Below are 56,687 nucleotides of genomic sequence, written 5' to 3'. Positions count from 1 at the left end.
TGACGATGAGACACCCCCTGGACCCCTCCGCGATCGCCGCCGCCTCCCTGCTGGCCGGCACCATCGTGGCGATCGGCCATCAACTGTTCGGGCATACAGCTTCTGCGGTGGGAGGGCATTTCGGGGCCACTGTGGCGGCGACGACACTGGGAAGTCTCATCGTCCTTCCCGCAGCACTCGCGTACCGCCCCGGTCTGACTCTGGCGCACGCACCCGAACTGATCGCCGGCGTCACGGTGATCGCCGTGGTGGCTACGCTCGCCGCACCACGGGTGATCGGCGTCTACGTCAGTGCCGACATCGGAGTGGCGGCGTGGCTGGTGCTACCCCTGGTACTGCTCGTGGGGTGGCGGTACGGCGTCTTCATCGCCTCGCTCACTTTGTTCGTGCTCGGTTTGGCGGCCGCCACGGCCATTGTGCTGGCCGGGCCCAGCGCAGCGCTGCTGCGTCCGGAGCGAGCCGTCGTGGGCGGGTTGCTCGCGATCGTTTCACTGTCCATCGTGCTTCTGCTGCGGCGGCAGCGCTCCGCCTTGTCGCGGCTTCGACGGGCCCGTGACTTCAACTCGGCATTCCTGCGCAGCGTCGAACCCATGTGGTACATCAAGGCGTTCGACAGCGAAGGCTCCGGCCGTTACATCCAGTTGGGAGGAGGGCCGTATCGTGACCGGGCGGGAGTCACCGACGTCACCGACGAAGAGATCTTCGGCGCCGACATCGCCGCACAGATCGCCGAGGTCGACCGTGATGTGATGAGTTCGGGGGTCGGTCGAGTGGTCACCGAAATCCTGCCTATGCCCGACGGGTCCACCGTCACCGTGCTCTCGGACCGCTTCCCCATCCGCGACGGCTCGGGACGTGTCGTGGCGATGGGTGGAGTCCGGACCGACATCACCGAACGCGAGGCGTTGGCCGAGCGGGAGCGAGTTCAAAGTGTCCTCGCAAACGCCATGTTCGAGCGTTCCCCGGTCCCCACCCTGCGGATCTCCCGGACGGGTGACAGATTGCTGATCGCTGCCGCGAATGAGGCGTTCGCCCGCGTAACCGGTCGGTCGTCGCCGGACCTGGTGGGTTCTGATCTCGCGTCCTGCGTTCCCCACCAGGAGTTGACGGCTCTGCGCAGACTCTTCATCCGTCGATCGCGAGGATGGAGTCCCCAGGCCGAACTGCATATGCACACCCGCATCGGCGGTGACCGTCTCGTCATCATCACCGTCAGTCCGTTGGACGACAGTCAGGGTCAGCAGGCGGACTTCGTCGTCCATGTGGAGGACGTGACAGCACGTCGGGCCGCGGAGGAAGCTGTCGCCTGGAACTCCCTGTTCGACTCCGCGACCGGCCTGCTCAACAGATCAGCGCTCAACGACCGCATGGACGCGGCCATGCACCGGCTGACGGCCTCGGCGGACGGTGGCATGGCTCTCGTGGTGCTCGACGTGGACGACTTCCGCACCGTGAACGATGCCCATGGTCATTCCGCCGGGGATTCGGTGTTGGGTGAGATCGGGCGGCGCTTGAGTGGCAACTGCGGTCCCGATGCTGCCGTGGCGCGACTGAGTGCTGATGAGTTCGCCGTACTCGTGGAGGGGCAAGACAGAGACTCCGTCGCCGTTCTCGTGGGGCGGTTGCAGTCGGTGCTGGCGCAGCCGATCGATTCCGGCGACATCTCGCTGGCGTTGTCCACCTCGTTCGGAGTTGCGGTCACTGCGTCCGCCGACACGAACAGCAGCGAGCTCATGCGTCGTGCCGAGTTGGCCCTGTTCCGTGCCAAGCGCTCCGGACGAGGTCGCGTCGAGTTCTACGCCGAGTCTCTGCGGAGTCAGGCGGCTGCGCACCTGAACGTGCGCAGCGAATTGGCGCGGGCACTCGCTGGGGACTCGCTCGAGGTTGCTTATCAGCCCATCGTCGACCTCAGCGACGGTTCGGTGCGTTCTTATGAAGCCCTCGTCAGACTCGTCACGGACGACGGCCGGTTGCTCCCTCCCGCGGAGTTCTTGTCGATCGCCCGCGACGCCGACATGGTCACCCAGATCAATCGACAGATGCTGGGTAAGGCTCTGCGCGATCGTGGCGCCGGTCGACTGCCGGTGCCGCACGCCGCGGTGTCAGTGAACCTCGAGTCACGGGACCTGCAGAATTCTGACTTCGCCGTATCTGTGCTGTCCGAGCTGCACACGCACTCTGTACAGCCCGGGTCGCTGATCTTCGAGGTGACAGAGGCGACCTTGCTCGCGCATGACAGCGACGTGATGCGCAACATCGCCTCCCTGCGGGAGGCTGGGGTCACCTTCGCCATCGACGACTTCGGCACCGGCTACTCGAGTCTGGCGCAGTGGCGACAACTCGCCGCGGACATCGTCAAGATCGATCGATCATTCACGGTGGCCATGACGGAAGACCCCGAAGCGGGGAACATGATCGCGACCATCGTCCAACTGGCCCGCACTCTCGGTCTCACCGTCGTCGCCGAAGGGATCGAGACGCGCGACCAGGCTCAAGCACTGCTACGCATCGGTTGCCAACGAGGACAGGGCTACCTGTTCGGCCGCCCCGCAGTGCTGTCTGCGCAGATTCCCCGGCCGGCCACAGCGGACCGGCCCGACCTCAGCTCGGGACCGACGCCACTCCGCGCGCCAGGAACCGATGGCCGGTGACCGATTCCGCGACACCGCTGCGATCCAGGTAGGGGCTGATCCCACCGAGGTGAAAACCCCAGCCGGCACCCAGGATCATGCACATGTCGATGTCCTGGACTTCGGCCACGACTCCCTCGTCGAGCATCAGCTGGACTTCCTGGGCTAGGGCATCGAGCGCGCGCTGGCGAACCTGTTCCGCCGTGAGTGGCGCATCACCTTGCACGAAGATCTCCGCGACGGAAGGATTCACGGTGCGGTTGCCCTGGGCGTCGAAATCCCAGACGCCCACAACTCCGGCCTCGACAGCCCGCCCGAGATTGTCGGACACGTAGAAGCGGTCGGGGAATGCCTCGTGCATGGTCTCCGACACGTGGAACGCGACAGCCGGCCCCACGAGTTGCAGCAGGACGAAGGGGCTCATCGGCAACCCCAGCGGGTCGAGAGCCGAGTCGGCGACCTCAAATGGTGTTCCCTCGTCGACGCTGCGGGTGACCTCGCCCAGGAACCGGGTGAGCAGCCGGTTGACGACGAATGCCGGCGCGTCTTTGACCAGGACACAGGACTTCTTCAACTGCTTGCCGACGGCGAACGCCGTCGCGAGTGAGGCGTCGTCGGTGCGGTCGGCACGGACGATCTCCAGAAGGGGCATCACGGCGACCGGGTTGAAGAAGTGGAAACCGACAACTCGTTCCGGATGCCTCAGTTCGGCGGCCATCGCGGTCACCGAGAGAGACGATGTGTTCGTGGCGAGGATGCAGGTGTCCGACACCACCGCTTCACATTCGGCGAACACCTGCTGCTTGACCTTCAGGTCCTCGAAGACCGCCTCGATGACGAAGTCGGCATCAGCGAAGCCTTCCTTGCTGGTGGCACCCGTGACCAGCGCCTTGAATCGGTTGGCCTTGTCCTGACTGATCCGACCCTTGGCCTGCATCTTGTCGATCTCACCGTGGACGTAGGCGACGCCCTTGTCGACGCGCGCTTGGTCGAGGTCGGTCATGACCACCGGGACTTCGAGACGCTGGACGAACAACATGCACAGCTGGCTGGCCATGAGTCCGGCGCCGACGATCCCCACCTTGGTCACAGGGCGGGCGAGGGACTTGTCAGGGGCGCCCACCGGCCGCTTGGCCCGTTTCTGGACGAGGTCGAATGAGTAAAGGCCGGCGCGCAGCTGGTCACTCATGATCAGGTCGGCCAGGGCCTCGTCCTCTGCGGCGAACGCCGTATCGGCGTCGGCGGTCTTGGCGGCGGCCACGAGGTCGACAGCGCGTACGGGTGCAGGAGCCGCTCCGTGCAACTGTGCGTCCAGGCCTGCGCGTACCGCTGCGACGGCCTGATCCCAGGATTCGTCACGAGCGATCTCGGGCCGGGCGACCACGATGTCACCGGCGAGGACGTCACTGGCCCATCCCAGTGACTGCTCGATGAAATCGGCGGGCTCGAACATGGCGTCCGCGATGCCGAGGTCGAGGACCTGCCGGGGCTTGAGCATCCGGTTCTGCGCCAAGGGATTGGTCACGATGACCTGAAGGGCCTTCTGGGGTCCGATGAGGTTGGGCAACAGATAGGCGCCACCCCACCCGGGGACCAAACCGAGGAAGCACTCTGGCAAAGCGATCGCGGCGGCCCCGGAACTGATCGTGCGGTAGTTGCAGTGCAACGCCAGCTCCAGGCCCCCACCCATGGCGGCACCGTTGATGAGCGCGAAGGTCGGGACCTTGAAGTCGGTGAACCGACGCAGCACATGGTGACCCAGCTTGGCGATTCCCAACGCCATCTCGCGGGACGTGATGATCGGGACGCCGGTGAGGTCGGCACCGACCGCGAAGATGAATGGTTTGCCCGTGACCGCCAGTGCTTTGATGTCGGCGGCTTCGGCGGCATCCAGTGCCGCGCTCAACTCCAGCAGGCCCTTCGGGCCGAAGGTGTTCGGCTTCGTGTGGTCGAAACCGTTGTCGAGCGTGATCAGTCCGATCGGACCGGTGCCCGGCAGGTCGACCACCTGGAACTTGGCGTGGGTCACGACCTCGTCACCCAGCAGGGACTCGTCGATCGCAAGATCGGCAAGGCTGGTGGGGATCTCCGTGGTGATGCTGGTGGGAACGTCGCTCATGCTCAGGCCTTCTTTCCGTCGAAGTGGGGGTTCTCCCAGATGACTGTTCCGCCCATGCCCAAGCCGATGCACATGGTGGTCAGTCCGTAGCGGACCTCGGGATGCTCCTCGAACCCAGTTGCCAGGTAGGTCATCAAGCGCACGCCGCTCGAGGCCAACGGGTGGCCGACGGCGATGGCACCGCCGTACTGGTTGACTCGCGGATCGTCATCGGCGATACCGAAGTGGTCGAGGAATGCGAGCACCTGCACGGCGAACGCCTCGTTGACCTCGAACAGGCCCATGTCGTCGATGGTGAGTCCGGCGCGGGCCAGGGCCTTCTCCGTCGAGGGGACGGGACCGATGCCCATGACTTCGGGGTCAACTCCCGCGAAAGCGAATGAAGTCATCCGCATCTTGGCGGTCAATCCCAGTTCGGCGGCGACTTCCTCCGCCGCCACGATGGCCCCGGTCGCGCCGTCGTTCAGCCCGGCAGCATTACCGGCGGTCACGCGACCGTGCGGTCGGAACGGCGTCTTCAGACCCGCGAGGCTCTCCATGGTGGTGCCGGGGCGCGGAGGCTCATCGACTGTGGCCAGCCCGAAGCCCTTGTCGGCCGAGCGGGTGGCGACCGGGACCAGGTTCGGCTGAATCTTGCCGTCGGCGTAGGCCTTGGCGGTCTTCTCCTGGGAGGCGACGGCGAACGCGTCCGCGCGTTCCTTGGTCAGGTGCGGGAAACGGTCATGCAGATTCTCGGCCGTCTTGCCCATCAGCAGGGCTTCGGGGTCGACGAGGCGCTCGGACAAGAAGCGGGGGTTTGGGTCGACGCCCTCACCCATGGGATGACGGCCCATGTGCTCGACCCCGCCGGCCACGGCGACGTCGTACATACCGGCCATGATGGGTGCGGACAGGGTAGTCACCGCCGTCATGGCTCCAGCGCACATGCGGTCGACGCTGTATCCGGGGACCGAGCGCGGGAAGCCCGCCAGGATGCCCGCCGAGCGTCCGATCGTCAGGCCTTGATCGCCGACCTGGGTGGTGGCCGCGACAGCGACATCGTCGATGCGGTCGAGCGGGAGGTCAGGGTTACGGCGGACCAGTTCGCGGAACACGTTGACGACGAGGTCATCGGCCCGCGTCTCCGCGAAGATCCCCTTCTTGCCGGCCTTTCCGAACGGGGTCCGTACCCCATCGACGAACACCACATTGCGAACTTCTCGGGTCACGGTCGCTCCGGAATGCTGGGCACCCGTTCCAGGGTGCGCGATGACTCGATATTACTCGCCGGTAATAAGACGCTGGACCGGGCGTCGTGTGGCGTGCGTCACGCCAGTTCGTCAGTGATGAGGTCCGCGATCTGCTGTTGTTGCCACTGTCGGACTCCGAGTTCGGTCAGGCGTCGGCGGACCTCCTCGACCGGGACGGGACCGGTGGAATGCCAGACGAGAGCTCGGATCGGGTCCGGGGACACCAGCACCTCCGCGGGAATGGCCAGTTCGTCTGCCCGCTGCGAAATGGCGGCCCTGACCGCGGACAGGCGGGCGGCGGCGACTGGATCGCGACGTTCCCACGAACGCTGCGGGGGAGGAATCTCCTCGACCCGCCGCGGGGGGAGTTCAGCTTCGGCAAGTTGTTGGGCTCGCTCCACGGCCTGCCACCAGAGCGAGATCCGCCGGCCGTGTCGGGCGAACTCCCGCATCGCGCGCAGACTCTGCAGGGAAGTGGGTTGGGTGCGTGCGGCTGCCAGTATCGCCGCGTCTGACATCACCCGGCTCGGCGGCTTGTCGGCGGCCTCGGCTGCGCGTTCGCGGGCGGCCCATAGTTCCCTGGCGATCGCCAGCGATCGCGAATCAGGAAGTTTCGCCACCCCCGACATCCTGCGCCAAGGGTCCGCCTTGGGTCGGGGCGTCCACTCGGTGAGATAGGCGAACTCTTCTGCGGCCCACTCCCACCGGCCCCGCTGCTCCAGTTGCGCTGTCAGGATCTCGCGGAGTTCCGCCAGCAGTTCCACGTCCAGGGCGGCGTACGCGCGCCAGGACTCCGGCAGCGGTCGTTTGGACCAGTCTGCGGCGCCGTGCCCCTTCGCCAGCCCGATCCCCAGGAGGTCCTCGGTGAGGGACGCGAGCCCGACCCTGGGCATCCCGAGGAGGCGCGCAGCCAGTTCGGTGTCGAACAGCCGCGTGGGCCGGATGTCGCGTTCCGCCAGGCAGGGGAGATCCTGCGTCGCGGCATGCAGAATCCATTCCGGTTCCCGCAAAGCCGCTGCCAGCGGTGTCAGGTCGGTCAGCGAGTTCGCATCCACCAGGAAGGTCCCGGCCCCGGCGCGACGGAGTTGGAACAAGAAGGCCCGCTGGCCGTACCTGTGGCCCGAGGCTCGTTCGGCATCGATCGCCACGGGTCCCCGACCCGTGGCGAGTTGCTCTACGGCCGCGCGCAGTCGCGAAGGCTCGTCGATGACGTCCGGTATCCCGTCGGCCGGAACCCGCAGGACCGGCAGGGGTTCCGTGTCGTCGCTGGAATCTCCACTCACGTCGTGAGCAGGGTACCCGGTCAGTGGACCAGACCGGCCCGCATGCAGATGGCGACCATCTGGGCGCGGTCTCCGGTTCCGAGTTTGCGCCCGATCCGTGAGAGGTGGCTCTTGACCGTGAGCGCCGACAAGTTGAGTTCGTCGCCGATCGCACGATTGGTGTGGCCGTTGGCCACGAACTGCACTACCTGCAGCTCCCGATCCGACAGGTCCAGGTGTGACGCAGACCCCGGTACACGGCGATCCTGATGAGTGGGCGCCCCTGCACCCTCGCGGCACACGATGAAACTGCGGATCTTGGCAGCCAGGGCCAGCTTCACCGTGTTGTCGTCGCCCCGCGGGCTGACCAGCACCAGGCGATGCCATCCCTGGCGTCGCAGTTCTCTGATCACCTGCAGGATGGACCCCTCCTGGGGGGCTGATTCGACGACACACACGCCGTGGTCGGTGGCCATCCGACCCCGGTTGACTGCTTCATCGGGGCCGAAGGCCTCCAACACCTGCCCGATCCCGACGCTACGCAGCGGGGCGATCCAGCGGCGGCGATGGACCCCATCGGCGGTGACCAGCAGCGCCGACAGCCTGGGCATCGGACGCCGGGGCGAACTCACTGCGGTCGACGTCACGGATGCCTCCTGTGCTGCCCCCTGTGCCAACAGACTGCACCTGGAATCGGAGCGTTTCCTGTTTTCCTTGAATTTGGCGTCCGAGCGACTAACCCTGATCGCCCCCCACCCCGATAATCGGAGCGGTCAGCGGCGCAGGGACGCCACTCCCACGGGAAGCGGTTCGAGTCCCGCCATCGTCGCCAAGAGGTCCAACCACGCCGCGGCGTGCGGCACGACCTCGTCGTCCAAGGGGGTCCATGAAGCCCTGATCTCCAGATCGCCGGACGCCTCTCGCCCGGCCATCGCCCCGTACGGCTGGGAGTTCGTGCGGGTCACGGTGCCGCCGAAGGCGATGTAGGTGGCACCGGAATGCTGCAGGGACTCCTGCAACCAGGACCAGCCCACGTCGCAGATCATCGGATCGACGGCCATCTCGGGCTCCATGGTCGCCTTGGCGAACACGACCACCCGCCAAGCCCCCTCCCAGGCGTCCTGGCCGTCGGGGTCGTGCAGCAACACCAACCGACCCGTCCCGAGATCGTGATCGTCAGCGACGACGTCAGCGGTCAGGGCGATGGCGTAAGGCGCCAGACGCTGTGGGGCAGGCGCCTCGACGAGTTCGATCTCGGGGCGCGCGCGCATGTCGCGCAGGGCCGACAGTGCGGACCGGAAGCCGGCGGGCGGGTCGACCCCATGGTCTGCGGTGCGCACCCTGGCAGGCTATCCGGCCCGCTGCACGGACCCCGGCAGCGTGGCAAGATGCGGTCATCGTGTCTGACTCCGCGCTTCCTGCCGCCCATCCGCTCGCCTCAGGGGCGACGGCCATCCACACATGCTCCTACTTATCCACGAGGCTGTCGGGGCGCGATCGTCGGATCGGGTGCCGGTCTGGTTCATGCGCCAAGCCGGGCGGTCCCTGCCCGAATACCGGGAACTGCGGGCGGGCGGTGCGATGTTGGACGCCTGCTTCGACACCGACCTGGTCACTGAGATCACGATGCAGCCCGTGCGCCGCCACGGCGTCGATGCGGCGATCCTGTTCAGCGATATCGTCGTCCCGCTGCGGGCGGCGGGCATCGACGTGACGATCAAACCCGGAGTGGGGCCGGTGATGGCCCACCCAGTGCGCGACCGCACGGCAGTCGCCGCGATCGGCGAGTTGGGGGACACCTCCGCGATCGAAGCGGCCGTGGCCCTGCTGACGCGTGAGCTCGGCGACAAACCGTTGATCGGATTCTGTGGTGCTCCGTTCACCTTGGCCTCCTACCTGATCGAGGGGGGACCGAGCCGCGAGCATGCCGTCACCAAGGCGGTGATGTGGGGTCAACCCGACCTGTGGTCGGCATTGCTGACGCGAATCGCCGATCTCGCCGGGCAGTTCCTGCGACGCCAGGTGCTCGCGGGCGCGAGCGCAGTCCAGGTGTTCGACTCGTGGGCGGGGACGCTGTCCCGCCCGGACTACGAGAGGTTCGTCCGACCTTTCACCCAGCGGGTCTTCGATCACATCGCCGATCTGCCCGTTCCCCGCATCCACTTCGGGGTGGTCACCGGCGAGTTACTCGCGAGCATGGCCCTGCCTCAGTGCGACGTGGTCGGTGTGGATTTCCGCGTCATGTTGTCGGACGGGATCGAGCGGATCGGCCCGACCCACAGCGTGCAAGGCAACGTTGATCCCGCGGCGCTGTTGGCGGGCTGGGACGTTGCCCGCGAGCGCACCGAGTCGGCGATCCGACAGGGGGTCGGTGCGCGTGGACACATCCTCAACCTGGGACACGGTGTCCTGCCCCAAACCGATCCCGAACTGCTGACGGATCTGGTCTCCTGGGTTCACGAACACGGTCAGGCAGTGAGGGACCGGGGCGGGTCGGAAGCTGCCCAGCCTGGTGAGTCTGCCCAGGCTGGTGGGAAGGTGGACTCATGAGTGTCAGTCCGCATGGTGACCAGGTTCCGTCTCGTCCCCGACCGGATCTTCGTGTGGTTCCGTCGCAGTCTTCTCCCCGCTCCCTCGGGCCCTCTCGTCTCGGGCTCCTCGGCGAAGCACAGGGTAGTCGTCATCGGCGGCGGCATCGCGGGTTTGGCTGCGGCCCACGCCGTCACGGTGGAGTCCCGTGGAGAGATCGCGGTGACCGTCCTCGAGAGTGAGCCGGAACTGGGCGGCAAGTTGCGCACGGCCGAGGTCGGCGGAGTGCAACTGGACATCGGTGCCGAAGCGATGCAGTCGACGCGACCCGAGGCGGTGAGTCTGGCGCGGGCAGTGGGACTGGACCGCGACATCGTGCATCCGGAAGTGTTCGGGGCTTCGCTGTGGCTGCGCGATCGTCTGCGCCGGATGCCACCGACTCTGATGGGGGTCCCGACCGATCTGCGTGCTCTCGCGGCAGCTCAAGTACTGAGTAAGCGCTCCCTGCTGCGGATGCCCCTGGAGTACTCCCGCCCGGCCACTCGCTTCGACGGCGATGTATCGGTGGGTGCGTTCGTGGAGTCTCGTCTGGGTCGCGAAGTCGTGGATCTCCTTGTCGAGCCGTTGCTCGGCGGTGTCTATGCGGGTCGATCGGATGCCCTTTCGCTCGCGGCGACCGTACCTGCGCTCTTCCGGGAACTCCGTGATGAGCCGTCGCTCTTGCGTGCCGCCCAACGCACGACCCGGGGTGGGGGGCGCAAAGCCGGGGCTCGCCGTGGCCCGATCTTCGCCGGCATCCGCGGGGGAGTCGGGCGACTGCCCGAGGCCGTGGCTGCCGACCTGGTGGCGCACGGAGCCGATGTAAGGACTGGCGCGCAGGTGCGGTCCCTGCATCGGGTGGACGATTGCTGGCGCATCATCGTGGGTGGTGAGGGTCAGCAGTCCGTGGTCGAGGCCGAGGACATCATTCTGGCCGTGCCCCCGCCCCAAGCGTCAGCACTGCTCGCGCACATCTGCCCTCCCGCAGCGAACGACCTCGGCCTCATCGACATGTCGAGCATGGCGATCGTCACCCTTGCCTACCCAGCCGTGGCGGTGGCGCCGCTGTCGGGGTCGGGTTTCCTCGTGCCGCCCACCGAATCCCGCTTGTTGAAGGCAGCCAACTACGCCACGAGTAAGTGGGACTGGATCGCACGCAAAGCGCGGACGCGCACCAGCCGGGAGGATGCACTGGTGGTGATCCGGGCGTCAGTGGGTCGCGTGGGCGACGAGGAATCCCTGGATCGGGACGACGCCGACCTTGTCGATCGCTCACACCGGGAGTTGAGCCAGGCCGTGGGGATCGCGGCAAAACCGGTCGACCACCTGGTGACCCGGTGGCGAGAGGCGATCCCGCAGTACTCGACCGGTCATGTCAACCGGGTCGAACGGATCCGGTCGGTGGTGGCGGGAGTCGATGGTCTGCACATCTGCGGTGCGGCGTTCGACGGGGTCGGCGTCGCATCGGTGATCGGCTCGGCGCGAATGGCTGCGCGCGCGGTCCTCGAGCATGCCGATCGACCCGCGGTCCGGGTGGGACAATAGCGCCATGGATGACCCCAGCGACGCCTCGACTGCTCCCACCACCAAGGCGCGCATGGTCCGGGACATCAACGACTCGATCGCCTACATGATGGTCAGCGTCTACCGGGCCTCATCGGCGCTGCCGACGAGTGACCTCGCGGTCAAGGAGGCCACTGCTGCATGGGATGGCGTCACCGTGCGCGGCTGGTACGACGTATCCGGGCTGCGGGCGGACGCCGACGTGATGATCTGGTCCCACGCCCGGACCAGCGATGCCCTGCAACAGACCTATCACTCGTTTGCGCGCTCCGAGGTGGGGCGTCACCTCACCCCGGTGTGGTCCCAGATGGCGCTGCACCGCCCGGCCGAGTTCAATCGCTCTCACGTTCCCGCCTTCCTCGCCGGGGAACGGGCCCACGATTACCTGTGCGTCTATCCGTTCGTGCGGTCCTATGAGTGGTACCTGTTGCCCGAACCCGAGCGCCGGGAACTGCTCGTCGAACACGGGCAGATGGGTCGCGCCTATCCGGACGTGCGCGCCAACACTGTCGCATCGTTCGCGCTCGGCGACTACGAGTGGATCCTCGCGTTCGAGTCAGACGAACTGCATCGGATCGTGGATCTGATGCGGACCCTTCGCTCCTCGGGTGCTCGGCTCCACGTCCGCGAGGAGATCCCCTTCTACACCGGCCGACGGCGGGAACCAGCCGAGCTCATCGCTGATCTGGGCTGAGATGGCAGCGCTTCTCGCGCTCCTCAGCAGTTTGCTGTGGGGCACCGGAGACTTCCTGGCTGGGGCACTGTCGCGTCGCAGGGCGGTGGCTGGTGTCCTCGGCGGTTCACAGGTCGTCGGTTTCGCCGTCATGGTGGTGATCGCCACCGCCACCGGCTCGTGGGGCGCGGATCCGGCCGGCTACCTGGGTTGGGCAGTCCTGGCCAGCTTCTCGGGGTTCCTGGGCCTGTTCGCCTTCTACACGGCGTTGGCGACCGGGCGAATGGGGGTCGTGTCCCCGATCGCCGCCCTGGGAGTACTGGTCCCCCTGGCGGCTGGTCTGTTCGCCGGGGAACTACCCACACCCCTGCAGTACGTCGGAATCGTGCTCGCGATCATCGGGGTGGTGCTTGCCAGTGGACCGGAGATCTCCGGCGAGGCGGGGCTTCGTCCCGTCCTGCTCGCGTCCTTGGCCGCACTGTGTTTCGGACTCTTCTTGGTGTTCGTCGCCAAAGGTGCTGAGGAGAGCGCCGTGATGACCATGACCGCTCAACGCGCGACCACGACCGTGATCGTGCTGATCGCAGTCGCAGTGACCCGCAGCGTCGGCGGGTTGCACCGCAACGACATCGGTTGGCTGATCGCCATCGGCACATTCGACATCACGGCCAACCTGCTGTTCAGCATCGCGACCACCCAGGGGCTGTTGGCCATCACCTCGGTCCTGGGATCGCTCTACCCGGTGGTGACGGTCATCCTCGCCTGGCTCGTGCTGCGCGAAAAGCTCGCCCCTGCACAGTACGTGGGCGTGGCAGTGGCGTTGGCCGGGGTCGCGGCCATCAGTGCCGGCTGACAGTGACGTCCAACTCCCCACCGCTGGGGGAGCAGGTGGCTCAGGTACGCCGCAGCGACACCGAGTTGATGCAGTAGCGCAGGTCGGTGGGAGTCCCGTACCCCTCACCGGCGAACACATGCCCGAGGTGGGAGCCACAACTCGCACATCGGACCTCGGTCCGCGTCATGCCCAGTGACCGGTCCTCGATCTCGACGACCGCGTCGCCGGCCAGGGGAGTGAAGAAGCTGGGCCAGCCACAGTGGCTGTCGAACTTGGCGTCGGAGCGGAACAACTCGGCGCCACAAGCCCGACAGGAGTAGACACCTTCGGTGTGATCGTCGGTGTACTCGCCTGTGAAGGGCCGTTCCGTTCCCGCCATGCGAAGGACCTCATACTCCGCATCGGTGAGCCGGCTGCGCCACTCTTCCTCGCTCAGACTGGTCGGGTACGGTTGACCGGTTCGGGGGTCTCGGTCGGACACGCTCATCGCCTCACAGTACGCCGGTTGGTCGATCCGGGCAGCGCGGAGCGTCACTGGTCACGGATGAGCTACGCGCGGTCGGTGGCCATGCTTGACTGGACCGCATGCGCACCGATCGCAGGTTCGTGGAACCGGACCACATCATCTCGGCTCGCACGCCCGCGCAGTGGGAACCCGCGCAGTGAGAGGAGGCACTGATGGCACCTCGGTGGGGTGATGCGGTCATGCTTGATGTTGCCGGTCGCTCCGTGCGCTGCAGCAACCCTTTGCGTCCCTACTTTCCGCAGGTGGGGCTCCGCAAGATCGACGTCGTCGAGTACTACCGCGATGTGGCCGTCGCGATGCTGCGGCAGATTCAGCAACGGCCCACGACGCTGGAGCGCTGGCCCACGGGGGTGGTTCCCGGCGTGACTCTGGCGCAGCGTGACGGCACCAAAGGGGCGGCCTTCTACCAGAAGCGCGTGCCTCAAGGAGCGCCTGACTACGTCGAGACGTGTCGGATAGCGTTCCCCAGTGGTCGTACGGCCGACGAGGTCTGTCCGACTGAGCCCGCTGTGATCGTGTGGCTGGCCACACTGGGGACAATCACCATGCATCCCTGGCCGGTGCGTCGGGACCTGCCCGATACGCCCGACGAGTTGCGGCTCGACTTCGACCCGCAGCCGGGAACCGACTTCGCGGACGCCGTATCGGCGGCGTTGGTGGCCCGTGACCTCATGGCCGAGCAATGGGGATGGGTCGCCTATCCGAAGACCAGCGGCGGACGGGGGGTTCATGTCTACGTCCGCATCCAGCGTCGCTGGACCTTCACGGACATCCGACACGCTGCGATTGCGATCGGACGCGAACTCGAGCGACGACTCCCGGGTCGGGTCACCACCGCCTGGTGGAAGGAGGAACGGGGAGAGACCGTTTTCGTCGACTACAACCAGAACTCGAGAGATCGTACGATCGCGGCCGCTTGGTCGGTGCGCGCGCGACCGGAGGCCACCGTGTCCACTCCCGTCACGTGGGAGGAACTGCCGCAGTGCCGACCCCAGGACTTCACCGTGTTGTCTGTTCCCGGGGTGCTGGCGGATCGCGGTGACCCATGGGAAGCCATCGATGACATCGCCCACGACCTCACGCCGGCGCTGGAGTTGTACGCCCGCGACGAACGGGACCGTGGTCTGGGTGACCTGCCCTATCCACCTGAGTATCCGAAGATGCCGGGGGAACCGCTACGCGTACAACCGAGCCGAAAAGCCCGTAAACACACGGAAAATCCGGCCTAACGACACCTCCCCGCACCCGCACGAAGCGAACTCACCGCAAACCCCTGCTACCGGGGAGCACGAGTCGGGGAGCAGCCAGCCCGGATCACGCGCACGCTGGGTCCGCCGGCCGGTGACGCCACGGAGTCTGATGCGCGAAACAGGAAGGCTGGTGTGATTGACTCCCGCAATGGCTGGGAAGAAACGCGGTCGCCGGCTGCTGATCCTTGCCCTGGCGATTGCCCTGATGGCTCTGCCTGGATTGGTGCTCACCACATTCGGACTGAGCAATCTGGTGTCTGTCTGGACGATGGGCAGTACGGCGGGTTTCGTTGCGATGATGACTGGTGGGCCGCGGGTCGCCGCCACCGTCGCTGTCGCCTTGCTCGTGCTGATGCCTCTGGCGACCTGGTCGTCTGGGTCGCCGTGGTTCGGTGCGGTGATCCTGGCGATCGCGGCCGCCGTCGCGGCATATCCGGCCCGTTGGTATCGAGACACCGGCACCAACTGGGCAGTGATCACGTTGGCCTTCGCTGCAGCGAACCCGCCCTCCATGGGACATGACCTGACACCTAGCGACATTCTGCTGATCGGCGTCATTGCCTCCCTCGCAGTCCTGTGGGGGATGGGGATGGCTGCGGCCGGCGGCGCGACGGGCCCCACTACGCCGAGCGGAGGAGTTGGACAACGCCACGCTCTGGCGTTCGCCCTCGCAAAGGGAGCCGCAGTGGGCGCCACCACCGGCGTGGTGATCGACCGACACCTGGGGCTTGCCGGCGCCTGGATGGTCATGACTGTCGTGCTGGTGGTTCAGCCGGGCATCGCAGACACATGGTCGCGAAGCCTGCAGCGTGCAGCCGGCACAATCGCTGGCTTCATGATTGCTCTCGTCGTGGGAGTCGTGGTCCCGTGGAGTCCGATTGTCTACATCTCAGGAACCCTGTTCCTGGTCTTGGCCCTGGTCCTGCGCAAGAAGGGGATCACGTATTGGCGCTATGTGGCGCTCATGACCCCTGCGGTTGTTCTGATGGAGGGAGCCAACGGAGCAGTCGTCACAACAGATATCGAGCGGCTCTTCGCGACTGTCATGGGTGCGGCCATCTCCCTGACGTTGGTTGCGCTCATGTGGCCGTTGCGCCGTGGCGCGACGGTTGAACCTGCGCAGTCGTCAAAGGAATCGACGACTCCGGTCGATCCCCGAATATGAAGCCATGATGGCGAACTGAGCGCTGATCAATCCCAGAACAATCGGGTGCGGTACGGGAACAGCGTCTGCTGCGGGTCGGTCAGAGTGGGCACGGTGACGGGGAGTTCACCCACTGGCTCCTGTCCGAACAGGACATTCACGAATGTCACCTGTGAGGAGGTCGCGAGGCTGCCACTGTAGAGCGCCACGACCGCCCGAGCATCCGGTGCGAGGGCTGCATCGTACGGTCCGCCGATCATCCCGAGGATCACAGGTGTTCCGGTGGCGAGCATCTGCGCGATCAGTTGCTGCTGGCCGGCATTGGCCCACGCGTTGTAGCTCATGATCACCACTGCGTCCCGCCCGGGCGCCGCCGCCACGGCATCGGCGACCGCAGAAGAGCTGGGGTTCATCCCAGTGATGATGTGTTGGACCGTAGCCCCACGGGCGGTCAACAGACTGTCGACCGACGGCACCGCAGTGTTTCCGTAGCCCACCACCAGGATGTTCATGCCGGGCCGCAGTGGTGCTGAGGGTGCGCTGCGCGCCAAGAGCGTGACGGATTCGTCCGACACCTCCTGCATGATCGCCAGACGGGACGAGGACCCGACGCGCGATGCGACCTCGGCAGCACCGGCCGACCACGGATCCTGCAGGATCTGGTTGTTGTACTTCATCTGCAGGATCCTGCGAACCGATTTGTCCAGTCGCTTCTGGCTGATCCGGCCGGACTCGACGGCGTCTGTGATGGCCTCGATCGCCTGGGGGAGATTCGTCGACATGAGCAGCATGTCGTTGCCGGCCAGGAAGGCTTTGAGTGCCAGCTGCGCCGGGGTCCACGCGACGAGGGCCTTGGCGTCGAGAGTGTCGGTGATGACCATGCCGTCGAAGTCCAACTGGCGGCGCAGAATGTCGGTCACTATCGGCTTCGACAGACTCGCGGGAACCTCGCTGGGGTCGAGCGCGGGGGCGACAAGGTGCCCCAGCATGATGGAGTCGGTGCCCGCAGCAATCGCGGTCTCGAATGGCGGGAAGTCGATCGTCTGGAACTGCTTGCGAGTCTGGTTGGAGACTGCGGTGCCTTCGTCTGTGTTCACCTCGGCACTGCCCAGCCCCGGGAAGTGTTTCGCACTGGTGGCCACGGAGAACGCCCGTTGGCCGACGACTGCCTTCTGCACGAACTTCGACACCTGTTTCGTGCGGTCACCGAACGACCGGACCCCATCGGCCGCATTCTTGGGGTTGGTGTTGACGTCGACGACCGGCGCATAACTGAGTCGGACCCCCATGGCCTGCAACTCGCTGCCCATCACACGAGCGACGAGCCTCGCGTTGGCCGGATCGAAGGTAGCTCCGACGGCCATGTTGCCGGGAGAGACGGACGCGGGCTTACCGATCCGGGTGACCACGCCGCCCTCCTGATCAGTGCTGATCAGCAGCGGGATGCGAGGCCCGGTCGACGTGGCCGTCTGCTGAAGTTCGTCGGACAAGGCTGCGACCTGCAGGGGGTTGGCGATGTTCCCGCTGAAGTAGATGACTCCACCGAGGTTGTACCGCGACACCACATCGGCGGCCGATGGCACGCCGTACTTGGCCATGTTCGTGGCAGCTGACTGATCGTCGGGGTTGTCGGCATCCTGACCGGCGAACTCCTGGACGAACAACTGCCCGACCTTCTCGTCCAACGACATGCGGGCCATGATCCGTGCGACTCGGCGGGCCCCGGGGGTAGTGGGTCGCTCGGGGCGAGCGTTGGCTCCGTCTGACGCAGGATTCGGAGGGTCTGCGGCCCCTGTCGCGGGCGGCAGTACGGCAGTGACGATCGCCCCCGCGATCAGCAGGACGAAGGCACCGCGTCGGGTTGACTGCACTCGACCACTCGCCGGAAACACCATGACCACCCCTTGGGATCAGGGGCGACCCGCGGCTGCGAAACCAGTCGACTGGCCCTGAACGTCGAGAGCCACCCGGTACTCACCACGCTACTCGGGTGTGTTGAACCGACTGACCGATGTCTGCCCGTTATCGGCAACAGGTGACTTTGGTCCCAAGCACATGCGTGAAGCGGTCAGGTGACCTTTGAGTCGTCCGTCTTCATGAACGCGACCAGGAACGTGATCAGCAGCCCCACGATGTTGAAGAGGAAACCAACGATGGTCCACAACACCGTGCTCATGTTGTTACGGCTGGCGATGAAGTAGCTCAACGCGGCACAGATAATGGCCCCGATCAGGCCACCCATCCAGATCTCCATGCGGACTCTCCTCTCCGTGAGTTCCACCGTAGGGACGTTCGATGGCAAAGGCGAGTCTTGGACCATCACAGTCCGGCATAGCCATGACAACAGATGCCGGGAGTGGAAACATCGACGACGTGGACTCACCTGTACCCGGTTGGTATCCGAATCCCGACGGATCGAACGACTTGCGCTATTGGGATGGTGTCGGCTGGACTCAGCAGACCCGTCCCGCACCTGAGCAGGCTCCGCCCATGACGGCTCCTGCGGACAACACTTGGACCCCTGCCTGGTCACCGACTCCGGACCAGACAACCGCCGAGTTCTCCGGCGTTCCCCAAGCACCTCCGATGCCGCCGACCGAGATTCCCCAGCCGGAGACGGCCGAGGCGACGCCCGTGGTCGAATCAGTGTCGGCGGGTGAATCCGCAGCCACCTCTGATGGGTCGCTCTCTGATGGGTCGCTCTCTGATGGGTCGCTCTCTGATGGGTCGCTCTCTGATGGGTCGGATGTGAACGACTCATCCGCGTCCGAGGAGTCCGCGCTGCCGAGTGAGGCCGCAGAAACCGAAACCCCGGGCACGGCGCACGAAACCACCGTCCTCGAACCACCGGCCGAGACTCACGAGACCGTCCGATTCCCCGAACCCCCACCCCCGGCCGAGGCCGCCCGCACGGACACGATGATGTTCCCCGACGCAACCGCGCCTCCGCCTGCCGACGCGCCGTCGGGGTTCACCGCGCCGACGCAGCCGCCTCCCGTTGCACCTCCTCCGCCAGTTGCGCCACCTCCGCCAGTTGCCCCACCTCCACCCGTGGTTCTACCGCCGGTCGCTCCCCCTGCCGGGGGCGATGGTTCCCCGATGCCGTATGGCCAGGTTCCAGCACCACCGAACTACTCCGCGCCACCTGGTTACGGCGAGGTCAGTCCACCGACTGGCTTTGGCGCACCCGCCGCTGCCCCGCCGTACGGGACTTACCCGCCGGCAACTACCGCGCCCGCGAACTCAGGCGCCGGAGTTGCTGCCCTGGTGCTGGGAATCATCAGCGTCATCGTGAGCCTCATCCCGGTCTGCGGGTGGTTCCTGGCTCCTGTGGGCGCCTTGGCTTCCGGAGTACTGGGTGTCGTCGGCATCGTGCAGGCCAACAAGACGGATCCGCCCGGACCCAAGGGCATGGCGATCGCCGGACTGGTCTTGGCCGTCTTGGCGATCGTGATCTCGATCGGTTGGTTCGTCATCATCGCCAGCACCGATCCGTCGACGTTCAACAACTTCTGACGAAGCGGCCAACAAGTCCCTGACGAAGCGGCCAACAAGTCCCTGACGAAGCGGCCAGCGCCCGCCCCTCCCAGAAGAGCTCGCGGGCTGATGACTCAGTTCACGTGTTGAGACCTCGCAGTACCCTGTCGAGGTCGAACCGCACGGGCGATTCCAGTTGGGCGTAGGTGCACGACGCTGGGTCGCGGTCGGGCCGGAACCTCACCAGCTTCGCGACGTGCCGGAACCGAGTGCCTTCCATGTGGTCGTAGCCGACCTCAGCGACCAGGTCGGGACGTAACAGGTGGAACGACAAGTCCTTGCCCCCTGACCACCGGGATTGCATCCCGGGTTGCCGGGCACCCGCCTCATGCCACCGCCACGGGTGATCCTCATCGTCGCGGAGCGCGAGAGCGGCCAACTCGGTGGCCAACTCAACTCGGCGGGTGGCCGAGAAGCTGGCGGCGACCCCGACATGGTGCAGCACCCCGTCGTCGTCGAACAGCCCCAAAAGCAGCGAACCCACGGACTCTGACCCGTCGGGCCCGGGGGACTTGTGGGGTCGCCATCCCGCCACCACCACGTCGGCGGTCCGCGCGTGTTTGACCTTCAACAGAACTCGCTTCCCCGGTTGGTAGGCGAGGTCCCCGGGTTTGACGATGACCCCATCGAGTCCAGCGCCCTCGAACTGCTCGAACCACTTCTCCGCCTGGGACCGATCACGGGTCATCGGGGTGACATGGAACGGCGCCGAGATGTGCAGCGATCTCCAAGGCTGCCCGCCGTTGCGACTGACTCTGGGCCATGAAGGAGTCACTCCCCACCGCAAGAACGTCGAAGGCGACATAGGACGCCGGGTGATCGGCGGCCAGTTCGGTGATCTTCCAGCCGCCCGCCTCACTGCGCGGCCTGATCCGCTGACCCAGAAGTTCGAACCAGAGCCGCCCTTGACGTGCGATCACCAGTTCGCCGTCGAGCACAACCGCTTCGGGAAGCGAACCGGCGGCGGCTGCCACGATCTCGGGAAAGCAATAAGCGAGATCTTCGCCGTTGCGGGATTGCAGGACGACGCTGTCCCCATCCTTGAATACCAAGCAGCGGAACCCGTCCCACTTCGGCTCGAACAGCAAGTCCCGACCAGCCGGGTCCGGCACGGTGGCACCGGTCGGCTTGGCCAACATCGGTGACACCGGTGGGGTCACCGCAACAGTCACAGTGGCGCCGTGTATCGCAGGAACAGTGTTCCGTCGGACTCGATGATGTGCGCCAAGCGCATGGGTCGCGGGGAATCGTCCAGCGGCAGACCCGCGATGATTCGCGTCACCGGGCTCTCGCTGCTTGTGCCCCCGTAGAGCAGGGGCGTGATGGTCAGACACAACTCGTCGATGAGACGGTGAGCGACGAACTGTCCCAGAATGCTGGGACCGCCCTCGCAGGCAACGCGGTTCAACCCACGCGCGCACAGGTCCGCCACGACGAGGGGTGCTGCCACGTCCTCGTCGCCGGCGACGACCACCTCGGCAACGGTGGCCAAGGACGTCCGGCGTTCGTCCGCCATGGTGGCAGGTACGTAGATCAAGGGTGGCTCGGCCGCCTCCGAGAACAGGGAGCCCGCGATATCGAGGTCACCGGACCGCGTGATGATCGCCAGCCGCGGAGTGGGCGCCTGACCCGCGGCCTGCCGACGGTCGGCCAGTTCCGGTCGAGGTCGGGGGGCTCGGTAACCCTCGCTGCGCACTGTCTCGGCGCCGACCAGGATAACGTCCGAGAGGCCGCGGACAGTAGCGAAGACGAGGCGATCGGCCGCTGAGGAGATGCCGCCGGACAGCCCCTTGGGGGACCGCGCAGCGCCATCGGCAGTTGACACCATGATGGCCCGAAGGAACGGTCGGTCGGTGTCGGGCCAGGTGAAGGCGTCGGCCACCCCGGCTGGGGAGAGGGTTCCGTAGTGTTGGGGGAAGAGCAGTTGCACGGGATGATCCTGCCACGGCTCACACGTAGTTGACGGTCACCGCGCGGTCCAGGAATCGGCCATACCCCGCGAAGGCGGCGTTCAGTGCCTTGCGTGCTGGGACGGACAGCGGCGCGAAGGACTCCACCTCGATGACCTCCGCGCTACGCCGTCTGGTTCTGCGCCAGGTTCCCCTGACTTGACCATCGACCACGATGGTGGCCCGGAACACGCCATTGCCTCCTGGTACGAGACGATTCTGGAACTGGGGGTCAACCATGGCCGAGCGGTCCTTGTATCCCAGGATGAACTCGTCGAATCCCGGAAGCACCAGCGCACCCGAGAACGGTTCGAGCGGCTCGCGTCCCTGCCACTGTGGTTCTCCCGATCCGTCCGTCGTCGCGACAGTGGTGACCGCGTCGTCATTGGCGGTGATGGCCCGGCGGGCAGCCCGGACACCGAGTCCGGTCCATCGCGCGAAATCGGCGGTCGAGACCGGCCCGTGGCTCCGCACGAAACGCAGGGCCAGTTCTCGTAGAGCGTCGTCGGGGTCACGTGTGACTTGGTGGGGAGCCCAGTCGGCAAGGAGCACGATGGTCTGCTCCCGGCCGACGTTCGGGCCCAGACAGGTCACGCCGATCTGGCTGGCGAACCAGATGAAGTGGTAGCCGCGCTGCCCGGACGTGTCGATTCCGGAATCGGTCAGTGTCTGAAGCGCTTCAGACCGGGTCAGGCGGTGACCACCGGCGAGTGCCGCCTGCAAGATCTCGGCTGCTCGGTTGGCCGTCTGTTCGTCAAGGCCCAGGTTCTGCCACCGCCGCTTGACACCGTTCAGCGCGAGACGACCAGTGCTTGCCAACATCCAGCCGGCATCGACGGCGGGGACCAAGTGGAGGGTGCCGCGCATCGGCCATGTCCGCAGGACCCTCCCCTCGGTGATGGCACGATCCACGTCCGATCGTGTGCTGCCCGGCAACCGTGCCCCCAGCGACCACTCGCAACTGCTCAGATCCTGGGCCTGCAGCGCACCGAGCCATTCAGTCACCGCCGTGGCATCGGTATGTGGGTGTGTGCCGAGCAGGAGGTTTCCGAGTCTGACGCGAGCAACCTGCGCGGGGTTGGATCGCCGAGGCTGCGCCGGATTGGATCGCCCAGGCTGCGCCGGATTGGATGTGGTCACGGAGATAGTGTGTCCCGGTGGTGCTCGCGCTCGCCGATCGACGGCCCGAGGTGGCTCCATCCGAGATCATCGCGATGCTGGCGCCACCGCCCAGATTCACGGCGGTACGGTTCGGGACCTATCTGCCGGACCCGGAGCACCCCAGCCAGGCGGCAGCGGTAGCTGCCGGTCGGGCATTCGCCGCGCGACACAGTCAGCCACGCAAGCGCTGGTTTCGCTCACCGCCGCCGGAGCAGCGGCCGGGTCTGTACTTCGACGGTGGGTACGGCGTGGGAAAGACCCATCTGCTGGCTTCCGTCTGGCACGCGACCGAAGGGCGCAAGGTCTTCGGGACGTTTGTGGAGTACACGAACTTGGTCGGGGCGCTCGGCTTCCAGGAGGCCGCCGCGCAACTCGAGACCCAGGACCTGGTGTGCATCGACGAGTTCGAGCTCGATGACCCGGGCGACACCGTGCTGATGTCCACACTGATGGGCCAACTCGCGGACTCGGACACCAGGATCGCGGCGACGTCCAATACGTTGCCAGATCGCTTGGGTGAGGGCCGGTTCGCGGCCGACGACTTCCTGCGCGAGATCCAAGGGCTGTCCGCCAGGTTCGACGTGGTGCGTGTCGATGGTGACGACTACCGGCATCGGGGGTTGCCCACCGCGCCGGCACCCGCCACCGACGCTGAGGTGACGGCCGCGGTGGCCGCAGCGGGCGATCAAGGCCGCACGGCAAGTCTGGATTCGTTCCGTGACCTCATGGCTCACCTACGACTGGTTCATCCGTCTCGTTACGGGCCGCTGGTGAACGGGATCGACCTGGTCGGGATTCTCGGAGTTCGGACCCTGACACATCAGGCGGATGCCTTGCGGTTCGTGGTCCTGGTTGATCGTCTCTACGACCGGGAGGTCCCGGTGGTCGCGTCCGGACTGCCCGTCGATCGGGTCTTCGCCCCGGAGATGCTGGCGGGGGGATACCGCAAGAAGTACTACCGGGCGATCTCGCGGCTCGTTGCCCTCGTGCGAGATGAGCCGACCTGAGACCGACATGAGGGTTGACATCACCCGACGAGGGTGCGATCCGAACCGATGACGTGATGCGGCGCGGTGTCATCCCCCGTGCTGTCGAAGCGGCGATGGACGACCTGGGCCTTCGTCTACTGCGTCATGGGATCCGCCCTGTTGAGGATCTCGTCCAGGCGCAGTCCTCGCGGCAGCGTGCCGAACTGGGTGACATGATCGCCGGCGATGCGGGTGGTGACGAACGCATCACTGACCGACGGCGGAGCGTACTGAAGCAACTGAGCCGCCTGCAGCAGCACGGCGATACGACCAGCGAGCCGCCGCGCCCGGTACTCCAGATCATCCAGTTCGGCGAACTCGTTCAGGAGCCCGGCGACGGCCGCGTCGTAGCGCGAGTCGGCTCCGCCGGCGGCTCCCAACTCGGCCAGCAGGGCATCGACGGTTCCCTCCTCGCGGGAGATGGCGCGCAGCAGGTCCAGCGCGTTGACGTTGCCGGACCCCTCCCACACCGAGTTGACGGGAGCTTCGCGGAACAGCAGGGGCATCCCCGACTCTTCGGCGTACCCGTTACCTCCGAGGCATTCCAACGCCTCCCCGGTGACCATGATGCTGCGTTTCGTGGTCCAGTACTTGGCGGCAGGAAGCGCGATCCGACGAAGCTTGGCCTCGGCTTCATCGCCGTGCTCGGCGGCGTCGACCGCTGCGGCCAGTCGGATCGCGAGGGCTGCGGCCGCCTCGACTTCCAGCGCGAGGTCGGCAGCGACATTGCGCATCAGTGGCTTGTCGAGCAGCACTCCGCCGAATGCCTGCCGGGAACCGATGTGCCACATGGCCTGCGATACCGCGCCGCGCATGAGACCGGTGGCGCCCAGGACACAGTCCAGTCGGGTGGCGGACACCATCTCGACGATCGTCCTGACGCCGCGTCCCTCGTCTCCCAGGCGCAGCGCGACGGTGCCGGCGAACTCGATCTCGCTGGAGGCGTTCGAGCGATTTCCCAGCTTGTCCTTGAGGCGCTGGATCCGGAACACATTGTGTTCGCCGTCCGGCAGAACCCGGGGAACGAGGAAGCACGTGAGGCCACCTTCCGCCTGGCCGAGTACTAAGAAGACATCACTCATCGGCGCCGAACAGAACCACTTGTGTCCGGTCAGGCGGTAGGTGCCATCAGCAACCTGAATGGCCGATGTCGTGTTGGTGCGGACATCGGAACCGCCTTGCTTCTCCGTCATGGCCATCCCGGCGATGAGACCGTCCTTCTCGGCCGGAGCCCGCAGCCCGAAGTCGTAGTCCCGGGCGGTGAGGCCGGTGATCCATTCGGCCGTCTCCGCGTCGGCGCGCCGCAGGACCGGGACGGCCGCGTAGGTCATCGAGATCGGGCACAGGTGGCCAGGCTCCACCTGCGTCCACGTGATGAACCCCGCGGCCCGAGCCACGTGGGCACCGGGTTCGGTGGAGACCCACGGGGCACCGTGCAGGCCCCAGCTCACGGAGAACCGCATCAGGTCGTGCCATGCAGGGTTGAAGTCGACGACATCGACGCGATGTCCGTATCGGTCGTGGCTGCGCAGGCGGGGGAGGTCTCGATTGGCTTCGGCACCGCGCAAGCGCCAGGACTCGGCGCCGGCGCTGCGTCCCAGGTCGGTCAGGCGTGACAGGTGACTCGACGCCCCGTGTCGGCGAACCGCCTCCACGAGGGGTGCATCGGTCGAGAACGCGTCACGGTCCGGGATGGGCGGTGCCTGGTTGAGGACATCGTGGGTGTCGGTGTTCGCCTCTGTGATCACCCAGTCAGAGTAGTGTCCTGGGCGCCGACCACCCGGAGCAGGTCGGTGACGTTAGGGTGGTCCAGCAGGTGAAGGTGGCCCGTCTCATTGACTTCGATGATGGTGCGGGTTCCGGTCAGTGCGCCGTGTCCGCGGGCACTTCGTTGGGGAACGATTCCGTCGCCCAGAAGTAGTGACGCCGGGTGCTGCGGGTGCGATCCCAACGAGGCGACGACCGCGTGGTGACGCACCCGTTCAGGCACACTCAGGCGGACTCCGTCCCCCAGGTCCTTGATCCCGACGCTGCGCTGATCACCGAGGGCGATGATCGGACGTGCCACATCGGACAGCTGGCCGAGCCGCAGCGCTGATCGCGCGAACCGCTCCAGGGGAGCGCCGGAAAACGGCGAGCCCAGCGTGACCAGGTCGGACACGTGCTCACGCCATCCGTGTGAGGGTGACTGCCCCTCGGGCGAGTTCGCCCCATCCTCCTGAGGGGCAGCAGCCAGGGCAGTGGCTGCGACGAGTCCACCCATCGAATGGCCCACGAGGACGACACGCTCGACGGCGACCGGCCACGAACCGACCAGTTCGATCATGGTCCGGTCGAACGCCGCGGCATTGTCGGCGATGCTTCTGCCCGTCGGGTAGTGCGCCACGACAGACGTGAGGCCCAGTGCGGCGAGGGCTTCCGCATAGTCCTGACCCCATTGCTGATCGTGGCCGCCGAGCCCATGAACGAACACCGCGATCGACGGATGGATGGCGACATCGGGAACCACCGACAGTCGCATCTCCCCGGCGAGCTCGACGGGCAGTTGGTCGCCGAATGCGGCGTTGAGTCCCGCGAGGACGGGACGCGCTTTGGGGGAGTCAGCGATGGAACCGGCATCCGTCCCTGTCCGGCGCAGTGCCTGCGCCGAGCATTCGCCGAGGAGTTGAGCGCTCACACCGACGGTTGTGTGGACGATGTCGTGGTGCAGATCCACGATGTCCAGGGTGCGAGTTGCCACCGGGCTCAACGGTCGCAAGCGACGCCGGACCTTGCCTCGCACGGCGGAGCCGACATCGGCGACTGTGCTGTTGATCTGTCCCACTGTCGCACCGGTAACCCGGGCGATCGCGGCTCTCTCGGCGCCGTTCATGAGGTCACCGCGTGCGGGATCAGGCGACGCACGGCGCCGCCGGCCCAACTGGCCAAGTGCCCGGCCAGTTGGACCAGACCACTCGGCGAGGTGAGAGACACCCGGGGCAGTGAGGAGGTCTCGACGATCGGCCACGAACGCGCCAGAGCGAGCTCGCGCAACTCTGGTTCTGGGTTGACCGCCACGGGATTGCCGACGGCTTCGAGCATGGGCAGGTCGCTGACCGAATCCGAGTAGGCGTAACTGGCGGACAGGTCGTAGCCGTGTTGCTCGCTGAGGGTCCGCATGGTCGTGACCTTGCCTTCGCGGTAGCAGAACGGTCCATCGAGCCGGCCGGTGTAGACCCCGTCCTGATCGCGTTCCGACGTGGTGCCCGTGCCGTACTCCAGTCCGGCTTCGCGGGCGAACCGGGAAACGATCTCGGTAGGGCTCGCGGACAGCACGACGCGGTCGTGGCCCTGTTCGCGGTGGTCATCCAAGACCGCATGCATCGTGGGCTGGATGGCGGCGACCAGCTCGGCCATGAAGTGATCACCCAGCGCCTCCACCTGGGAGGCTGGACGACCGGCGACGGCGGCGAGAATGCGATCCCGCACCTGGGCGGACCGCTCATCGGTGGCGCCCTTGACCAAGAACGACACCCCGTTGCGCAGATCCTTCACGAGTTCTCCCGGAGTGACGAAACCTTCTCGGAAGGCCGCTTTGGCCAGTGGGATGTTCGCCGACCCCGGGATCAGTGTGCCGTCCAGGTCGAAGAAGGCCGCCGCGCGGGTCGGGGTTGGAGTAGTGGCTTGAGATTCAGTCATGGTTGCAGTTTCCCCCACAAGTGATGACCCGTAACTGGGATGCAGACGCAGATACTTGCGCAGAACTTATCCTCCGGTGATAAATAGCGTGATAGAGAGGAGTATGCGACAGCACCTGCCATGGTTCACCCTGCCAGCCCACCTCGCCGACATCCTGAGCCCGACCGTTCCACAGACAGTGACGGACACCGTCCACGCCATCTCCCGCGAGGTGCCGGCCTACCAGGGAGCGCTCGACGACGAGATCGGTCCAACGGTTCGTCGGGGAGTCGAGATCGCGCTTGCCCGGATGCTCGCGCTGTTCGGCACAGACGACCCCGCCCTCGATGAGCGGGCCCGGGCCTTCTACCGCGGCATCGGAGCCGGGGAGAACGAGCAGGGCCGCTCCCTCGAAGCGCTCTTGGCCGCCTATCGCACGGGTGCGCGGGTGGCCTGGGAGCGCATGTCGGCGGCCGCCACGGAAGCCCGGGTAGACACGGCCGACCTCGTCGCACTGGCCGAGAGCATCTTCGTCTACATCGATGAACTCTCGGGGGCCAGTGCCCAAGGGCACGCCGATGCGGAGGCAGTGCGGTCGGGCTATCGGCAGGTGCAACGGTCCCAACTGGCAGAGGCGCTCGTCGATGGTCTGGCTGCGACGTCACCGGCGAAGCTGTCCACCCTCGCCGAGAGCTCAGGGTGGGCGCTGCCCACCACCGTGGCCGTCGCGGTGGTCCCGAAGTCCGTGGGCACGACCGGCCCGCCACTTCCGATGGCACCGCCTGATGTCCTCGTTCTCGAGCGAGACGCGGACGCTGTGGCGGTGATTCCCGACCCGGCCGGCCCAGGGCGTCGGGCGAGGCTCAGCGCGGGGGTCGCCGGTCCGGTCTTTGTGGGCACCGTCCGTCCACCGTCGCAGGCGCCGCTGTCGTTCGACCACGCGGTTCGGTTGCGTGAGCTCGCCTCCCGCGGGCTGGTCCCAGATGATCGGATCATCTTGGCCACTGAGTACCTGCCGGAGTTGCTCGTCAGTGCAGACGCAGTCTTGGCGGCGCAGTTGGCGGAACGATCGGTTCGCCCGCTGGCCGCAGTCGCACCCGCCAAGCGTCAGACCCTGCTGGTGACGCTGGCGGCGTGGTTGGACCAGCAGGGAGACCGGGCCGCGGTTGCCCGACAGTTGGTCGTCCATCCCCAGACAGTCAGCTATCGCCTGGGCCGGCTCCGCGAGTTCTACGGCGACTCGCTGGAGTCCTCTGCGGGGCGATTCGCGCTGCGTCTGGGTTTGGCTGCAGAGGGATTCACCCCCGATCGAACGGATCCTGGCTGACGCCCCGGGCGTGAGGTACGCGGAGCGGCCGGACCTGGTCGGCCATGGGATCAGTGGTACCGACGGTCAGTTGGCGACAGCCCGGAAGGCGTAACTGTTGGCTGAGGTGACGTCCGTGTTGCCCTGCCCCGGGATGTTGGTCTCGGTCACATTGAGCGAGCAGGAACCCGACGAGCACGTGCCCTGCCAACCGGCGCTCGCGGCCGTCGTGCTGGCGATGTCCCAGGAGTTGGCCGACTCGTCCCACGTCAGGGTCCACAGCTCCTGCGCCTGCGACGCCTGCTGGTTGAAGTCGCCTGTCGGAACGGTCGGGAAACTTCCCAGTGCCGCGGTGTACAGGTACACGTTGTAGGACGTGCCCGGCTGCAGTGAGTCCACGGTCGCGTTGAGGTTCATGTCCACCGGCGAGGGCGGGTTGGACGAACTTTGGGGACCGTTCCAGGTCGAGTCGTCGCCGGTGCCCGGGTTGGGGCCTTCGTTGTTCAGGTCATTGTCGGAAACCTCGACCTCGAGAGCGACGGGAACGGTTTCGTCGGCACCCAGAACCCCCTGGATCGACACGCCGTAGTTGCCTGCCTGTCCGGGATAGTCGCCAGGATGCTCGGCCCACGACGTGTTGTTGTACAGCGAGTAGACGTAGGGGGCGCACGCGGAGTTGCACGCGGCGTCGTTCGCGCAGGCCGCGCACGCTGTGGGGAAGGTATTGGCCCAGCCGCGGTCACCCATCATGAAGCTGTTCTCGAAGGTGAAGAGGCCGGAGTACTGTGGGTTGTTCGCGCTGTTGCCCGCACCCCAGTTGGTCGGGTCGTAGGCGGGGTTCGGACTGGGGCTGGAGTCCTGGAAGGGCGTCCAGAGTGCGTTGTCCCCGATCGTGATGGTGTCGTTCGCGTAGTAGGTTTCCGAGCCGTCGTTCTCAAAGGGGTTGTCGGAGCCTATGCCCATGACCGGTACGACGTGATCGTACGTGTACTGACCCCACTTCGGATCGTCCGGCGAGTTGGCGAACGGCGCGCTGGCCGTCCCGTCATAGATGACCGGGATGTTGTTGAACACCCCGATGATCACCTTGTTGCCGGCCACGGCCTCCGTTTTGACCCAGGCGAGGAAGTCCTCGGTGGCAGCGACGCCATTGTTGTCCGTCAGTTGATCGTAGGTGTTGAAGCCGTCGACATCGAGGCTCATGGCGTCGGCGGCGTTCTGCCAGCTCTGCCCCGTCGGCGGACCGGAGTTCGATGGCCACGAGGGCAGCAACTGGCTGTTGGGGTTCGTTTGAGGAACTGATGGGTTCGCGAGAGCCCGAACGGTCCACTGGGATGCGTATTGGCCCAGCGTCATCATGGCGGTGACGAAGGAAGTCTCGCCGCAGTAGCCGGAGTTCGCGTTCCATTGCAGCCGCATCGGCATCCCGGAGGTGAACGACACTGAGTATTCCTGCGCTGAGAGGTCATTGTCGTTCGGGCCTTGGCACCCGGCGCCGAGCTCGTCGTTGGGACCGGCAGCGACGGTGTCCGCTCCCGGTCCACAGGTGATGGTGTCTGGGCCGGGACCGCCGACCAGGACGTCACTCCCGGGGCCACCGCTCAAGGTGTCCGCCCCGGAGCCGCCTACAAGCACGTCACTGCCGGTGCTGCCTCGAAGCGTGTCAGAGCCGGGCCCGGCGTTGATGGTGTCGTGACCCTTGCCGCCGTTGAGGGTGTCTTTGCCCCCTCCACCCGACACGCGATCGTTCCCGGACTTGGCGTTGATGGTGTCGTTGCCCGCGCCGCCCTTGTGCGTCTGCGCGCGCGGGGTGCCGGTGATCGCGTCGTTTCCCGGAGTTCCGGCAAGCGCCGGGGCCAGCGAAGCGAACATGGAAAGCGCAACGGCGACAGCACCGACCCGCAGTCGGGACGTGGATGACTTCGGGGCTCGCGCGAACCGCAGGGGAGAACTCATTCGGACGATCCTCCAACGTGTGAACGACGGTCCGGTGGCGCCGCGACCCGGACCACGAGCCTATGGGCCGCGACCGATTCTGAGAAGCCTGACGCGTCCGAACGGATGAACGGGGACAGCCGTTCAGCACCGCCGGTGGCGCAGTGCATGCAATCCGGCGATGTCCCCCTTCGACAGGCGGTTCACGCGCGCCTGTGGATGCATGATCGATTGCGCGTCGTTCACGGCTTATCCAACAGTTCTCCGAAGCTAGGACCAGAGGTGGGCAATCCGGACAGGCATCCAGCGACATTGTGGCGTCTCGGCCGGGCACCCAGTTAGGGTGCGCTCGGAAGGCCAGCGACCCGAGATCGGTGATGAGATGGCCGCGTTCGTGCTGGTGCATGGCGGCAGCGTGACCGGAGCGGTGTGGGATCCAGTCACGCAATTTCTGGCCGCCGCCGGCCACACGGTCTACGCGCCAACACTCACCGAAGAATCGACAGCAACGTTTTCCGGCACGTCGCCGAAGTCATCCAGATCATCTCCGGACAGGACATCGACGATGTGATCCTGTGCGGTCATAGTTCCGGCGGCCCAAGACATAGTCAGCGAACATCTGCCGCAGCAGCGGCTGCGGTGGCCCGGTGAGGGCAGTGCCGGGCTCAAGCTGCAGAGGCCAACTTCGTGCGTCGTGCCGTCAGGCGCCAGTAGCCGACTGCGAGACCCACCGCGAACACGGCCGCTGCCGGGAAGGCGATGCGTTGTGCCGGGCTGAGAGCCGCCATGATCGCGGTCATCGCCACGAATGCGAGAAACACATAGTTGGTCCACGGTGATCCCGGGAGACGGAAGGAGACTCCCGGTAGGTCGCCGGCGCGAACCCGGCGACGGTAGCCCAGGTGCGAGAACATGATCATCGACCACGTCCACAATCCCGCAAGAGCCGCGACGCTGGTGATCGCAAGAAAGGCCTCAGCCGGGATGATCACGTTCAGGACGACCCCGAGTGACATCACGATCACTGACACCCAGATGCCGGCCCGTGGAACACCCGAGGTGACCGCGCGCAGCCGAGTCGGCGCATGGCCGTGATAGCTGAGGTTGAGCAGCATACGGCCGCAACTGAAGATCCCGCTGTTGGCCGAGGACAGGGCTGACACGATCACGACGACCGTCACAATGCTGCCCGCAGCGGGGATTCCCACGGCGGAGAAGACTGTGACGAATGGGCTCGCAGTGGGGGATATCTCATCCCACGGCATCAGCGCCATGATCACGAGCATGGTGCCGATGTAGAAGATCAGGATTCGCGCCGTGATCTGGCGCACGGCCCGAGGAATGCTCCGCTCCGGGTTCTCCGTCTCGCCGGCCGTGACGCCGACCAGTTCGACGCCGAGGAATGCGAACACGACGACGAGTAACGCCGAGAGGGTTCCGGACAGGCCCGTGGGGAACAGTCCGCCGTCATTCCACAGGTTCGACAGCGAGGCGGTGTCCCCGAGATCCCCGGCCTTGGTGACCAAGACGAAGACTCCGATCACGATCAAACCGAGGATCGTCACAACCTTGACCATGGAGAACCAGAACTCGAGTTCTCCGAACACCCGCACTGCTACCAAGTTGCCGGCAAGGACGAGGAGCAAGGCGACGATCGCGGGAATCCACTGAGGGAATCCGGCCCACCAGTACTGCACGTAGATTCCGATCGCGGTGACCTCGGCCATGACGATGGACACCCACATCAGCCAGTACGCCCATCCCGTCGCGTACCCGGCCCAGGGGCCGATGAACTCTTTCGCGTACACCACAAAGGAGCCCGAGACCGGACGGTGCAGGATGAGTTCACCCAGCGCCCGCATCATGAGCATCAACATCGCCCCGGCGAATGCGTAGGCCACGATCAGAGAGGGACCCGCCATGGCGATGGCCTCTCCCGAACCCAGGAACAGTCCCACCCCGATGGCGCCTCCGATGGCGATCATCTGGATGTGGCGGGCCTGAAGCGTGCGCTTCAGGTCGTGATCCGCTGTGGTGGCCCCGGTCGGCGGGCCTGACAGCCCGGCGTCTTCCATACTCGCCATTATGTTCCCTAAAGCCTGTCGACGAATCGTCGGCAGCGTCCTTCTCGGGCGTCCCGGTCACGCAGTTGCGTGGCGGGTTCCCGCGTCGCTGGGGCTGGTTTCACGGGCGCGTGCGCGCTGGCCAGAGCCGTCCCCTCGGCAGGCGTTGGTGTCCGGGCCGGTCGCTTCTCGGTCCCGGGCCATATGGGCGTCGGCCCACACGGCGAGGTTGATGGCGGCGTTGAGGTCGCGGTCCAGTTCCAGCCCGCACGACCTGCACCGGTAGGTGCGCTGCGCGAGGGTCAGGTCCGGGTCGACCGCGCCGCAGCCGGAGCAGGTCTTCGATGACGGGTACCACCGGTCCACGGTGACCACTTCGCCGCCGCGCCAGTCCTGCCGGTACTGCAGCAAGCGCGCGAGTTCGGTCCAGGCGGCGTCGCTGATGGCGCGGGCGAGGTAGTGGTTGGCCAGCATGCCTGCCACGTTGAGGTCTTCGACGGCGACGCTCCCCCGCAAGCGGGGGGACCCCCAGGTATTGGGCCAGTGTGTTCGCCACGGCGTGCAGAGCGTAGTGTCGGCGGTTCCTGGTCTGCTGATGGTGCCGCCCCAGGCGAGCGGCGGCCTTCCTCCTGTTCTTCGAACCTCTCGGTTTGCGGGTGACGGCTCGCGCGAGCCGCCGCTGCTTGGCCTGCGCCTGGTGCAGGTGCTTCGGCGCGGGGATCCGGGTCGCTTCGCCGCCGTCGGCGGTGGCGGCCACGGCCAGGTCGTGCAGACCCCGGTCCACGCCCACGAACCCGACCGTGTTGAGGAGTTCGGGGTCGTGTCGCTGGGCGGCGTGCAGGTCCGCGGCCTCGACGTTCAGGCTGACGAACCAGCGACCCGCCCGCCGCGAGACCGTGGCGAACAGGATCCGGCCGTGCTGCCCCGGCTGCTCGACGCCGCCAAGAAGCACTGCCCCGGCATTGCGAAGGTGTGGGCGGACAAGGGCTACACCGGTCCGGCCACGCGGCAGCTCGCCGCCAAGACGGGCATCGACATCGAGATCGTCACCGGCCCGAAACCGCCGCCCGGCTCAGGGTTCCTCGTGCAACCACGGCGACGGGTCGTCGAACGCACCCACGCCTGGATCAACCGCAACCGGCGCATGGCCCGCCAATGGGAAGCCACCCTCGAAGCCCACACCGGCTTCCTCATCCTCAGCCAGATCGCGGTCCTGCTGAACCGACTCACCTGATTTGTCGACCGGCTTTAGGGCAGACGGGACCATCCCCATCCGTAGCAGGCCGGTTCCCGAGACCTTAGGGATCACACCGACCATCGCAGCAACCCCTGGGGCGGGCGCTCTATCTCGGAGCCGCAGGCGGTGGGTCGCGGTGGGAGCTGTGCTGGGTCGCGTGCCATGCCTTCTTGTTCTGAGGTCGCGTCGTTCTTGAGGTCGGGCTTGTCTTGAGGCCGCGTCGTCGAGGTCGCGGTAGTGATCGGTGCAGCACTGCCAGCCCCAGAACTGCTGCAACGATCGAACCCCCGTACACCCCCACTTTGACCGGCGCATCAAGGCTGGGATCGGTGAACGCAAGGCCCGCGATGAACAGGCTCATCGTGAATCCGATACCGGCCAGCAACGCCACGCCCAGCAACTGTGACGATGTCCCCGGCCGCGGGACGCGCAGTAGGGACGCAGCAACCACCGTGAACAGCACGATTCCCAGCGGCTTGCCGAGGAGCAGTCCGGCAACGATGCCCCCGGCGATCGGGTGCGTGGCCGCCTCAAGCAGCGAGCCAGGCAGGATCGCCCCCGCAGCGGCAAGGGCGAACACGGGCAGGACCAGATAGAGCACATACGGGCGCACGGCATGCTCTGCTCGGTGCAGAGGCGACCCCCCGGCACGATCACGCATCGGGATCGCCACCGCCGTGACCACCCCTGCGACGGTCGGATTGATTCCGCCGTTCTGCAGGGCGATCCACAACGGCACACCCACGGCTACGTACGCCCACACCGACGTCACCCCGCGACGGTTGAGTCCCAGTAGCAGGAGCCCGGCCGCCGCGGCTGCGCCGAGCCACAGCAGGGAAAGGTCGCCACTATAGAAAACAGCGACGATGGTGATGGCGGCCAAGTCGTCCACGACGGCGACAGCCAGCAGAAACGCCTTCAGGGCTGGTGGGACCCTCGTCCCCATCACAGCCAGAGCGGCTAGCGCGAACGCGATGTCAGTCGCGGCGGGTACCGCCCAGCCGTTGGTGTACTCGGTTCCGGCAGTCATCCCCAGGTACAGCAGGGCCGGGATCATGACGCCGCCGACCGCTGCCACGACAGGTAGCGCCGCGCGCCGGGGAGTGGACAGTTCGCCCTCGCGCAGTTCCCGCTTCAGTTCCAGCCCGGCGTAGAAGAAGAACGCTGCCATGAGCAGGTTCTTCACCCACTGGGACACGGTCAGCGAGATCGCGGCATCACCGATGCCGACGGAGACCACCGTCTTCAGCAGGTCCGCATGATCCTCGCCAAGTGCGGAGTTCACGATGACCACTGAGGCGAGGGTCGCGAGCAGCAACACCAGTCCAGGACGAGCCTGTTGCGGTACGGCGCTCAGGAGCCCGAGGTGGCGCATTCTTGATCCACGGCTGTGGTCTCTCACTGTGCGCATGTGCCGTTCACGAATCATACTTCAGTATATGGCCCATTTCCCAGACCCGCCGGGCGACCGTCGCCTGGTCATATCAAAGCGTTCCGGCTCACGCCTGCTGCTTCGCAGAGGGCAACAAGAAGCGCGGATAGTTGCACGGTTGATCGCACGCAGCGCTCAGGCATGAAAGAAACCCCCTGAGAGTCAAGGGGTTTCTGTTGTGGGCGATACAGGGATCGAACCTGTGGCCTCTTCCGTGTCAAGGAAGCGCGCTAACCACTGCGCCAATCGCCCTTGGGGTTCCGTGCGGGACCACCGAGGTGGAGACGGGATTTGAACCCGTGTAGACGGATTTGCAGTCCGTTGCCTCGCCTCTCGGCCACTCCACCGAGGAAGCCCGTCGCCGTGCGGAGGACTTCTTCCGAGCGGACGACGGGATTCGAACCCGCGACCCTCACCTTGGCAAGGTGATGCTCTACCAACTGAGCCACGTCCGCGCACTCCGGACAGTGCCCGGAACCGTGTAAACGATAGCCCACCGTGGTGGTGGGCGACAAAGAGCCCACCCTGCGTCATGATCGAGCCGTGCCGACACCCAGCCGCGAACCGATGGCTGCCTTTCCGGGCACAACGGCACGCGATCTGGTCGAGGTCACTGACGACCTGGCAGCCCTTGGGAGCGGTGGCCGGTGGGCCGTTGCCATCACTTTTGAAGGGGCGGTGACCCTCGCCAAGTTCAGCCACTGGAGCGACGTTCCGCCCGGGGACGCGGAGGTGGGGGACTGGCATGGTCCTCGCTCGAACAGCTGGGTGGACTCACTGCCGCGTGATGCCTACGTCGCCGCTGTGTCAGGCATCAGGGAGCGGATTGCCGCCGGTGATGTCTATCAGGTGAACTTGTGTCGAGTACTGCGAGCCCCGTTGCCCGATCAGGGTTCGGCCGACGCGGCCGCGCTGTGGCGAGATCTCTCCCGGGGCAATCCGGCGCCCTACGAAGGCTTCCTGCGGATCCCGGAGATCACAGTGATCAGCGCGTCACCGGAGCTGTTTCTGAGCCGCGATGGCGATCTCATCTCCTCTGGACCGATCAAAGGCACGGCCACAACGGCTGCGGGGCTCACCGCCAAGGATCATGCCGAGAACATCATGATCGTCGACCTCGTGCGCAATGACCTCGCCCGGGTTTGTCGACCCGGATCAGTGAATGTTCCGCATCTGCTGGCAGTCGAACAGCACCCGGGCTTGGTGCATCTGGTGTCGACGGTGAGTGGTCGGCTGCAGGACGGGGCGACGTGGGCGCAGATCCTGATGGCCACGATGCCGCCAGGATCCGTGTCTGGGGCGCCCAAAATCTCGGCCCTCGAAGTCATCGCCCACTTCGAGCCAGTTCCACGCAGCTACTACTGCGGCGCCTTCGGCTGGATCGACGCTGATCACTCCCGAGCGCAGCTGGCCGTGGCCATCCGATCGTTCTGGATCAGCGACGCTCACCTCCACTTCGGGACGGGCGCCGGCATCACGTGGGGCAGCGATCCCGAGGCCGAATGGCAGGAGACCGTCCTGAAGGCTCGGCGTCTGATGAGTTTGGCCAACGGCGCCTGACATGCTGGTCGCCATGGCTGTCAGGGACAGCGTGTCGTGGGTGCGATATGAGGGCATGGACGACGTGAAGAAGCGGAGGACTTGAGGAAATGAAGGCATGGTGTAACGGTGAGCTCATCGACTCCGACTCACCGGCCGTGAGCGTCCTCGATCACGGGCTGACTGTCGGTGACGGTGTCTTCGAGACGATGAAGGCGATGTCCGGCAAACCGTTCGCCCTGACCCGACACATCAAACGACTTCAGCGATCGGCACGTGGGCTGGGCATCCGCGAACCGCACGCTGGTGTTGTGGCCGACGCGGTCTCGGCTGCTGTGGCGGCCAACCGCACTGAGGATCTTGCCTATGCACGGATCAGGGTCACCTACACGTCGGGTCCGGGGCCGCTCGGCAGCGAACGCGGGGCCGGTCCGGAAACTCTCGTCGTCACCGTTCAGCTCGGTCAGCCTTGGCCCGAGACCACCGAAGTCATCGTCTCGCCGTGGCCTCGCAACGAGCGTTCGCCACTGGCGGGACTGAAGACAACCAGCTACGCGGAGAACGCGGTCGCCTTGGCGTGGGCCAAAGACAGAGGATTCAGTGAGGCTCTGCTCATCAACCTCGCTGGGGATCTCTGCGAGGGCACTGGGAGCAACGTTTTCGTCGTCGTCGACGGCCAGTTGTTCACTCCGTCACTGGAATCCGGCTGCCTGGACGGCATCACCCGACAGTTGCTGGTCGAGTGGTCTCGGGCACGGGAGACGACGCTCCCCGCCGACGTGCTGCAGACAGCCCAGGAGGTCTTCATCACCTCGTCAACGCGCGACGTTCACCCCGTGGTCGCAGTCGGTGACAGGCGGCTGGAGGTTGGTCCGGTGACCACGCAGATGCGCGCGCTGTTCGCAGAGCGCAGCACCGCCGACCTCGACCCGTGACGTTCACGAACAACCTCGGGCGACCTCGAATCATCGTTTGGCGGCCCCGCCGTCTGCCATCCATGCCCCCTTGGGAATACTCTGAGTAGTAGATCGCTACTGGTGGTTATGGGGTCAGTGGGGGCCTCATGAGCGCCGCTATCGGGCTTGTATCAGGAAGGTTCTCAGCAACGAGAGAGGACCGACAGGGGAGGAGGAGACGTGGCGGACATGACGCCGGCCGACCAGTCACGTCAATCGGCCCTCAGCCCCACCGGGCTGGCCGTCGCGTCCGTCGTTCTTTCCCTGGTGGGCTTCGTGTGCGTGTTCCTGCTGGGACGGATCGAGTGGCTGATCGTCATGGTCGGCGTCTTCTGTGCGGCCATGGCGCTGGTGTTCGGGCATGCGGGGTTGTCGCGTCTGCGAAGACTGCGTGCCGAAGGTGCACCCGTTGCAGGAATACCGTTGGCGATTCTGGGCCTCGTGATTGCCTACGCCGTGGTCGTGGGGGCAGTGGTGGTTCAGGTGTTCTCCGTACCCATCGCCTTCAACGCGAAGCTCGGTGAGCGCCAGGCGTCAGTCGAAACTGATCTCCGCAATGCGGCGACAGCGCAGGAAGTGGTGCGCGCGGAGACGGGTCAATACACCTACGACATCGATGATCTGCGCGCGGCCGGATTCACCCAGAGCCCCGGAACATCGAGTGTGTCGGCGACTACCGACGTCGCAGGCGATGTCTACTGTGTGTCGGCCATGAGTGCCGGCGACATCCTCTATCACCTCGACAGCGCGACTGGCTTCGCAGAAGGGCCATGCCCGTGAACGGCGCCTTGACCCCGGTCGCACTCCAGACCACGACACCGCTTGAAACACAACGGGACCGTGATATCCCCAGGAGCAAAGGGAAGTACCCCAGAGGAAAGGGAAGAACATGTCACACGAACAGCTGGATGCCCTGCGTCGAGCGAGCGCGGAAGACGAAGCGCTGGCCGCTGCCCTGGCCGCGACAGGAACTGTCGAGGAATGGGTCGCAGTGGCGAATGACCGCGGATTCGCCATCGTGGTCGAAGACCTGCCCACAGTGGATGAGAACCGCGAACTGTCCGACGCTGAGCTCGAGGGCGCAGCCGGCGGATACACGTTCCCGCCCACGGACTGGATCTACTGCGACAACCCTTGGACGAACGCATGGTGCACGCTCAAGTGCTGAGGAGTTGAGTTCGGCGCGGCTGCGACACACTTCGCAGGAGTAACCTGAAAGTAGGTTCCTCGGGCGGGGAAGTGGTTGACATGTCTGCCGCAAGGATTCGGGTTCTGGCCGTGGGATCGGCCGTCTTGCTGACGATCGCATTCGGTGTTGGCGCCGCAACGATGCTCGCGGCGCCGACATCACTGGCGGGTATCCAAGCGTCATCGACGGTCAATGCCTCTCGATACGCGTTTTGGCTGGCGCAGGTGAACCATGCCGGGGTGTGCGGCATGATCAGCGGCTGTGTCGGCTCCTCCGGATCGAGCTGGAAGTGGAATCTCCGGCTTCAGTTCGAGACGCCGACGGGCGTGCAGGAAGTGCCGGCAACGGTGCGTGTGATCAAGCAGATTCCCTTCCGACTGCTGAAGTTGCGGGTCAACGCGGACACAGTCCTCGGGGACGTCGACTCCGTTGTCTCGCTCACCCTGCGGGGGCGATCACCAGCGAGCACGCGCGTCACATTGCGAGTGAATCGCATGACAGCGACTGGTCTGGCATCCAGTTACACCGACGACTTCGCCGAGGCATTGCAGCCCTACCTGACAGCCCGTGCCCAGGCCATCAACGGCGAACTGGCCGCCACCGGGGCAAAGGTGAAACTGCAACTCAGCCAGGCGCGGCGACCGACCGCCAAAGTCAAGGTCACAACCGCCAGGCTCACGCCCACAGCGGCATCCGTCAGCGGGCGGGCGGTCATCTACATTGCCGACCGAGCGGTGTGTAGTGGCAAGTTGACGGCTTCTCGCGCGCGGTGCTCATTTGTCGCACCCAAGTCCCGAGCCGATGTCCTCGCAGTGGTGCGCGGAACCTTGGACGACAACACCCCTGTATGGACGACAGGCAAGGCTAGGTACCGGCCGTGAAGCCCCGCCCCGTCCACTGGATCGCCATCAGCGTTGCTGCCCTGCTGGCCCTGTCCGGTTGCGTCACGGACTGGCGGACCAGGGGGCCGGTGACCGTGACAGACGTCATCCTTGCTCCCAGTGGCAACGCGGGATTTGCCGTTCGTGACTCCGAGGCTGTTGGAGGCCCCAACACCATGTCGCTGGGCAAGTCCCTGGGCAAGTCCCGGGGCAAGTCCGACTCCGGGACTCCGCTCAAGACATTCACGGTTGCCGCCGGGGTGGCGGGTGACATCAGCGTGTACTTCACCTCGAGCATCGACTACGGCACATGCCAGGTGACGCTGGACGGCCGCCGAACTGCGGGGCGCACAGTGGGGACGGAACTGCCGTCCGGCGGGCGTGGATTCCGCATCGACATACCGACCGCAGCGTTGGGTCTTGGTCGTACCGCACAAGGTCTGTTGAGTTGTGAGACCGGGACTGGGATGAACCCTCCGGAGGTCTCGCAGTTCACGGTGAAGACTGCCGCCATGCCCGTACTTCGAGCGCAACCGCGGCAGATCACCTTCCCCGCAACCACAGTGGGACAGTCATCCGATCCGGTCGCAGTGACCGTGACGAACCGTGGCTTGGGGTCGCTGAGAATCCATTCGATCAACTTCGAGTCGATCCTGGGGTGGGACATGACAACCACCGAGTTCCGCGCACTCAACAACACCTGCGCCGATGTTTCACTGGCCCAGGGTCAGAGCTGCACCGTCGATGTGGTGCACGCGCCCACGACTCAAGGGGAGATCTCGGCATTCATGGTGTTCAACAGCAACGCCCCGAACCCGGACCCCGGTCGATATCCGCTCTACACCTCGGTCATCGTTCTTGAAGGCAACGCGCCCCGCACCACCGTCCTGTCGGTGAGTCCGGCAGCCAAGGACTTCGGCGAAGTCATGGTCGGCGCCGGACTGGAGGACACCTTCGTGGCGACCAACATCAGCGGCGGATCGCTTCTGGTGCTGTGCATGTTGGATGCGGACGAGGCGCAGTATCGCGTTCTCAATGGGGCCTGTCATGACGTTGTCGAGTTGGCTCCTGGCGCCTCGTTGCGTGTCGACATCCAGTTCACGCCGAGCGCCACGGGCGTTCAGTCCGGGACGCTGCGATTCCTTCCCGGCAGTGAGACCGCCGCAGAAGTCCGAGTCCCTCTGACGGGCACGGGGTTCACGCACACTCCACCTCCCTGAGTTGCTTCCTTGGGCGATGCCCGGCCTCCCCGCGGCTGTCCTGTGGCCGCTCTACAGCGGCGGGGCTTCGTCCAGATACCGCTCGACTGGTTGGCTGTTGTACAAGGGATGCCTCGGGCTGCCGTCTTTGTTCCGACCCTTGGCCCACAGTGGGATGTCGCGACTGACTCCCAGCGCACCGCCGACACGGGGTGTGAGACTGGTAATGACCGGTGTTGTGGTGGTCGGAGTGAGCGGTGATGATCTTGGCCGTGGGGCCTGAGTCTGACGCAGGGTAGCTGTTGGCGATGTTCGGTCGCGGTGTCCGGCAACGTGCCTTCGCGGTCATTGCGGGAGACACGGGATGTGGACAGGGTTGGCCCGCTGTGCTCGAGATTGCAGGCCGGCGTCTCGTCAACGATCGTTATCCGACACTCCGCAGCACGGCACAAAACTCTGACGTGCCGCATCATCACAATGATAATGTTGTGGCGTGCTGCCGTCGTTCGACTCCGGGTCCGGTCGGTTGCCCGATGGCGAGTACGAGGTGGAATGGCAAGAGGTCGTCGAGCGGTTCGGGTGGAACCCGCGCCGCCGGCAACTGCTGGACGGACTGGCGGAGGCGATCGAGCTTCTGGCGGCGGCTGGATGCCGACGCGTGTGGCTCAACGGGAGCTTCGTCACTGCGAAGGACGAACCTGGCGATTTCGATGCCTGCTGGGACACCGCGGGAGTCGATCTGGATGCGCTGGATCCGATCCTGATGGACTTCTCCGCGGGCCGGGCAGCTCAGAAGGCGCGCTTCGGCGGGGAGTTGCTGCCCAACGTCATTGAGTCCGGGTCCGGGTTGACGTTCGCCGAGTTCTTCCGCCAGGAGCGGGACACCGGCCGCAAGGGCATCGTCGTATTGAGGATGGGAGAGGCGACGTGATCACCAACGAGGTTCAGTACCGCGCCACCAAGGCGCATCTGGCGACCTTCGACTCCGCAGCCGCGAATCTGGCGGAACAACTGGACCGCGGTCCAGAATCGCGGCTGGTCGCCCTGGAGTTGGCCGCGGTCCGCTCCCAGGCCGATGACCTGCGCGCGGAGATCGCCGAGTACGAGTTGCTGCGCTCCGGTGCAGTATCCACCTTCGAGGCCGGCTCGCTGGCCGAGGTGGCGACCCTGCTGGTCAAGGCGCGGATCGCGCAGGGCTGGACTCAACGGCAACTCGCCGACGCGCTCGGAGTGGCCGAGCAGCAAGTGCAGCGCTACGAATCCACCGGATACCGCGCAGCCAGCCTCGCCCGCATCTGCGATGTCGCCGATGCGCTGGGCATCACCGTCACCGAACACGCAGTGCTGGGCAAGCCAAACGCTGCTTGAACCCAATGGGTCGCGATGACTTGACCTGACGCCCGTGGTTTCGAGCCATCTGCATTCCCCCGCCAAGTGTCGTATGCGTATTCCTGTTTTCAGGAATGTGACAGTGTTACGCTGCGACCCATGGTGATCGCCACTGATCTGCGTGCGGAACTCGACCGTCGTGCATGGGCTCAGGCCGACCTTGCACGAGTCCTGGGCTGGCCGGTGCAGACGGTCTCGGAGATCATGCAGGGCAAACGCCGAATCGACCCGGCGATGGCCGTGGACCTGGAGGAGTTGACGAGCCGGCCAGCCGAGCAGTGGCTGGCAATCCAAGCCCAGCAGGATCTTGCCGACGCCCGCCGCAAAGCACAGGAGTCTCGCAGGCTGGACGTGATCACGGCTCGAGCCCAGGCCGAGGACTTGGTTCCGGTCCGTGAACTGGTGCGTCGCGGGGTTCTGCCGCCGGCTGATCCCGCCGAGCAGATCGAGGCTGTGCGCGGGCTGCTGGGCGATGACCCCACGTTCGGCGCTTCCGCCAAACGCAGCAGTGCGGATGAACCGTTCACACGGACCCAGACGGCGTGGATCGCACTGGCCCGGCGTCAAGCCAGCAGCCTCAGCGTGAGCAGGTATGACGAGCAGCAGTTCACCACGTTGGTGCGGGGACTCCCACGGACGATCACTACACCCGAGGACTTGGTCGACCTGCCGGCCATGTTCGCGGCCACGGGTGTGGCCCTGGTCCACGTCAAACCCCTGCCCGGCGGACGCATCGACGGTGTCTCTCTGAACCTGGACGGCCACCCGATGATCGCCGTATCGGGTCGCGGCAAGCGGTTGGACAAGGTCCTGTTCGCCTTGCTCCACGAATGCGCCCACGTCGTCAGCGGCCACTGGAAGCAAACTCCTAGGGTCCACGAGGGAACCGAGGAACGGGTCATCGGAGATCTCGGGGTCGAGGAGCAGATGAATGACCTGGCCTCATCTTGGGTCTTCCCCGAAGGCATCACAGTGAGTGGGTCACTCACCAAACAAGCGATAGCGGAGCTGGCCGCCGCGCACGCGGTGGCCCCCGCGGTCGTCGTCGGACATCTCCAGCACCGAAAGATCCTTGAGTGGTCATCCGTTCTGGGACGGGCCCTCCCCACCGCCGAGGAGGCCCTGATGGCCTGGCCATGACAACTTTGGGTGGGCGCGCTGCGCCCACCCAAAGTGGCGTCGTTGGCGGCTGCAACCGCCTGCAGACACAACCTTCAGACCTCATTCGAAGACCCGGAAGGAATTCTCATGCTAGACCCCGATCACCCGGGCAGCGCCCACACAACGGCGGTTTGGGACGCCGCCGTGCGCCATGTCATCGACGGACCGCCCGACTGGTTTCCATACGGCGTTCCAGTGGTCGGTCGCTGGCAGATCCCGAAGATCGCTGCCCCGACATACGCAGCCCTGCCGAGCAACTCGACCGCCTACGACAAACGGGGCCAAGCCACGGATCCACCCGGCACCGTGCTGCACGGATACGTCCAAGACCGCAAGCTACGCAGCCAGATGGTCAACCCCCGGCCATTCCCCGACCGCTTCGCGGGGTTCTGGGGCGTCATCCCGCCCGACTTCTCCGTCCGGGCACAAGACCCACCAGACCTCCGCGTTCTGGCGATTCGCATGGGCCGAGCGGTCGGCGCGTACTACCAGACCCGCGGCCTGCGGGTCATCCCAAACATCCGATGGTGCGACCAACGCGACTTCGACTACTGCTTCGACGGCATCGACATCGGCTCCGCCGTCAGCGTGTCCAACCACGGATGCTGGCGCGACCGACAACTGCGCCAAGGATTCCTGCTGGGCCTGCACGAAATGGTCGAACGTCTGGCACCAACGGTGCTGTTCGTCCACGGAACCGTCGACCACGACTTGATCCGCCACCTCGCCAGTCGCACCGACATCGTTCATCTCCTCCCCGACCGGACCCGCGCCAAGAAGAATGCGGCCTGACATGGGGTCACAAAGCGGTGGCGGCTACAACGGATCGCCAGCATCGTTCCAAGTCCTCAAGAACAACATCCACCAGCTCTCGCGCACATATCCGCTCGACAAGGAGAAGCGTTTCGGCACCAGAATCAGCGACCGGATCTCAGAGGTGCGCAGCGATACCCCTCTTCACACCGCCGAGGAGTTCTGGACCGCCCTGAGTCAAGGAGCCACCATCCGGCAGATCCAGACCAAGTACGGCCCCGGCTGGATCGGCGAGTTCTCCGACCGGTCGCACGTCGTTTGGCGACCCATGACCTCATCAGCGACCAAGAGCGGTGCGGACAACCCAGCCGTCGACATCGACATCAGGACCTCCGGACACGGTTTCCCGCCCCGCTACCGCATCCACTTCAGAAAGGGCTGACCATGACGATCACCGTGACCCAGAACCTCGACCACGAGTCCCTCACGCGGCTAGCGGACCTGCGCGGGCAACGCTGGCGGTACCTCGGAGGCCCACACGTGAGCAACTGGATGACGGACGTCTCGTTGATCGTGGCAACCGAGGAATCGGAACTGACCATCAGCGGGGAGGTCGACGAGCTGGACTTCGAAGGTGAACAGGATTCCTACTCGCGTCTACGCGTCGACCAAGGAGCCGCAGACCTCGCCGCCACCACCGAGTCCGGGCACCGGTACTACTTCCACGCCGGCGAGGAAGTACGGGATGTGCTAATCGTGCAGGAAACCGTGCGTCAGGTCAGCTACGGGCAACCCACCTGGACCTACACCAACGACATCGCCATCGTCTTCGCTCTGCGAACCGGCGCCATCGCCCTCGCCCAGGTCAGCCACCACAGCGAATTGCTCGGAGTTGTTCAAGCCGCCGACGTGCAGGCGCTCAAAATCGAGGAACCCAGTCACATCTGGACCGACAAACTGGGGGTGGAACACCACTTCACGCGCGACACCATCCCGATCAGGGACCTCCTCGGCCATCCGCCATCAGATGGGCAACCAACCAGTCGCACCTGAGATGAGAGAGACCCGCTGGGTCGCCTGGAAACCTGCCGTTGTCGATCAAGACGCGGCTCGGGACCAACGTCGGCTCGTTGACCCCCAAGCGATCTTGCACCAGGGCTAACAAATTGTCGGTTCGGGGCAGCTTCAGAGTTGGAGGCCTGTCTAGCGTGACTTCTCGCACCGATGTTCCTCAAGCGCCGACACCTACTGGCTCGCCAACAAAGAGCGGCTCCTGGCCGTCGGTCCGGTCATGGCGAGCACGTCTTGCCTCAGGCATCTTGCCGAGCGAGATGAGCCGTGCTTCTGGCTGCCCACCGACGGACCCCTCCGAGCCCTGTGCGGTGACTGGGCGCGCAACTGGGCCCGTGGCCATGGCCCCACCTGCCGAGTTCCCACCACTTGAGTACTCCGAGCAACGGGGTAGTGACTCCGCTGCACAGCCGGGCGGTGAGCCCCACGACTGCTCAGAACCGACCGTCGAGAACAGGCCCAGCGCTCGTCTGAAGTTAGGCAGCCGCAGGCACGAGCTCGGAGGCACCCTTGGCGTAGGACTCCTTGGGTCCCTTGTCCGTGCGCAGGGCGACCACCAGCGCCGCGATCGTCGCGATGATGCCGGCGGGCCAGTCGAGCAGGACCAGGAGCGTGCCCTCAGAGCCGGAGTGGGACTGCACGAAGATGGACAGCTCGAATAGTCCGTGCAGGATCATCGCGGGGATCAACGAACCGAAGTACCGGCGGAGCAGGTAGTAGGTACTGCCGGCCAGCGCCGAACTGACGATCTGGCCCACGGTTCCGGCCGCTGGCGCGCCCATGAGGATGTTGGCCGCGTGCATCAGACCGAAAAGGACGCAGCTCAGCGCCCACGCCACGACCTCCTGGAAACTCCCGCGCAGACCGACCAGCAGCATGCCTCGGCAGACGAACTCCTCGGCGAAACCAACGGTAATAGCCAAGGCCAGTGCCGCGAGGAGGAACGCCGCACCGACGTTGCCCCAGTCCGTGAACACGAGGTTGCCGCCGATCGCCACCACGACCAGGGCCGGTGCGATCAGCATCCACCAGGCCCGGATTCGGTACTGGTCGTGCATGGCCGCCCCGAACCATCCCATCCAGGCCGACAGCCCCGCGATGATCAGGCCGCCGATGGCCAGCGAAATCACGGCCCCACGCAGCAGGTTCGACGTGGAGTCCCCGATTTCGTCGTAAGGGACCCCGTTGATCTTCGAAACAACGGTGATGATCACCACGTAGAGGACCCAGATGCCGATGCCCACCAGAGCATTTGGTTTAACGCGCATGTAGGTGTGTAGACCGGCGAGATCACCGGCGACCAAGGACCTGCGGGGCGATTCGTCCCTGAAACCGCTACGCGCTTGAGTGTTGTGCTATTGCGCCGATTTCTGCACCACATCCGCCGCGACGATGAGCACCTGTCCAGTACACGGGCCTCACCCGGCGTCATTGCCAGATGCGCCACCGCCGCGTCGATCCGCACGTGGCCGGGTTCTGTTTCGGCGTGAGAGAAACCCCCTTGATAACCAAGGGGTTTCGGGGTGGTCGATACTGGGTTCGAACCGGACTCACGTCAGGCGTGAAGAGGGCCGTCTGAGTGTGAAATGCCCCGGAAACGCTGGACGTCCGATGGACACGAGACCCCCCTGATACCCGCAAACTTTGCACGGAATCGGGGGGCCGTGCAAAGTTGTACCCATGGCGAAGCGACGCACCCGCTCACGCCGGACCAACGGGACCGGCCACGTTCGACAACTGCCCTCGCGGCGCTGGCAGGCGAAGTTCCCCGGCCCTAACGGCAACGTCTACCCCGGACCGACCACGTTCGATACCCGCATCGACGCCGAGGAATGGCTACGTGAGCAGACTCGAGCCGTGGACCGCGGATCGTGGCGAGCGCCGGCCCCCCAGCGGCCGGCGGCCGGCGGGAACGACGACGCGACGCTGGCCGGCTATGCCTGGCGCTGGCTCGAGGAACGAGACCTGAAGCCGCGCACCCGTGGTGACTACCGACGCCTGATCGAGCAGTGGATCGAACCGGCGTTCGGGTCCTACGCCCTCGAGCAGATCACGCCGGCCATGATCCGCTCGTGGCACGCCGACCTGGCCCCGGGCCGGCCCACGACGCGCGCCCACGCCTACGGGCTGCTCAGGACGATTCTGGGCACCGCTGTCGATGACGACGTGATCGCTGCGAACCCCTGTCGCATCCGTGGAGCCGGCAGTACGAAGCGGGACAAGACCATCACCGTTGCCACCATCCCCGAGGTGACCGCGATCGCCGAGGCGATGCCGGACAGGCTGGCCGCCATGGTCTGGCTGGCCGCGTGGTGCGGGCTGAGATTCGGCGAGGTGACCGAACTGCGCCGCCGTGACGTCGACCTGGCCGCCGGCGTCCTGCGGGTCCGTCGTGGAGTCGTGCGCGCCGACGGCGAGGTGATCGTGGACACCCCGAAGTCGACCGCCGGCATCCGCGACGTCACGATCCCGCCGCACGTCGTGCCCCTGATCGCGCGATCACCTGACCGCCACGTGGCCCGGGGTCGCGGATGCTCTGCTGTTCGCGTCCGACAGCGGCGGGAAATCCTGCCGCCGGCGACGTTCTACGGCTGGTATTCACCCGGCCCGGGAGAAGGCCGGCCGGCCAGACTTGCGGTTCCACGATCTGCGGCACACGTCGGCCACGTTGGCCGCGGCGACCGGAGCGACGTTGGCTGAACTGATGTCTCGGATGGGGCACTCGACGCCAGGAGCCGCCATGCGTTATCAGCACGTCGCCGCTGACCGGGATCGGGCGATCGCCGAGGCGCTGTCGGGAATGGCGACCGGGGCCTGATTCGTCCGCATCGCGGCCGATGTCTCAGTCGGACTGATCGCGCCACGTTGCCAGCGCTAGGACACCTAGCCGGAGCCTCGGCGACTGTTGCCATCGGCTATTAGGGATCTCGTCGGGATCTCGGCGGCCCAATAACGACAGGTAGGCAAACTCAACGTCGACTAGTGCTCTGAAGTTCGAGGTTCGCGACGCCCTCCGGGTGACTTGACGCGCCACGATTCCCGGCTCGATGTTGTGAACGCAATCGCCGCCCGCCCCCCTGTCTTTGGCGAGATCGGGAGCGGACGGCATACCACTCCGATGAGAGAGGCCGTTTCCAGTATGCCCGCCCGCCCGTCACCGCAGAACCCCTCGAGGGGGGAACCTGACCTCACCATCGCCGAGGTCGCCGCCCTGCGCCGCGTGTCCGCCAAGACCATCCGCCGCGCGATCGCCCGCGGCGACCTGCCGGCCGGCCTACCGCGTGGGTCTGGCGTCATCCGCATCCGTCGAAGCGACGCCGAGCAACCACGGCACGCTCATCCCCACGGCCGGTGCTCGATGACACCCGGCGAGGAACTCGAAGTCGCCACCCAGCAGATCGAGCAGATGCAACTCGCCGTCCGCCGAGCCGGCTACCGCGTACGACTCGAGATCGCCGGGCCACAACTGCTCGGCGTCGCCGTCGACGTGGAACGCGACCGCACCGGCCAACCGTGATCCGGCGGCGCTGAGCGACACGCTCTCCGGTCAACTGCTGGACGTCCTCGGGATCACCTCGAGAGATTCCGTGGCGGGGCTGTTCGCCACGGTCACCGCTGACGCCGGCACCGTCCCCGAACTGCGCGAGTACGTCCACGCCGTGGGCCTGGCGATCGCGCGAGCCTGGCCGAACCGCACCATCGGCGACGACGCCCTGACCCGGGTCCGCCAGTTCGCCGAGGCGTGCGCGGGCGTGGGAGAGCCGGCATGAGCGCCGCCCTCACCGATCGGCTGGTGGCTGTCACTCTCGCCACTCCCACCCTCATGCTCGATCTCGCCACCACCCGCCGCCTGTTCCTGTTTGCCGACGTGGCCGGTGTCCTCGAGGCCCTCACGGCGGCTGCCACCACAGCCTCGGGCCATCGGCCCCACGGGGGCACGGACCCTGCTGTTCACCGTGACCACGCCGGGAGACCTGCCCGACAGCGGGCGCCGGCCTACTCGGCCGCGGGGACGCTGCTGGCCACGGTCAACTCGGGGCCGAACACCGGGGTCGACTGCGGCCCAAGGACACCCGTGGAGGTGACCCTGCCGGAAGCGACGGCGCTGCTGGCGTGCGTGGCACGGGCAAGCCTCGATGCTCTGGACCACACATGAACCGCCGCACGGCCGGCCCGGGGATGACCGAGCCGCTGGACCGTCTGCTGTCCGGTGAGTTTCCGATGCCCGATCCGGACGTCCTGGCGGCGCATCGAGTTGGGCTGGACCGCGTGCTGCGATACGCCGAGCAGCACGCCTACCTCTGGAACCCGGACACCGAGGAATCCCGCGGATCCGTGCGCGCGATCGCCGACCGCCTGCGGCTCGACCGCCGGTCGGTACGCAACGTCCACGCTGCTGCACTGGCCGCTGGCCGGGTCGCCGAACGGCCCGACGCGGGTCGCGGGCGAATCAAGGCGATCACCTTCCCGTGGCTGGATGTCTCATGAGCACGCCGCCGCACGGCCGGCCGCGCGTCGCGTCGTCACTGCTCGACGCCCTGTACCTGAACGGTGGCGCGGCGATGCTCCCCGCCGAGATGCCGCCTCGGTCTAGCGGCGGCCGCCCGGCGACCCGGTTCTGGGCATGGGCAGTGCTGTCCTACCTGGCGAACTACGTCGATTCGGAGTGTCTGATCTGGCAGGGATCGGGCTACATCGCCGAGAAGGTCGGGGTGCTCGCGGACCCGCGTGGTGGAGTTCCCTGTACGCGCTTGAGGCCCTCGGTCTGATCGAGCGCGTAGGGCGTCAACATCGCGCCACGAAGTACCGCGTCCTGCCCGACCTGGCCCGCGCAGTGGGCCTGTTGGACTCTGGCAAAGTGTCACCCCGGGGTGTCACTTCCAATACTGACGAAGTGTCACCCCGGGGTGTCACTTCGGATGAGTCCGAAACCGGCGAAGTGTCCACCTATGTGTCCACCTATGTGTCACCCCGGGGTGTCACTAATGGAATCAGTCCGGACGGAAGGACGGACGGACTCGACTGTCGCTCCGCACTCCCGCGCTGACGCGCGGAGTGCTGCGCCAAGAATCCCCGCCCGCGTCGAGTCCACGCTGCGCGAAGCCTTGTCGTGGACCGGCTGGCACGCGGAAGAGCCCGATCTGGTCGAAGCGTGGGCCGAGGCCGAAGCACTCGGACGAACCGTGGCCCACTTGAGGACCGCTGCCGCCACCTGGCCAGAACCGGACCGCCCGCAGGCCGCCTCGCGCAGCCGCCATCTGGCCACGGGGATTCGCTGTGACCTGATCGAGCGGGACCCGAGAGCCGTAGTCGGACCGCCGCGCGCAATCCCCGAGGAGGTCCAGACCTCGATCGAGACCTTCGCCAAGGACCACGGCGGATCGGCAGATGCTGCACTCGACGCCCTGGGGCGGTTCCCGGCGGATGTCGCGATCTGAAGTCCGGTGGACTTGGACGACGACTCCGCCCTGTGCCTGATCGCGGGCGAGGCTTGCGTGAGCTATCCACGCTGACCACCGATTCGAAGTGGGACCCGGGCGATCAGAGCCCGGACTTCCCCGCCCGGGCTGCTCGATCGCCGTCGGAAGCGGTCCTGGCAGCGGGACGGAATCCACTTGGTCGCTGCGGACCGATCCCGTCCCGCTGGACCGTCACCATGGCGGTCCTCGCCCGCGTCCTGCGCGGAGCTGGCCGCGGTCTGGGACGAGTGGGCAGGCCGGCCAATGACCGCGCAGATGCCGTTTCCCGCCCTCCCGCAACGACCTAGGAGCGACCGACAGGAGCCAACCCGAGGGTCATTGCCTAGGCCCGGAGCCGCTCGACGGCTCTCAGGCGCGAGCGGGAGCCGTTGGCCTATCGGCTGGCACCGCTGTGGAACGCGGGCGGCTCACCACGCGATCCGCTCGACGTCGTGGTCACGCGCCGATGCGAGCACCGCGACTGCGAGGCGTTCGTCGAGCCGCTGCTCGATCCGTGGACCCGCCGCTGCGTCAGAGCACGCCGACGACAACCGGCGGCAACCGTGACCGCCGCCGTCTATCGACCCGTCACCGGCGACCTGCGGGTGAGCCTGCCCTACGCCGCGAGCAACCGAAACCGCTTGCGCGACCTGATCGTGGAAGCGCTCGGCCCTGGCTTGGACCGGGCGCTACTGGACGATGCACCGCCGTCACTTCCCGACCGTGGTCGATGCCCTGGGACGCGACCACGGCAGCGTCGTGGTCATCACCGAGCACCGCACCATCGAGCGCTGCCACGCCGCCTGCCGTGAGGCACTGGGGACCGAATGCGTGTGCTCGTGCCTGGGACGCCACCACGGCTGCGGGCACCGGCTGCGCCGGCGAATGGTCTCCGGACTGGAGAGATCGTCCTCGCCACCGGCCCGACCCGAACGCGAGTCGTGACCTACCGCCGACACGCCGCCTCGATCCGCGCGGGCGTCTGTCTCACCACTGCCACCCCACCACGAGAGGAACCCCTCATGACGACACCTGACCCGATGCCTTGGTCCATCGACCGTGGCGACCTGGCGACCCGTTTCGGAGGCAGTCGCTGGAACCTCTGTCCTGCCGGACGGGCGGGACTGCTACCTGTTCGCCGACCGGATCGACACGCCACCACCGCAGCGGGAGCCCTGCTGGTATTCAACGGCGACCGGCTGTGCAGCGCCGTTGCTCCCCGAGCGTCAGTGGCCGGGATGTACGCGGCCAGCATGATCGACGGCGCAGCGGTCCAGATCGAATCCGTGATCGCCCCCACCGAGGCCGGCTCATGACCACGCCGCTGCCCCACCTGCGGCCGAGCCCCCCGGCGGACCGTGGCTGATCGGATCGTCGCCGGTGAGCGCGACCCGAAGAGAGCCCCGCGCCTGTCCGCCGCCTGGGACACGATCGTGCGCCAGGTCGACGCCGAGCCCGGAATCAGCGCCGTGGAACTGCGCGAGATCCTCGCCGACCGCGTGCGGCCTGGCCGACAAGACGGCCGACCACTTGATCCACGCCGGAGTCGCCGCGGGACTGCTGCACAAGTCCCACGAGATCGGCGGGGTCCCGCGTGTGCGCCGCGCCTACGTCTGGCCCGGGCCGGGTGAGGCGCCATGAGATGCCCCGTCGCGGTCTCCCGCAACGACCACGAGCAACGCCCTGGGCCTTTCCGGGTAGTTCCGGTACCCCCCGAGCCAGGGCCCACATCTGATTCGCGACCGAGAGCCATTCCCGACGACGACAGGAGACACCCACGATGAGGAACAAACCCAAGGCCGAGAGGCCGGAAACCATGTCCGAGACCCGCACATGGGACGTCACAAAGAACCACTACAAGCGCGACGGCTTGTGCCACCGCTGCGCCAGTCAGGCCGCGTGGGGCCGCCAGATCGGTTTCTCCCGGCTGGAACACGCGCCCTGCTCGGACTGCGCTGCGGTCGTGGCCACGTTCCCCGTCGAAGCCTCACACCCGGCGTGGAGACGGCACCGCCAAGGGAAACGGCGGCCATGACCTCCCGCACCGCCCTGAGAGCGATGGGAGCCCGACCGGGGTGATGGTCCCGGCCTCTGCTCCCGATCGCTCCTGCGTCGCCACCAGAGGCACGCGCGGGGCATCTGTGTCGAAGCGGGCCGCGAGGCCGCGGCGGTCGAGCGACTCGACTCGAGGACCTCGAGCCAAGCGAACACCGCGACCACGGCCGCCGCGAACGATCACGACCACGAGCACGACCGGCACGGTGGTGGTGGTCATCACCTTGCACACGAATCACGATCCGCGACCGATCACGGCGCCGGTATCTGTGCGTCCTCGGCGACGGTTCAGGACCGCTGCCCGGCCCGCGGACTGCCGGTGGACTGCTACCACCACGGTCCGACACCGCCCCGCGACCACCTCGAGATCGGGGCGGGAATCGACGCCGAACGACAGTGCGACCCACGCCGCGGAGGCTCGACGGTTCCTCGATGCGCCTCGGCGTCCGACATCGGCCTGGACATGGCTGCCCGTGGTCCTCGAGGACGCCGTGCAGACCATGGTCTGGCTGCCGCCTCGGCCTCGCCGTCGACCCGCCCCGGCGGTCGACCTCGAGGCCCCGCGGTTCGTCGCTTCGCCCCCCCGAAGGGGCGGGGGATACCCCCGCCCGCCGAGCCCCCGCCCCCCACCGCGCACTGGCCACAAGGGTCGATGCAAGCCGCCGACCTCAACCGTTCAAGTACCTACCCGGAAGGAACACCCGAAGATGCCCAGCCCAACCCCCAAGCCCGGCAGCAAAGCCCGCCAGCCGAACCGATCCGGCCAGCGCCGCGTCGTCGTGACGTCACCCGGCCCCACGCCCCTGCCGCGACTGCCTGCCGACCTGGCCGACCCGGGGCGGTCGTGGGTCCAGTCGCTGCGGACGTCACCGCAGGCGGCGCACTACCAACCGAGCGACTGGTCCCTGGCGGTCGCCGCCGGATACGTCCTGAACGAGGCACAGGACCGCTCGAAGTCACCGAGTCACCGCGACAAGCACTCACGGGAGTTTCGACTGCTGTGCGATGCCCTGCTCGCCACGGAATCCGCCCGGCGGTCGGTGCACCTCGATGCCGACGACACCGGTGCACCCGGATCGACGGAGGAACCACTGGTGGACCACCGCCCACGAGTGGGCGGGCGCGGCTATGCGGAGTAGGCAACGCCGCGCCGGGCTGGCTCGTGCTCGTGCCCGTGGGCTGCGGCCACCAGACGTCCACCCGGGGGCGATGCCGTGATGTAAGCCGAACCGAACCGACCACCGAACCGACCAACCGAACGAACGAAAGAACGAAACCATGACCACAAGAACGAAACGACCCCCCGCGACCCTCGCCGTCGATGACCTGACCGGGCTGCACCCATCGCAGAGTTTCGCCGCGCGGATCACATTCCTCGCCGGTGTCGAGCACTGGAACACCGACCCCGAGTTGGTCCAAGCGCTCGGCGCGGCCTTGACCGCGCGGGACGCCTACCGTGCAGGCGCGATCCGCCTACGGCCAGGCGGCCAGCGAGGCGGGCGTGACGTCGCTGCATCTGCTCGACGAGCCGAAGTACGCCGCCCACTTCCCGACCGACGTCATCGCCAGGTTGCGGGACTTGAGGCTGGCCGCCAACCGGCTCGACTCGACCCTCAAGCGAAGCGTCGCCGCCTTGACCGTGCGGGTCGATCGCGCGATCGCCTCACCGCAGGCCCGGGAAGCGGCCGCCCAGCGGGTCGGGCAGGCCGAGGCACTGGTCCGGCAGGCCGTGGCGGCGATGGACACGGCCGAGCAACTGCTCGATGACACGGTGGCGACCCTGGGCCTGAGCGGTCCGCTGATCTCGAGGGCGTCGACGCACCTGGCGAACGCCCGCATGGCCGGAGACGACAAACCCGACTGGCTGGCGGCGTACTGTACTGCGGTCAACTCCGAAGTGGCGACCGAGGATCAGGAGGTGCCCGCATGAGCGAGAACGACGAACCCGACCGCGATCAGGACAACACCGAGGACAGGGCACCGAGCCCGGAGGAGTTGGCTCTGGCCGTGCGACGGCTGCAAGGCCGGGCCGCACCCGACCCTGACAGCGAACCGATGAAACTGGCTGCCGCGGTCCGCCGCCGGTAGCCCCACGAACGTCCGGCGGTCCTCGCGGAGGAACGCGGCGCGGAATCCTCCCCGCGCAGAGCCCCGGGGCCGAGGACCGCCGGACCTTCACCTGAAGGGACGACCCGTTGCACGACATCGCCGAGGAGATCGACCACCTGGCTGCTGCGTGGATTCGCAGCGAATCGGAGTCAGTGCTGCCCCGCCGCCCGATCGGCGACATGTCCGGGTTGCGATCGCGCACCCAGAAGCAGTCCGAACCGCCGCAACCGCTGTCCGTGCTCGCCGCCCGACTCGACGCCGAGGCCGCGGTGCGCGCCCTGGTCGCCCAGGTGTCCATCGCCCACGGACTACGCCACGACGGACCATCGAATGTGCCGGCGCTTCTGCACCGCCTCGGCCGTTGGCGCGGCTACTTGTGGCCCGAGGCCGTCCTCGATCTGCGCCACGCCCGACGCGGACTGCTGCGGGCGCTCGACGGTTCCGACACCCGCCCCGGGATCGTGCCGTGCCCGGACCTCGAGTGCGAGGACGCCGCCGTCATGCTGCGCGCGCAGCGCTACTGCTTCGGCCTCGAGTGCCCGGCCTGCGGTCGATCGTGGACCGGGCCGGGCGAACTTGAGCACCTGCGGCGTCTGGTGGATGCATGACGATCGCCGTGCCGCCGTACCCGGCCCACGGCTGGTGGGAACGCGCCCACTGCCGCGGCATGAGCGACGAGCAGACCGAAGCCACGTTCTACTCGATTCAGACCAAGCGGGCCGTCGCCGAAGCGCTGTCCTTGTGTGCCCGCTGCGACGTCATCGGCGACTGCCTGAGCGATGCCCTGACGGTCGAGTCCCGCACCGCTGCCGCCCCGCACGGGATCAGGGGCGGGTTACTCCCGACGCAGCGCGTGGAGATGATGCGGCGGTCGAGCCGCGAGTCACGGTGACCTACGGCCAGGCCGGTAGTAGGCGTCCATCGCGGCATCGCCCATCGACTCGACGGCCGCCGATTCGGCCGCCCGGAGCAACTGCCCAGCGTTACTCAGTAACGGTAGTGGTGCCTGACCGCCTCGCAGCGCGCACTCATGGCCGCGCGCGCGATCGCGATGTACGCCGAGGACGCCCGGCGACGGCAGTTAGCGGGCGTCGCGCCGACCGAGGACCTTACCGTACCGAGTACGGTAAGGTCCCCACCGACTCCACCGCCAGCGACAGCGGGAAGGCCGCGCGCGCGATCGCGATGTACGCCGAGGACGCCCGGCGACGGCAGGCGGAAGCGGGGGAGAACTTCGGGAGGGGCGGAAAGGTTAGCGTACCGAGTACGCGAAGCAATCCCACCGACTCCACCGCCAGCGACAGCGGGACGGCCGCCGCTCAGTAGTCCGGGTCCTCGGCCGCCGCCGCCGCCTCGGAGATGATCGCCGCCAGGTCGCGGGCCTCGCCGGGACTCAGCGCCAGGAGCGACAGCGCGTCGGCGATCAGGACCCGGCCCGCGTGAACGTCGATGAGCCGGGCGAGATCGTCGTGCATGAGTGTGTCCATGCCGCCACCGTGAGGGGCTCAAGCGGGGCGGGTCAAGACCTTGGTCCGAGACTGTCGGCCGGTGTCGGCCGCTGTCGCTACCCGCCGACAGATGAGTGCACCTCCGGCTCGAACGGGGGGACGAGCCGGAGATGCCTGCCCAGTGTGACCGGGTGCCGCTGCTGGAGTCGAGCGGAGCGTGGGTGGTGATGGTCACGGGCCGTTCGACTACCGGGCGGGCCATCGATCGTGCGGCCGTGACTCCACTCGTGACTCCACTCGCCCGATTCTGACTGTTCGATGAATGCCCCCAGAAACGAGAAAAACCCTTGATTTACAAGGGTTTTCTCGGTGTC

General features: G+C 66.5%; 60 protein-coding genes and 3 tRNA genes (1 of these 63 running past the window's edge). 39 read left to right on the top strand and 24 right to left on the bottom strand.

Annotation, left to right across the window (positions count from 1 at the left end; all coding sequences use genetic code 11):
• Positions 1-2,651, top strand: the 3' portion of a protein-coding gene (locus V9E98_15395; protein MEI2718347.1) for an EAL domain-containing protein. It extends 307 nt beyond the left edge of the window; only the last 2,651 of its 2,958 coding nucleotides appear in the window; its start codon lies beyond the left edge, outside the window; it ends in the stop codon at positions 2,649-2,651.
• Here V9E98_15395 and V9E98_15390 read toward each other — a convergent pair.
• The 5 genes from V9E98_15390 to V9E98_15370 all read right to left on the bottom strand — a co-directional run bounded on the left by V9E98_15390 (position 2,602) and on the right by V9E98_15370 (position 8,580).
• Positions 2,602-4,749, bottom strand: a complete 2,148-nt coding sequence (locus V9E98_15390; GenBank protein ID MEI2718346.1) for a 3-hydroxyacyl-CoA dehydrogenase NAD-binding domain-containing protein — start codon at positions 4,747-4,749, stop codon at positions 2,602-2,604. The two genes, V9E98_15395 and V9E98_15390, sit on opposite strands and share 50 nt — an antisense overlap.
• 2 nt (positions 4,750-4,751) lie before the next feature.
• The gene (locus V9E98_15385) at positions 4,752-5,957 is read right to left on the bottom strand and encodes an acetyl-CoA C-acyltransferase (protein MEI2718345.1); all 1,206 of its coding nucleotides are present in this window, start codon (positions 5,955-5,957) and stop codon (positions 4,752-4,754) included.
• 98 nt (positions 5,958-6,055) lie between these two features.
• Positions 6,056-7,261 carry an HRDC domain-containing protein gene (locus V9E98_15380; protein MEI2718344.1) on the bottom strand — a complete coding sequence of 402 codons (1,206 nt, stop codon included), beginning with the start codon at positions 7,259-7,261 and terminating at the stop codon, positions 6,056-6,058.
• 20 nt (positions 7,262-7,281) lie between these two features.
• Positions 7,282-7,887, bottom strand: a complete 606-nt coding sequence (locus tag V9E98_15375; protein MEI2718343.1) for a LuxR C-terminal-related transcriptional regulator — start codon at positions 7,885-7,887, stop codon at positions 7,282-7,284.
• Positions 7,888-8,013: 126 nt separating this feature from the next.
• A complete protein-coding gene (locus V9E98_15370) occupies positions 8,014-8,580 on the bottom strand; it encodes a DUF3000 domain-containing protein (protein ID MEI2718342.1) in 567 nt (188 codons plus the stop codon).
• A 121-nt stretch (positions 8,581-8,701) separates the two neighbouring features.
• On the opposite strand from V9E98_15370, the gene hemE reads away from it, so the two are divergent.
• Genes hemE through V9E98_15350 form a run of 4 tightly spaced genes read left to right on the top strand, consistent with a single transcriptional unit; the run spans position 8,702 to position 12,897 of the window.
• On the top strand, positions 8,702-9,790 hold the full coding sequence (gene hemE, locus V9E98_15365) for a uroporphyrinogen decarboxylase (protein MEI2718341.1): 1,089 nt from the start codon (positions 8,702-8,704) through the stop codon (positions 9,788-9,790).
• Entirely contained in the window at positions 9,791-11,353 is a 1,563-nt protein-coding gene (gene hemG, locus V9E98_15360) for a protoporphyrinogen oxidase (protein ID MEI2718340.1), read from the top strand.
• A gap of 4 nt (positions 11,354-11,357) precedes the next feature.
• Positions 11,358-12,065, top strand: coding sequence for a hydrogen peroxide-dependent heme synthase (hemQ, locus tag V9E98_15355; GenBank protein MEI2718339.1), 708 nt, complete (start codon positions 11,358-11,360; stop codon positions 12,063-12,065).
• 1 nt (position 12,066) lies between these two features.
• A complete protein-coding gene (locus tag V9E98_15350) occupies positions 12,067-12,897 on the top strand; it encodes a DMT family transporter (protein ID MEI2718338.1) in 831 nt (276 codons plus the stop codon).
• Positions 12,898-12,937: 40 nt separating this feature from the next.
• Here V9E98_15350 and msrB read toward each other — a convergent pair whose 3' ends face one another.
• Positions 12,938-13,366: a peptide-methionine (R)-S-oxide reductase MsrB gene (gene msrB / locus V9E98_15345; GenBank protein ID MEI2718337.1), complete on the bottom strand. Its 429-nt coding sequence runs from the start codon at positions 13,364-13,366 to the stop codon at positions 12,938-12,940.
• A gap of 191 nt (positions 13,367-13,557) precedes the next feature.
• Between msrB and V9E98_15340 the strand changes: the two genes are divergently transcribed.
• Together V9E98_15340 and V9E98_15335 are read left to right on the top strand one after the other, a co-directional pair.
• Positions 13,558-14,634: a DNA primase small subunit domain-containing protein gene (locus tag V9E98_15340; protein MEI2718336.1), complete on the top strand. Its 1,077-nt coding sequence runs from the start codon at positions 13,558-13,560 to the stop codon at positions 14,632-14,634.
• Between the two features lie 169 nt (positions 14,635-14,803).
• Positions 14,804-15,820 (top strand): FUSC family protein, encoded by a 1,017-nt coding sequence (locus V9E98_15335; protein MEI2718335.1) that lies wholly within the window; start codon positions 14,804-14,806, stop codon positions 15,818-15,820.
• Positions 15,821-15,846: 26 nt separating this feature from the next.
• Here V9E98_15335 and V9E98_15330 read toward each other — a convergent pair whose 3' ends face one another.
• Both V9E98_15330 and V9E98_15325 read right to left on the bottom strand, forming a co-directional pair.
• The gene (locus tag V9E98_15330) at positions 15,847-17,670 is read right to left on the bottom strand and encodes a glycoside hydrolase family 3 N-terminal domain-containing protein (GenBank protein ID MEI2718334.1); all 1,824 of its coding nucleotides are present in this window, start codon (positions 17,668-17,670) and stop codon (positions 15,847-15,849) included.
• Positions 17,671-17,867: 197 nt separating this feature from the next.
• Positions 17,868-18,053 carry a hypothetical protein gene (locus V9E98_15325; protein MEI2718333.1) on the bottom strand — a complete coding sequence of 62 codons (186 nt, stop codon included), beginning with the start codon at positions 18,051-18,053 and terminating at the stop codon, positions 17,868-17,870.
• Positions 18,054-18,898: 845 nt separating this feature from the next.
• On the opposite strand from V9E98_15325, the gene V9E98_15320 reads away from it, so the two are divergent.
• Positions 18,899-19,315 carry a hypothetical protein gene (locus V9E98_15320; protein ID MEI2718332.1) on the top strand — a complete coding sequence of 139 codons (417 nt, stop codon included), beginning with the start codon at positions 18,899-18,901 and terminating at the stop codon, positions 19,313-19,315.
• A 100-nt stretch (positions 19,316-19,415) separates the two neighbouring features.
• On the opposite strand, the gene V9E98_15315 is transcribed toward V9E98_15320, so the two are convergent.
• From V9E98_15315 to V9E98_15300, 4 genes are read right to left on the bottom strand one after another with little or no spacing between them, the layout of a single operon-like run.
• Positions 19,416-20,024, bottom strand: coding sequence for a hypothetical protein (locus V9E98_15315; GenBank protein ID MEI2718331.1), 609 nt, complete (start codon positions 20,022-20,024; stop codon positions 19,416-19,418).
• A complete protein-coding gene (locus V9E98_15310; GenBank protein MEI2718330.1) occupies positions 20,014-20,508 on the bottom strand; it encodes a hypothetical protein in 495 nt (164 codons plus the stop codon). Before V9E98_15310 ends, V9E98_15315 begins: the two co-directional genes overlap by 11 nt.
• Positions 20,505-21,266: a pyrimidine reductase family protein gene (locus tag V9E98_15305; GenBank protein MEI2718329.1), complete on the bottom strand. Its 762-nt coding sequence runs from the start codon at positions 21,264-21,266 to the stop codon at positions 20,505-20,507. Before V9E98_15305 ends, V9E98_15310 begins: the two co-directional genes overlap by 4 nt.
• A 19-nt stretch (positions 21,267-21,285) precedes the next feature.
• Complete coding sequence (locus V9E98_15300) at positions 21,286-22,425, bottom strand: winged helix DNA-binding domain-containing protein (protein MEI2718328.1); 1,140 nt, start codon at positions 22,423-22,425, stop codon at positions 21,286-21,288.
• Between the two features lie 17 nt (positions 22,426-22,442).
• Between V9E98_15300 and zapE the strand changes: the two genes are divergently transcribed.
• The gene (gene zapE, locus V9E98_15295; GenBank protein ID MEI2718327.1) at positions 22,443-23,453 is read left to right on the top strand and encodes a cell division protein ZapE; all 1,011 of its coding nucleotides are present in this window, start codon (positions 22,443-22,445) and stop codon (positions 23,451-23,453) included.
• Between the two features lie 116 nt (positions 23,454-23,569).
• Here the strand turns inward: zapE and V9E98_15290 are convergent, their stop codons facing one another.
• The 3 genes from V9E98_15290 to V9E98_15280 are packed head-to-tail and all read right to left on the bottom strand — an operon-like array spanning position 23,570 to position 27,152.
• Positions 23,570-25,222 carry an acyl-CoA dehydrogenase family protein gene (locus V9E98_15290; GenBank protein MEI2718326.1) on the bottom strand — a complete coding sequence of 551 codons (1,653 nt, stop codon included), beginning with the start codon at positions 25,220-25,222 and terminating at the stop codon, positions 23,570-23,572.
• Positions 25,219-26,346: an alpha/beta hydrolase gene (locus tag V9E98_15285; GenBank protein ID MEI2718325.1), complete on the bottom strand. Its 1,128-nt coding sequence runs from the start codon at positions 26,344-26,346 to the stop codon at positions 25,219-25,221. The genes V9E98_15290 and V9E98_15285 overlap by 4 nt, the downstream gene beginning before the upstream one ends.
• Positions 26,343-27,152 carry an HAD-IB family hydrolase gene (locus V9E98_15280; GenBank protein ID MEI2718324.1) on the bottom strand — a complete coding sequence of 270 codons (810 nt, stop codon included), beginning with the start codon at positions 27,150-27,152 and terminating at the stop codon, positions 26,343-26,345. Before V9E98_15280 ends, V9E98_15285 begins: the two co-directional genes overlap by 4 nt.
• 103 nt (positions 27,153-27,255) lie before the next feature.
• Between V9E98_15280 and V9E98_15275 the strand changes: the two genes are divergently transcribed.
• A complete protein-coding gene (locus tag V9E98_15275) occupies positions 27,256-28,458 on the top strand; it encodes a helix-turn-helix domain-containing protein (GenBank protein MEI2718323.1) in 1,203 nt (400 codons plus the stop codon).
• 66 nt (positions 28,459-28,524) lie between these two features.
• Here V9E98_15275 and V9E98_15270 read toward each other — a convergent pair whose 3' ends face one another.
• Positions 28,525-30,393, bottom strand: a complete 1,869-nt coding sequence (locus V9E98_15270; GenBank protein MEI2718322.1) for a calcium-binding protein — start codon at positions 30,391-30,393, stop codon at positions 28,525-28,527.
• Between the two features lie 361 nt (positions 30,394-30,754).
• Between V9E98_15270 and V9E98_15265 the strand changes: the two genes are divergently transcribed.
• A complete protein-coding gene (locus V9E98_15265) occupies positions 30,755-30,943 on the top strand; it encodes a hypothetical protein (GenBank protein ID MEI2718321.1) in 189 nt (62 codons plus the stop codon).
• 94 nt (positions 30,944-31,037) lie between these two features.
• On the opposite strand, the gene V9E98_15260 is transcribed toward V9E98_15265, so the two are convergent.
• Entirely contained in the window at positions 31,038-32,447 is a 1,410-nt protein-coding gene (locus V9E98_15260) for an amino acid permease (protein MEI2718320.1), read from the bottom strand.
• Between the two features lie 66 nt (positions 32,448-32,513).
• Complete coding sequence (locus V9E98_15255) at positions 32,514-32,951, bottom strand: transposase (GenBank protein MEI2718319.1); 438 nt, start codon at positions 32,949-32,951, stop codon at positions 32,514-32,516.
• 181 nt (positions 32,952-33,132) lie between these two features.
• On the opposite strand from V9E98_15255, the gene V9E98_15250 reads away from it, so the two are divergent.
• Positions 33,133-33,669, top strand: coding sequence for a transposase (locus V9E98_15250; protein ID MEI2718318.1), 537 nt, complete (start codon positions 33,133-33,135; stop codon positions 33,667-33,669).
• A gap of 109 nt (positions 33,670-33,778) precedes the next feature.
• Here the strand turns inward: V9E98_15250 and nhaA are convergent, their stop codons facing one another.
• The 4 genes from nhaA to V9E98_15230 all read right to left on the bottom strand — a co-directional run bounded on the left by nhaA (position 33,779) and on the right by V9E98_15230 (position 35,559).
• Positions 33,779-35,047, bottom strand: coding sequence for a Na+/H+ antiporter NhaA (gene nhaA, locus V9E98_15245; protein ID MEI2718317.1), 1,269 nt, complete (start codon positions 35,045-35,047; stop codon positions 33,779-33,781).
• Positions 35,048-35,283: 236 nt separating this feature from the next.
• Positions 35,284-35,356, bottom strand: a tRNA-Val gene (locus V9E98_15240).
• A gap of 24 nt (positions 35,357-35,380) precedes the next feature.
• Positions 35,381-35,451: transfer RNA gene (locus V9E98_15235), tRNA-Cys, on the bottom strand.
• A gap of 35 nt (positions 35,452-35,486) precedes the next feature.
• Positions 35,487-35,559: transfer RNA gene (locus V9E98_15230), tRNA-Gly, on the bottom strand.
• An 88-nt stretch (positions 35,560-35,647) separates the two neighbouring features.
• On the opposite strand from V9E98_15230, the gene V9E98_15225 reads away from it, so the two are divergent.
• The 12 genes from V9E98_15225 (at position 35,648) to V9E98_15170 (ending at position 45,224) form a co-directional block, all read left to right on the top strand.
• On the top strand, positions 35,648-36,664 hold the full coding sequence (locus tag V9E98_15225; GenBank protein ID MEI2718316.1) for a chorismate-binding protein: 1,017 nt from the start codon (positions 35,648-35,650) through the stop codon (positions 36,662-36,664).
• 89 nt (positions 36,665-36,753) lie between these two features.
• Positions 36,754-37,578: an aminotransferase class IV gene (locus tag V9E98_15220; GenBank protein MEI2718315.1), complete on the top strand. Its 825-nt coding sequence runs from the start codon at positions 36,754-36,756 to the stop codon at positions 37,576-37,578.
• 201 nt (positions 37,579-37,779) lie between these two features.
• A complete protein-coding gene (locus tag V9E98_15215; protein MEI2718314.1) occupies positions 37,780-38,379 on the top strand; it encodes a DUF4190 domain-containing protein in 600 nt (199 codons plus the stop codon).
• Between the two features lie 109 nt (positions 38,380-38,488).
• Positions 38,489-38,767, top strand: a complete 279-nt coding sequence (locus V9E98_15210; GenBank protein MEI2718313.1) for a Nif11-like leader peptide family RiPP precursor — start codon at positions 38,489-38,491, stop codon at positions 38,765-38,767.
• Between the two features lie 80 nt (positions 38,768-38,847).
• Positions 38,848-39,669: a hypothetical protein gene (locus V9E98_15205; GenBank protein MEI2718312.1), complete on the top strand. Its 822-nt coding sequence runs from the start codon at positions 38,848-38,850 to the stop codon at positions 39,667-39,669.
• A complete protein-coding gene (locus V9E98_15200; protein ID MEI2718311.1) occupies positions 39,666-40,889 on the top strand; it encodes a choice-of-anchor D domain-containing protein in 1,224 nt (407 codons plus the stop codon). The genes V9E98_15205 and V9E98_15200 overlap by 4 nt, the downstream gene beginning before the upstream one ends.
• 472 nt (positions 40,890-41,361) lie before the next feature.
• On the top strand, positions 41,362-41,799 hold the full coding sequence (locus V9E98_15195; protein MEI2718310.1) for a hypothetical protein: 438 nt from the start codon (positions 41,362-41,364) through the stop codon (positions 41,797-41,799).
• Complete coding sequence (locus V9E98_15190; protein MEI2718309.1) at positions 41,796-42,236, top strand: helix-turn-helix transcriptional regulator; 441 nt, start codon at positions 41,796-41,798, stop codon at positions 42,234-42,236. The genes V9E98_15195 and V9E98_15190 overlap by 4 nt, the downstream gene beginning before the upstream one ends.
• Before the next feature lie 120 nt (positions 42,237-42,356).
• Entirely contained in the window at positions 42,357-43,397 is a 1,041-nt protein-coding gene (locus tag V9E98_15185) for a helix-turn-helix domain-containing protein (protein MEI2718308.1), read from the top strand.
• A 108-nt stretch (positions 43,398-43,505) separates the two neighbouring features.
• Positions 43,506-44,210: a DUF4417 domain-containing protein gene (locus tag V9E98_15180; protein MEI2718307.1), complete on the top strand. Its 705-nt coding sequence runs from the start codon at positions 43,506-43,508 to the stop codon at positions 44,208-44,210.
• 1 nt (position 44,211) lies between these two features.
• On the top strand, positions 44,212-44,613 hold the full coding sequence (locus tag V9E98_15175; GenBank protein ID MEI2718306.1) for a hypothetical protein: 402 nt from the start codon (positions 44,212-44,214) through the stop codon (positions 44,611-44,613).
• A 2-nt stretch (positions 44,614-44,615) separates the two neighbouring features.
• Positions 44,616-45,224 carry a hypothetical protein gene (locus V9E98_15170; GenBank protein ID MEI2718305.1) on the top strand — a complete coding sequence of 203 codons (609 nt, stop codon included), beginning with the start codon at positions 44,616-44,618 and terminating at the stop codon, positions 45,222-45,224.
• Positions 45,225-45,718: 494 nt separating this feature from the next.
• On the opposite strand, the gene V9E98_15165 is transcribed toward V9E98_15170, so the two are convergent.
• Positions 45,719-46,510: a CPBP family intramembrane glutamic endopeptidase gene (locus V9E98_15165; GenBank protein MEI2718304.1), complete on the bottom strand. Its 792-nt coding sequence runs from the start codon at positions 46,508-46,510 to the stop codon at positions 45,719-45,721.
• Positions 46,511-46,922: 412 nt separating this feature from the next.
• Between V9E98_15165 and V9E98_15160 the strand changes: the two genes are divergently transcribed.
• From V9E98_15160 to V9E98_15090, 15 genes are all read left to right on the top strand, one after another.
• Positions 46,923-47,942 carry a site-specific integrase gene (locus V9E98_15160; protein MEI2718303.1) on the top strand — a complete coding sequence of 340 codons (1,020 nt, stop codon included), beginning with the start codon at positions 46,923-46,925 and terminating at the stop codon, positions 47,940-47,942.
• Positions 47,839-48,060 (top strand): tyrosine-type recombinase/integrase, encoded by a 222-nt coding sequence (locus tag V9E98_15155; GenBank protein ID MEI2718302.1) that lies wholly within the window; start codon positions 47,839-47,841, stop codon positions 48,058-48,060. The genes V9E98_15160 and V9E98_15155 overlap by 104 nt, the downstream gene beginning before the upstream one ends.
• 300 nt (positions 48,061-48,360) lie before the next feature.
• Positions 48,361-48,759, top strand: coding sequence for a helix-turn-helix domain-containing protein (locus V9E98_15150; GenBank protein MEI2718301.1), 399 nt, complete (start codon positions 48,361-48,363; stop codon positions 48,757-48,759).
• A gap of 70 nt (positions 48,760-48,829) precedes the next feature.
• Positions 48,830-49,012, top strand: coding sequence for a hypothetical protein (locus tag V9E98_15145; protein MEI2718300.1), 183 nt, complete (start codon positions 48,830-48,832; stop codon positions 49,010-49,012).
• Positions 49,009-49,398: a hypothetical protein gene (locus V9E98_15140; protein MEI2718299.1), complete on the top strand. Its 390-nt coding sequence runs from the start codon at positions 49,009-49,011 to the stop codon at positions 49,396-49,398. The genes V9E98_15145 and V9E98_15140 overlap by 4 nt, the downstream gene beginning before the upstream one ends.
• On the top strand, positions 49,395-49,730 hold the full coding sequence (locus V9E98_15135; protein ID MEI2718298.1) for a hypothetical protein: 336 nt from the start codon (positions 49,395-49,397) through the stop codon (positions 49,728-49,730). Before V9E98_15140 ends, V9E98_15135 begins: the two co-directional genes overlap by 4 nt.
• Positions 49,727-50,011 (top strand): hypothetical protein, encoded by a 285-nt coding sequence (locus V9E98_15130; GenBank protein MEI2718297.1) that lies wholly within the window; start codon positions 49,727-49,729, stop codon positions 50,009-50,011. The genes V9E98_15135 and V9E98_15130 overlap by 4 nt, the downstream gene beginning before the upstream one ends.
• A 216-nt stretch (positions 50,012-50,227) precedes the next feature.
• Positions 50,228-50,680, top strand: a complete 453-nt coding sequence (locus V9E98_15125) for a hypothetical protein (GenBank protein ID MEI2718296.1) — start codon at positions 50,228-50,230, stop codon at positions 50,678-50,680.
• A gap of 410 nt (positions 50,681-51,090) precedes the next feature.
• Positions 51,091-51,513 (top strand): hypothetical protein, encoded by a 423-nt coding sequence (locus tag V9E98_15120; GenBank protein ID MEI2718295.1) that lies wholly within the window; start codon positions 51,091-51,093, stop codon positions 51,511-51,513.
• Positions 51,514-51,723: 210 nt separating this feature from the next.
• Positions 51,724-52,017 (top strand): hypothetical protein, encoded by a 294-nt coding sequence (locus V9E98_15115; protein MEI2718294.1) that lies wholly within the window; start codon positions 51,724-51,726, stop codon positions 52,015-52,017.
• Positions 52,018-53,463: 1,446 nt separating this feature from the next.
• Positions 53,464-53,895: a hypothetical protein gene (locus V9E98_15110; protein ID MEI2718293.1), complete on the top strand. Its 432-nt coding sequence runs from the start codon at positions 53,464-53,466 to the stop codon at positions 53,893-53,895.
• A gap of 317 nt (positions 53,896-54,212) precedes the next feature.
• Entirely contained in the window at positions 54,213-54,686 is a 474-nt protein-coding gene (locus V9E98_15105) for a hypothetical protein (protein ID MEI2718292.1), read from the top strand.
• Positions 54,683-54,844: a hypothetical protein gene (locus tag V9E98_15100; protein ID MEI2718291.1), complete on the top strand. Its 162-nt coding sequence runs from the start codon at positions 54,683-54,685 to the stop codon at positions 54,842-54,844. The genes V9E98_15105 and V9E98_15100 overlap by 4 nt, the downstream gene beginning before the upstream one ends.
• A 107-nt stretch (positions 54,845-54,951) precedes the next feature.
• On the top strand, positions 54,952-55,473 hold the full coding sequence (locus V9E98_15095) for a hypothetical protein (GenBank protein MEI2718290.1): 522 nt from the start codon (positions 54,952-54,954) through the stop codon (positions 55,471-55,473).
• Positions 55,470-55,757 (top strand): WhiB family transcriptional regulator, encoded by a 288-nt coding sequence (locus V9E98_15090; GenBank protein ID MEI2718289.1) that lies wholly within the window; start codon positions 55,470-55,472, stop codon positions 55,755-55,757. The genes V9E98_15095 and V9E98_15090 overlap by 4 nt, the downstream gene beginning before the upstream one ends.
• Before the next feature lie 427 nt (positions 55,758-56,184).
• Here the strand turns inward: V9E98_15090 and V9E98_15085 are convergent, their stop codons facing one another.
• The gene (locus V9E98_15085; GenBank protein ID MEI2718288.1) at positions 56,185-56,352 is read right to left on the bottom strand and encodes a hypothetical protein; all 168 of its coding nucleotides are present in this window, start codon (positions 56,350-56,352) and stop codon (positions 56,185-56,187) included.
• Positions 56,353-56,687: the final 335 nt, after the last annotated feature.

This window comes from Candidatus Nanopelagicales bacterium (genome assembly GCA_037045355.1).
Lineage (GTDB): Bacteria > Actinomycetota > Actinomycetes > S36-B12.
Note: the sequence above shows the minus strand (reverse complement) of the source record. Positions and strands in the feature narration are given on the sequence as shown.

Coding starts and splice junctions, on each gene's coding strand:
- V9E98_15390 (MEI2718346.1), bottom strand. CDS start 4,749: ATGAGCGACGTTCCCACCAGCATCACCACGGAGATCCCCACCAGCCTT.
- V9E98_15150 (MEI2718301.1), top strand. CDS start 48,361: ATGAGAGAGGCCGTTTCCAGTATGCCCGCCCGCCCGTCACCGCAGAAC.
- V9E98_15090 (MEI2718289.1), top strand. CDS start 55,470: ATGACGATCGCCGTGCCGCCGTACCCGGCCCACGGCTGGTGGGAACGC.
- V9E98_15285 (MEI2718325.1), bottom strand. CDS start 26,346: ATGAACGGCGCCGAGAGAGCCGCGATCGCCCGGGTTACCGGTGCGACA.
- V9E98_15160 (MEI2718303.1), top strand. CDS start 46,923: ATGGCGAAGCGACGCACCCGCTCACGCCGGACCAACGGGACCGGCCAC.
- V9E98_15265 (MEI2718321.1), top strand. CDS start 30,755: ATGGCCGCGTTCGTGCTGGTGCATGGCGGCAGCGTGACCGGAGCGGTG.
- V9E98_15350 (MEI2718338.1), top strand. CDS start 12,067: ATGGCAGCGCTTCTCGCGCTCCTCAGCAGTTTGCTGTGGGGCACCGGA.
- V9E98_15180 (MEI2718307.1), top strand. CDS start 43,506: ATGCTAGACCCCGATCACCCGGGCAGCGCCCACACAACGGCGGTTTGG.
- V9E98_15270 (MEI2718322.1), bottom strand. CDS start 30,393: ATGAGTTCTCCCCTGCGGTTCGCGCGAGCCCCGAAGTCATCCACGTCC.
- V9E98_15260 (MEI2718320.1), bottom strand. CDS start 32,447: ATGGAAGACGCCGGGCTGTCAGGCCCGCCGACCGGGGCCACCACAGCG.
- V9E98_15170 (MEI2718305.1), top strand. CDS start 44,616: ATGACGATCACCGTGACCCAGAACCTCGACCACGAGTCCCTCACGCGG.
- V9E98_15125 (MEI2718296.1), top strand. CDS start 50,228: ATGGAATCAGTCCGGACGGAAGGACGGACGGACTCGACTGTCGCTCCG.
- V9E98_15280 (MEI2718324.1), bottom strand. CDS start 27,152: ATGACTGAATCTCAAGCCACTACTCCAACCCCGACCCGCGCGGCGGCC.
- V9E98_15135 (MEI2718298.1), top strand. CDS start 49,395: ATGAACCGCCGCACGGCCGGCCCGGGGATGACCGAGCCGCTGGACCGT.
- V9E98_15210 (MEI2718313.1), top strand. CDS start 38,489: ATGTCACACGAACAGCTGGATGCCCTGCGTCGAGCGAGCGCGGAAGAC.
- V9E98_15275 (MEI2718323.1), top strand. CDS start 27,256: ATGCGACAGCACCTGCCATGGTTCACCCTGCCAGCCCACCTCGCCGAC.
- nhaA (MEI2718317.1), bottom strand. CDS start 35,047: ATGCGCCACCTCGGGCTCCTGAGCGCCGTACCGCAACAGGCTCGTCCT.
- V9E98_15110 (MEI2718293.1), top strand. CDS start 53,464: ATGCCCAGCCCAACCCCCAAGCCCGGCAGCAAAGCCCGCCAGCCGAAC.
- V9E98_15175 (MEI2718306.1), top strand. CDS start 44,212: ATGGGGTCACAAAGCGGTGGCGGCTACAACGGATCGCCAGCATCGTTC.
- V9E98_15140 (MEI2718299.1), top strand. CDS start 49,009: ATGAGCGCCGCCCTCACCGATCGGCTGGTGGCTGTCACTCTCGCCACT.
- V9E98_15315 (MEI2718331.1), bottom strand. CDS start 20,024: ATGACCCGTGATCGGTCCCAGGCGGAGAAGTGGTTCGAGCAGTTCGAG.
- V9E98_15100 (MEI2718291.1), top strand. CDS start 54,683: ATGAGCGAGAACGACGAACCCGACCGCGATCAGGACAACACCGAGGAC.
- hemQ (MEI2718339.1), top strand. CDS start 11,358: ATGGATGACCCCAGCGACGCCTCGACTGCTCCCACCACCAAGGCGCGC.
- hemE (MEI2718341.1), top strand. CDS start 8,702: ATGCTCCTACTTATCCACGAGGCTGTCGGGGCGCGATCGTCGGATCGG.
- V9E98_15220 (MEI2718315.1), top strand. CDS start 36,754: ATGAAGGCATGGTGTAACGGTGAGCTCATCGACTCCGACTCACCGGCC.
- V9E98_15130 (MEI2718297.1), top strand. CDS start 49,727: ATGAGCACGCCGCCGCACGGCCGGCCGCGCGTCGCGTCGTCACTGCTC.
- V9E98_15185 (MEI2718308.1), top strand. CDS start 42,357: ATGGTGATCGCCACTGATCTGCGTGCGGAACTCGACCGTCGTGCATGG.
- V9E98_15085 (MEI2718288.1), bottom strand. CDS start 56,352: ATGGACACACTCATGCACGACGATCTCGCCCGGCTCATCGACGTTCAC.
- V9E98_15115 (MEI2718294.1), top strand. CDS start 51,724: ATGACGACACCTGACCCGATGCCTTGGTCCATCGACCGTGGCGACCTG.
- V9E98_15165 (MEI2718304.1), bottom strand. CDS start 46,510: ATGCGCGTTAAACCAAATGCTCTGGTGGGCATCGGCATCTGGGTCCTC.
- msrB (MEI2718337.1), bottom strand. CDS start 13,366: ATGAGCGTGTCCGACCGAGACCCCCGAACCGGTCAACCGTACCCGACC.
- V9E98_15205 (MEI2718312.1), top strand. CDS start 38,848: ATGTCTGCCGCAAGGATTCGGGTTCTGGCCGTGGGATCGGCCGTCTTG.
- V9E98_15320 (MEI2718332.1), top strand. CDS start 18,899: ATGCCGTATGGCCAGGTTCCAGCACCACCGAACTACTCCGCGCCACCT.
- V9E98_15340 (MEI2718336.1), top strand. CDS start 13,558: ATGGCACCTCGGTGGGGTGATGCGGTCATGCTTGATGTTGCCGGTCGC.
- V9E98_15335 (MEI2718335.1), top strand. CDS start 14,804: ATGGCTGGGAAGAAACGCGGTCGCCGGCTGCTGATCCTTGCCCTGGCG.
- V9E98_15325 (MEI2718333.1), bottom strand. CDS start 18,053: ATGGAGATCTGGATGGGTGGCCTGATCGGGGCCATTATCTGTGCCGCG.